The organism is Martelella limonii (genome assembly GCF_013344475.1).
Classification (GTDB): Bacteria; Pseudomonadota; Alphaproteobacteria; order Rhizobiales; family Rhizobiaceae; genus Martelella; species Martelella limonii.
Window position 1 is genome coordinate 1 of the sequence record NZ_JABUOU010000006.1, and the last position, 56,028, is coordinate 56,028.

Annotated in this window: 54 protein-coding genes and 1 other RNA gene (1 of these 55 only partly in view); 31 read left to right on the plus strand and 24 right to left on the minus strand. The window is 64.0% G+C overall.

Going from position 1 to position 56,028, the window contains the following annotated elements; all coding sequences use genetic code 11:
* The first annotated feature begins 484 nt into the window (after window positions 1-484).
* Complete coding sequence (locus HPQ62_RS13225; protein WP_174803042.1) at window positions 485-2,425, plus strand: M23 family metallopeptidase; 1,941 nt, start codon at window positions 485-487, stop codon at window positions 2,423-2,425.
* A 331-nt stretch (window positions 2,426-2,756) separates the two neighbouring features.
* On the opposite strand, the gene clpB is transcribed toward HPQ62_RS13225, so the two are convergent.
* Together clpB and HPQ62_RS13235 are read right to left on the minus strand one after the other, a co-directional pair.
* Window positions 2,757-5,360 carry an ATP-dependent chaperone ClpB gene (gene clpB / locus HPQ62_RS13230; RefSeq protein ID WP_174803043.1) on the minus strand — a complete coding sequence of 868 codons (2,604 nt, stop codon included), beginning with the start codon at window positions 5,358-5,360 and terminating at the stop codon, window positions 2,757-2,759.
* Window positions 5,361-5,830: 470 nt separating this feature from the next.
* Entirely contained in the window at window positions 5,831-6,448 is a 618-nt protein-coding gene (locus tag HPQ62_RS13235; protein WP_174803044.1) for a ribonuclease D, read from the minus strand.
* A gap of 204 nt (window positions 6,449-6,652) precedes the next feature.
* Between HPQ62_RS13235 and HPQ62_RS13240 the strand changes: the two genes are divergently transcribed.
* The 7 genes from HPQ62_RS13240 (at window position 6,653) to HPQ62_RS13270 (ending at window position 13,143) form a co-directional block, all read left to right on the plus strand.
* Window positions 6,653-7,012, plus strand: a complete 360-nt coding sequence (locus HPQ62_RS13240; protein WP_174803045.1) for a hypothetical protein — start codon at window positions 6,653-6,655, stop codon at window positions 7,010-7,012.
* Window positions 7,005-7,655 (plus strand): DedA family protein, encoded by a 651-nt coding sequence (locus HPQ62_RS13245; protein WP_174803046.1) that lies wholly within the window; start codon window positions 7,005-7,007, stop codon window positions 7,653-7,655. The genes HPQ62_RS13240 and HPQ62_RS13245 overlap by 8 nt, the downstream gene beginning before the upstream one ends.
* Window positions 7,656-7,753: 98 nt before the next feature.
* A complete protein-coding gene (locus HPQ62_RS13250) occupies window positions 7,754-9,505 on the plus strand; it encodes an alkaline phosphatase (protein WP_174803047.1) in 1,752 nt (583 codons plus the stop codon).
* Window positions 9,506-9,613: 108 nt separating this feature from the next.
* Window positions 9,614-10,069, plus strand: a complete 456-nt coding sequence (locus tag HPQ62_RS13255; RefSeq protein WP_174803048.1) for a hypothetical protein — start codon at window positions 9,614-9,616, stop codon at window positions 10,067-10,069.
* A gap of 33 nt (window positions 10,070-10,102) precedes the next feature.
* Window positions 10,103-10,774, plus strand: a complete 672-nt coding sequence (locus tag HPQ62_RS13260; RefSeq protein WP_174803049.1) for an ABC transporter ATP-binding protein — start codon at window positions 10,103-10,105, stop codon at window positions 10,772-10,774.
* 4 nt (window positions 10,775-10,778) lie between these two features.
* Window positions 10,779-12,116, plus strand: coding sequence for an FtsX-like permease family protein (locus tag HPQ62_RS13265; protein WP_174803050.1), 1,338 nt, complete (start codon window positions 10,779-10,781; stop codon window positions 12,114-12,116).
* An 82-nt stretch (window positions 12,117-12,198) separates the two neighbouring features.
* The gene (locus tag HPQ62_RS13270) at window positions 12,199-13,143 is read left to right on the plus strand and encodes an AEC family transporter (RefSeq protein ID WP_174803051.1); all 945 of its coding nucleotides are present in this window, start codon (window positions 12,199-12,201) and stop codon (window positions 13,141-13,143) included.
* 137 nt (window positions 13,144-13,280) lie between these two features.
* Here HPQ62_RS13270 and HPQ62_RS13275 read toward each other — a convergent pair whose 3' ends face one another.
* Complete coding sequence (locus tag HPQ62_RS13275; protein WP_174803052.1) at window positions 13,281-14,024, minus strand: c-type cytochrome; 744 nt, start codon at window positions 14,022-14,024, stop codon at window positions 13,281-13,283.
* A 149-nt stretch (window positions 14,025-14,173) separates the two neighbouring features.
* Between HPQ62_RS13275 and HPQ62_RS13280 the strand changes: the two genes are divergently transcribed.
* Together HPQ62_RS13280 and HPQ62_RS13285 are read left to right on the plus strand one after the other, a co-directional pair.
* On the plus strand, window positions 14,174-14,929 hold the full coding sequence (locus tag HPQ62_RS13280) for a 3-deoxy-manno-octulosonate cytidylyltransferase (RefSeq protein ID WP_342343712.1): 756 nt from the start codon (window positions 14,174-14,176) through the stop codon (window positions 14,927-14,929).
* On the plus strand, window positions 14,926-15,801 hold the full coding sequence (locus tag HPQ62_RS13285; protein ID WP_174803054.1) for a prephenate dehydratase: 876 nt from the start codon (window positions 14,926-14,928) through the stop codon (window positions 15,799-15,801). Before HPQ62_RS13280 ends, HPQ62_RS13285 begins: the two co-directional genes overlap by 4 nt.
* 41 nt (window positions 15,802-15,842) lie before the next feature.
* On the opposite strand, the gene HPQ62_RS13290 is transcribed toward HPQ62_RS13285, so the two are convergent.
* The 4 genes from HPQ62_RS13290 to HPQ62_RS13305 form a co-directional block, all read right to left on the minus strand.
* Entirely contained in the window at window positions 15,843-16,217 is a 375-nt protein-coding gene (locus HPQ62_RS13290; protein WP_174803055.1) for a VOC family protein, read from the minus strand.
* Window positions 16,218-16,286: 69 nt separating this feature from the next.
* On the minus strand, window positions 16,287-16,973 hold the full coding sequence (locus tag HPQ62_RS13295) for an HTH domain-containing protein (RefSeq protein WP_174803056.1): 687 nt from the start codon (window positions 16,971-16,973) through the stop codon (window positions 16,287-16,289).
* Window positions 16,974-16,976: 3 nt separating this feature from the next.
* The gene (gene nudC, locus HPQ62_RS13300) at window positions 16,977-17,930 is read right to left on the minus strand and encodes an NAD(+) diphosphatase (RefSeq protein ID WP_174803057.1); all 954 of its coding nucleotides are present in this window, start codon (window positions 17,928-17,930) and stop codon (window positions 16,977-16,979) included.
* Entirely contained in the window at window positions 17,927-18,340 is a 414-nt protein-coding gene (locus tag HPQ62_RS13305) for an HIT family protein (protein ID WP_174803058.1), read from the minus strand. Before HPQ62_RS13305 ends, nudC begins: the two co-directional genes overlap by 4 nt.
* A gap of 153 nt (window positions 18,341-18,493) precedes the next feature.
* On the opposite strand from HPQ62_RS13305, the gene ffs reads away from it, so the two are divergent.
* The 5 genes from ffs (at window position 18,494) to HPQ62_RS13330 (ending at window position 22,084) form a co-directional block, all read left to right on the plus strand.
* Window positions 18,494-18,590, plus strand: an RNA gene (ffs, locus tag HPQ62_RS13310) — signal recognition particle sRNA small type.
* Between the two features lie 27 nt (window positions 18,591-18,617).
* Complete coding sequence (locus tag HPQ62_RS13315; RefSeq protein WP_174803059.1) at window positions 18,618-19,088, plus strand: YbaK/EbsC family protein; 471 nt, start codon at window positions 18,618-18,620, stop codon at window positions 19,086-19,088.
* Between the two features lie 127 nt (window positions 19,089-19,215).
* Window positions 19,216-21,090, plus strand: coding sequence for a DNA polymerase III subunit gamma/tau (locus HPQ62_RS13320; protein WP_174803060.1), 1,875 nt, complete (start codon window positions 19,216-19,218; stop codon window positions 21,088-21,090).
* A gap of 29 nt (window positions 21,091-21,119) precedes the next feature.
* Entirely contained in the window at window positions 21,120-21,443 is a 324-nt protein-coding gene (locus tag HPQ62_RS13325; RefSeq protein ID WP_174803061.1) for a YbaB/EbfC family nucleoid-associated protein, read from the plus strand.
* Between the two features lie 29 nt (window positions 21,444-21,472).
* A complete protein-coding gene (locus HPQ62_RS13330; protein WP_174803062.1) occupies window positions 21,473-22,084 on the plus strand; it encodes a LysE family translocator in 612 nt (203 codons plus the stop codon).
* Window positions 22,085-22,204: 120 nt separating this feature from the next.
* Here HPQ62_RS13330 and HPQ62_RS13335 read toward each other — a convergent pair whose 3' ends face one another.
* The 7 genes from HPQ62_RS13335 to HPQ62_RS13365 all read right to left on the minus strand — a co-directional run bounded on the left by HPQ62_RS13335 (window position 22,205) and on the right by HPQ62_RS13365 (window position 30,060).
* The gene (locus tag HPQ62_RS13335; protein ID WP_174803063.1) at window positions 22,205-23,521 is read right to left on the minus strand and encodes an MmgE/PrpD family protein; all 1,317 of its coding nucleotides are present in this window, start codon (window positions 23,519-23,521) and stop codon (window positions 22,205-22,207) included.
* Window positions 23,522-23,561: 40 nt separating this feature from the next.
* A complete protein-coding gene (locus HPQ62_RS13340) occupies window positions 23,562-24,539 on the minus strand; it encodes an NAD(P)H-dependent flavin oxidoreductase (protein WP_174803064.1) in 978 nt (325 codons plus the stop codon).
* The gene (locus tag HPQ62_RS13345; protein WP_174803065.1) at window positions 24,536-25,456 is read right to left on the minus strand and encodes an HpcH/HpaI aldolase/citrate lyase family protein; all 921 of its coding nucleotides are present in this window, start codon (window positions 25,454-25,456) and stop codon (window positions 24,536-24,538) included. The genes HPQ62_RS13340 and HPQ62_RS13345 overlap by 4 nt, the downstream gene beginning before the upstream one ends.
* A gap of 105 nt (window positions 25,457-25,561) precedes the next feature.
* Complete coding sequence (locus HPQ62_RS13350) at window positions 25,562-26,227, minus strand: 3-oxoacid CoA-transferase subunit B (RefSeq protein ID WP_174803066.1); 666 nt, start codon at window positions 26,225-26,227, stop codon at window positions 25,562-25,564.
* A complete protein-coding gene (locus HPQ62_RS13355) occupies window positions 26,224-26,889 on the minus strand; it encodes a 3-oxoacid CoA-transferase subunit A (RefSeq protein ID WP_174803067.1) in 666 nt (221 codons plus the stop codon). The genes HPQ62_RS13350 and HPQ62_RS13355 overlap by 4 nt, the downstream gene beginning before the upstream one ends.
* 21 nt (window positions 26,890-26,910) lie before the next feature.
* Window positions 26,911-28,863 (minus strand): TRAP transporter permease, encoded by a 1,953-nt coding sequence (locus HPQ62_RS13360; protein ID WP_206678076.1) that lies wholly within the window; start codon window positions 28,861-28,863, stop codon window positions 26,911-26,913.
* Window positions 28,864-28,932: 69 nt separating this feature from the next.
* Complete coding sequence (locus HPQ62_RS13365) at window positions 28,933-30,060, minus strand: TAXI family TRAP transporter solute-binding subunit (RefSeq protein ID WP_174803068.1); 1,128 nt, start codon at window positions 30,058-30,060, stop codon at window positions 28,933-28,935.
* A 181-nt stretch (window positions 30,061-30,241) separates the two neighbouring features.
* Between HPQ62_RS13365 and HPQ62_RS13370 the strand changes: the two genes are divergently transcribed.
* Entirely contained in the window at window positions 30,242-31,168 is a 927-nt protein-coding gene (locus HPQ62_RS13370) for a LysR family transcriptional regulator (protein ID WP_174803069.1), read from the plus strand.
* Window positions 31,169-31,231: 63 nt separating this feature from the next.
* Here HPQ62_RS13370 and HPQ62_RS13375 read toward each other — a convergent pair whose 3' ends face one another.
* Genes HPQ62_RS13375 through HPQ62_RS13410 form a run of 8 tightly spaced genes read right to left on the minus strand, consistent with a single transcriptional unit; the run spans window position 31,232 to window position 39,507 of the window.
* Complete coding sequence (locus HPQ62_RS13375) at window positions 31,232-32,689, minus strand: hypothetical protein (RefSeq protein ID WP_174803070.1); 1,458 nt, start codon at window positions 32,687-32,689, stop codon at window positions 31,232-31,234.
* Window positions 32,683-33,444 (minus strand): enoyl-CoA hydratase/isomerase family protein, encoded by a 762-nt coding sequence (locus HPQ62_RS13380; protein WP_174803071.1) that lies wholly within the window; start codon window positions 33,442-33,444, stop codon window positions 32,683-32,685. The genes HPQ62_RS13375 and HPQ62_RS13380 overlap by 7 nt, the downstream gene beginning before the upstream one ends.
* Window positions 33,441-34,304: a MaoC/PaaZ C-terminal domain-containing protein gene (locus tag HPQ62_RS13385; protein ID WP_174803072.1), complete on the minus strand. Its 864-nt coding sequence runs from the start codon at window positions 34,302-34,304 to the stop codon at window positions 33,441-33,443. The genes HPQ62_RS13380 and HPQ62_RS13385 overlap by 4 nt, the downstream gene beginning before the upstream one ends.
* Window positions 34,294-36,405, minus strand: coding sequence for an acetate--CoA ligase family protein (locus tag HPQ62_RS13390; protein ID WP_174803073.1), 2,112 nt, complete (start codon window positions 36,403-36,405; stop codon window positions 34,294-34,296). Before HPQ62_RS13390 ends, HPQ62_RS13385 begins: the two co-directional genes overlap by 11 nt.
* Window positions 36,402-37,556 carry an acetyl-CoA acetyltransferase gene (locus HPQ62_RS13395; protein ID WP_174803074.1) on the minus strand — a complete coding sequence of 385 codons (1,155 nt, stop codon included), beginning with the start codon at window positions 37,554-37,556 and terminating at the stop codon, window positions 36,402-36,404. The genes HPQ62_RS13390 and HPQ62_RS13395 overlap by 4 nt, the downstream gene beginning before the upstream one ends.
* Window positions 37,553-37,933: a Zn-ribbon domain-containing OB-fold protein gene (locus HPQ62_RS13400; protein ID WP_174803075.1), complete on the minus strand. Its 381-nt coding sequence runs from the start codon at window positions 37,931-37,933 to the stop codon at window positions 37,553-37,555. Before HPQ62_RS13400 ends, HPQ62_RS13395 begins: the two co-directional genes overlap by 4 nt.
* On the minus strand, window positions 37,930-38,376 hold the full coding sequence (locus tag HPQ62_RS13405; protein WP_174803076.1) for a PaaI family thioesterase: 447 nt from the start codon (window positions 38,374-38,376) through the stop codon (window positions 37,930-37,932). Before HPQ62_RS13405 ends, HPQ62_RS13400 begins: the two co-directional genes overlap by 4 nt.
* Window positions 38,377-38,379: 3 nt before the next feature.
* Window positions 38,380-39,507, minus strand: coding sequence for an acyl-CoA dehydrogenase family protein (locus HPQ62_RS13410; RefSeq protein WP_244629690.1), 1,128 nt, complete (start codon window positions 39,505-39,507; stop codon window positions 38,380-38,382).
* Window positions 39,508-39,636: 129 nt separating this feature from the next.
* Between HPQ62_RS13410 and HPQ62_RS13415 the strand changes: the two genes are divergently transcribed.
* From HPQ62_RS13415 to HPQ62_RS13485, 15 genes are all read left to right on the plus strand, one after another.
* Entirely contained in the window at window positions 39,637-40,413 is a 777-nt protein-coding gene (locus tag HPQ62_RS13415) for an IclR family transcriptional regulator (protein WP_174803078.1), read from the plus strand.
* Between the two features lie 29 nt (window positions 40,414-40,442).
* Entirely contained in the window at window positions 40,443-41,363 is a 921-nt protein-coding gene (locus HPQ62_RS13420) for an SDR family NAD(P)-dependent oxidoreductase (protein ID WP_174803079.1), read from the plus strand.
* Between the two features lie 184 nt (window positions 41,364-41,547).
* The gene (locus tag HPQ62_RS13425; RefSeq protein ID WP_174803080.1) at window positions 41,548-42,711 is read left to right on the plus strand and encodes an acyl-CoA dehydrogenase family protein; all 1,164 of its coding nucleotides are present in this window, start codon (window positions 41,548-41,550) and stop codon (window positions 42,709-42,711) included.
* Complete coding sequence (locus HPQ62_RS13430) at window positions 42,711-43,814, plus strand: CaiB/BaiF CoA transferase family protein (RefSeq protein ID WP_174803081.1); 1,104 nt, start codon at window positions 42,711-42,713, stop codon at window positions 43,812-43,814. The genes HPQ62_RS13425 and HPQ62_RS13430 overlap by 1 nt, the downstream gene beginning before the upstream one ends.
* Complete coding sequence (locus tag HPQ62_RS13435) at window positions 43,807-44,691, plus strand: HTD2 family dehydratase (RefSeq protein ID WP_174803082.1); 885 nt, start codon at window positions 43,807-43,809, stop codon at window positions 44,689-44,691. Before HPQ62_RS13430 ends, HPQ62_RS13435 begins: the two co-directional genes overlap by 8 nt.
* Window positions 44,685-45,479 (plus strand): HpcH/HpaI aldolase/citrate lyase family protein, encoded by a 795-nt coding sequence (locus HPQ62_RS13440; RefSeq protein WP_174803083.1) that lies wholly within the window; start codon window positions 44,685-44,687, stop codon window positions 45,477-45,479. Before HPQ62_RS13435 ends, HPQ62_RS13440 begins: the two co-directional genes overlap by 7 nt.
* Window positions 45,480-45,523: 44 nt before the next feature.
* On the plus strand, window positions 45,524-46,297 hold the full coding sequence (locus HPQ62_RS13445) for an electron transfer flavoprotein subunit beta/FixA family protein (protein WP_174803084.1): 774 nt from the start codon (window positions 45,524-45,526) through the stop codon (window positions 46,295-46,297).
* Window positions 46,294-47,214 carry an electron transfer flavoprotein subunit alpha/FixB family protein gene (locus HPQ62_RS13450; protein WP_174803085.1) on the plus strand — a complete coding sequence of 307 codons (921 nt, stop codon included), beginning with the start codon at window positions 46,294-46,296 and terminating at the stop codon, window positions 47,212-47,214. Before HPQ62_RS13445 ends, HPQ62_RS13450 begins: the two co-directional genes overlap by 4 nt.
* A 200-nt stretch (window positions 47,215-47,414) precedes the next feature.
* Window positions 47,415-48,101, plus strand: a complete 687-nt coding sequence (locus HPQ62_RS13455) for a YoaK family protein (RefSeq protein ID WP_174803086.1) — start codon at window positions 47,415-47,417, stop codon at window positions 48,099-48,101.
* A 130-nt stretch (window positions 48,102-48,231) separates the two neighbouring features.
* Complete coding sequence (locus HPQ62_RS13460; RefSeq protein WP_174803087.1) at window positions 48,232-49,485, plus strand: ABC transporter substrate-binding protein; 1,254 nt, start codon at window positions 48,232-48,234, stop codon at window positions 49,483-49,485.
* 106 nt (window positions 49,486-49,591) lie between these two features.
* A complete protein-coding gene (locus HPQ62_RS13465) occupies window positions 49,592-50,461 on the plus strand; it encodes a carbohydrate ABC transporter permease (protein ID WP_174803088.1) in 870 nt (289 codons plus the stop codon).
* On the plus strand, window positions 50,451-51,260 hold the full coding sequence (locus HPQ62_RS13470; protein ID WP_174803089.1) for a carbohydrate ABC transporter permease: 810 nt from the start codon (window positions 50,451-50,453) through the stop codon (window positions 51,258-51,260). The genes HPQ62_RS13465 and HPQ62_RS13470 overlap by 11 nt, the downstream gene beginning before the upstream one ends.
* 25 nt (window positions 51,261-51,285) lie before the next feature.
* Entirely contained in the window at window positions 51,286-52,038 is a 753-nt protein-coding gene (locus tag HPQ62_RS13475; protein ID WP_342343713.1) for a glycerophosphodiester phosphodiesterase family protein, read from the plus strand.
* Complete coding sequence (locus HPQ62_RS13480; RefSeq protein WP_174803091.1) at window positions 52,035-53,075, plus strand: ABC transporter ATP-binding protein; 1,041 nt, start codon at window positions 52,035-52,037, stop codon at window positions 53,073-53,075. The genes HPQ62_RS13475 and HPQ62_RS13480 overlap by 4 nt, the downstream gene beginning before the upstream one ends.
* Before the next feature lie 24 nt (window positions 53,076-53,099).
* The gene (locus HPQ62_RS13485) at window positions 53,100-53,984 is read left to right on the plus strand and encodes a MurR/RpiR family transcriptional regulator (RefSeq protein WP_174803092.1); all 885 of its coding nucleotides are present in this window, start codon (window positions 53,100-53,102) and stop codon (window positions 53,982-53,984) included.
* A gap of 110 nt (window positions 53,985-54,094) precedes the next feature.
* Here HPQ62_RS13485 and HPQ62_RS13490 read toward each other — a convergent pair whose 3' ends face one another.
* Both HPQ62_RS13490 and HPQ62_RS13495 read right to left on the minus strand, forming a co-directional pair.
* Entirely contained in the window at window positions 54,095-55,120 is a 1,026-nt protein-coding gene (locus HPQ62_RS13490; RefSeq protein ID WP_174803093.1) for an HAD family hydrolase, read from the minus strand.
* A gap of 148 nt (window positions 55,121-55,268) precedes the next feature.
* Window positions 55,269-56,028: the final stretch of an arylsulfatase gene (locus HPQ62_RS13495; RefSeq protein WP_280516280.1), read on the minus strand. Its footprint extends 1,019 nt past the window's final position; the window shows 760 of its 1,779 coding nt (coding positions 1,020-1,779); its start codon lies beyond the right edge, outside the window — the gene reads right to left on this strand; it ends in the stop codon at window positions 55,269-55,271.

Consider the following 56,028-nt stretch of genomic DNA (forward strand, 5'->3'; position numbering starts at 1 on the left):
CAATCCTCGCTCGGCCAATCCCTAAAGTTCAGCCTGACTAAGCATCTCAGCCTGTCGGAAGATTTTTTCGAACCGTAAGCCCCGCAGAAGCGCCGCCCCGTCGTTCGGTGAGGCGGCTTATAGACCCGCCCGTTCCCGATCGTCAACAAGGTTTTCCGAAAAAAATGACATTTTTGTTATGGTATTGATTTTGAACATTATTTTTGAATGCTGAATCGAGGCTGCTCGTTCCCGCGTCGATCACGCCCCAAAAGCCGGGTAGATCCGGAGCCTTCATGACAGCGCCTTCAATCCGCCATGTTCAAGCCGGACAGTCGCCCGTCCATCCGGATCGAGATCCGTGTTGGGGAAAACCGGCAAGAGAGAGAATGCAGACGGCGCCTTCAAAGGGGCCGATTGTCCTGATGGTTGTTTGACACACTCGCCTAATTTCGGCACATGGGAACGGGCAGATACTGAGATTGCGGCGCGAGACGGCAGGTCCATGAAAGTGAAAGATAATCCGGCGCGTGCATTTGGCCGGCGAAATCCGATCGTCGTCGACGGGCGCACACCTCCGGCAAGGCGGGATGTCTCGCTGCGGTGGCTCGCCGGCGTCTGCCTGACAGGTCTGACGAGCACCGCCCTGATGGCGATTGCCCTTTCCGCGGCCGTTGACGGGCGCCAGCGCCTTGCGATCCCCGCCTCCGCCTTTGCCAAGACCGCGATCGATCGCCTTGACGATGAGGACAGCGCCGCACGCGGCGATCGTCTGGTGCAGACCGCTGTTATCGCCAAGCCCTCCAATCGCCGCATCCTTCAGGTGCCGACCGCCGTGCGCCAGGGCGACAGCGACGTCATCCACTACGAGCCGTTCTCCGAAGTGAAGATGGCCCTTGCCGCCAATTACGGCGAAACGCCCTCCTACCCCAAGTTCGACCCTTATGAGGTGTTCGCCTCAGGCGATCAGCCCGCGCCGGCAGCGCGCGCGGCTGATATCATCTATGACACCGACGTTCAGGGCGAAGTGGAGATCCGCTCGATCGCCTTTCCAATGACGCGCCCGGATGCCCCTTACGCCGCCGACCTTACCAGCGAAGAGATCGAGGCGACGATCCTCGCCAACGAGGCATCGCTCCAGGACAGCGTCGGCGAGATCTCGATGCTGAGCTATGTCGATCCGGACCGATTCGAGCCTGAGCCTTCCCTGCTTGCGATCAAGCCGGGCCTTGCTGCGCAGATCGTGGACGAGAATGTGTCCGTCAGCGCGCTGCAATCCGTGTTCACGCGCGATTTCAGCGATGACATCCTGCCGGTGCGCCAGGCCGTCGATACCTCCGACCTGCTGACGGCGGCCGGCTATCCGCCGCCGCAGTCTGCCGAGCTTGGCAGGCTGATCAAGGAAGGCACCGGCTCCGCCATGCTGCAGGCCGGCGATACGCTGCGCATCGGGCTGTTGCGAATGGGCCGCAACATGCGCGTGGTGCGGCTCAGCCTTTACCGCAATGGCGAGCATGCGATGACCATGGCGCTGAACGACAAGGGACGGTTCGTCAAGGGCACGCCCCCGGCCATGAGCGATGCGGTGGCCAACGCTTCTGCCGACGACACCGATCTTCTGCTCGGCTCGAACCAGAAATCGGTGCGCATCTATGACGGCATCTACCGGGCCATGCTCAGCTATGACCTGACGGAACAGATGTCGTCGCAGCTGATCAATCTGCTGGCGAGCAAGGTCGACCTGCAGTCGCAGGCGTCCCCGGACGATTCCCTCGAGCTGTTCTTCTCCGACGCCACGCCGGACGGCGGCGCGTCGGAGGATTCCGAGCTGTTTTACATCGACGCGGAAATCGGCGGGGAGAAGATCCAGCTTTACCGCTTCCGCGATCCGGAAACCGGCGCGGTGGATTTCTACGACAAGGACGGCAAGAGCATTCGCCGCTTCCTGCTGCGCAATCCGGTCCCCAAGGGCCGGTTCACCTCGGGCTTCGGCATGCGCCGCCACCCCGTGCTGAAATATGCCCGCATGCATCCCGGCGTTGACTGGGCTGCGCCCACCGGTACGCCGATCATTGCGGCCGGCGACGGGATCGTGGAAAAGGCCGGCTGGTCGAGCGGCTATGGCAACCAGACCATCATTCGCCACGCCAATGGCTACGAGACGTCCTACAATCACCAGAGCAAGATCGCCCCGGGCGTCAAGCCGGGTGCGCGCATCAAGCAGGGCCAGCTGATCGGCTATGTGGGCGCCACCGGCCTGGTCACGGGCGCGCATCTCCATTACGAGGTGATCGTCAACGGCACCAAGGTCAACCCGATGAAGATCCGCTTCCCGAATTCCGAAGCGCTTTCGGGCGACAACCTCGCCCGCTTCGAATCCGAACGTGCGCGCATCGATTCCCTTCTTGGCAACGACGGTGGCCAGGTCGCGTCAGCCTCGCAATAGGGAACGGCTTTTCCAAAGCCGCGACGTGAAAAAGGCCCGCCGACAATCAATCGGCAGGCCTTTGCTTTCTGACAAACCTGTCCTCACACCTCTCACACCCGGCGTCATCCTCGGGCTTGACCCGAGGATCCAGGCAGCAAGGTCAGTCACCCTGTTAAAATTTGGGAAAGTCACTCACTTGAGCCGCCTGGATCAAGTCCGAGCATGATCCCCGGGGTGAGATTGGCGTGCGTGGAAATCTCAGACGTGGTGGCTTTATCTGCAGTCTGAGAAGCCCGCCGGGAAACGGCGGGCTCCTGTCGTTTGACATGTCGTTTGCAAGACCTGCCGATCAGGCAACCTGATCGAGCTTGCGGCCCGTGCCGAAGACCAGCCGGTCGGAACCGGCGTCGACGCGCACATGGGCACCATCGGCGATCTCGCCGCCGAGCAGCTTTTCGGCCAGCGGATCCTGCACGGCCGTCTGGATCACGCGCTTCAGGGGGCGCGCGCCATAGGCGGGATCATAGCCCTTCTCGGCGAGCCAGTTGCGGGCTTCCGGCGTCAGATCCAGCTCGATCTTGCGTTCGGCCAGCAGCCTCTCGAGACGGCCGAGCTGGATGTCGACGATCTTGCCCATATCGTCCCGGCGCAGCCGGTGGAACAGGATGATATCGTCGACTCGGTTCAGGAATTCCGGTCGGAACGATGCCCGAACCACGGCCATGACCTGATCACGCGCTGCCTCGCTGTCCTCATGATCGCCGAGCTGGGTCAGGAATTCCGCGCCCAGGTTCGAGGTCATGATGATGATCGTGTTGCGGAAGTCGACCGTGCGGCCCTGGCCGTCGGTCAGACGCCCGTCATCGAGCACCTGCAGCAGCACGTTGAACACATCCGGATGCGCCTTTTCGATCTCGTCGAACAGGATCACCTGATAGGGCCGGCGGCGAACCGCTTCGGTCAGCACGCCACCCTCGTCGTAGCCGACATAGCCGGGAGGCGCCCCGATCAGCCGGGCCACGGAGTGCTTCTCCATGAATTCCGACATGTCCATGCGCACCATCGCGGTCTCGTCGTCGAACAGGAACCGGGCCAGCGACTTGGTCAGCTCGGTCTTGCCGACGCCGGTGGGACCCAAGAAGATGAACGAGCCGATCGGCCGGTTCGGATCCTGCAGGCCGGCACGGGCACGGCGGACCGAGCGCGATACGGCCTGAACCGCCTCGCCCTGGCCGACGACCCATCGGGCAAGCTCATCTTCCATGCGAAGCAGCTTGTCGCGCTCGCCTTCCAGCATCTTGTCGACCGGGATCCCGGTCCAGCGGGAGACGACCTGGGCAATATTGTCCGGGGTCACGACCTCCTGCAGGATCGAATCCGTTACGGTGTTGTCTTCGCTCTCGGCCTCGACAAGCTCCTTTTCGAGCTGCGGGATCGTGCCATAGGCGAGCTCGCCCGCCTTCTGGAACTCGCCGCCGCGCTGGGCGATGGCAAGCTCGTTGCGGGCGCTCTCAAGCTGTTTCTTGAGATCGGCTGCCCGGTTGAGCTTGTTCTTTTCCGACTGCCAGCGCGCCGTCAGCGCATCTGCCTCTTCCTCGAGCGAGGTGAGTTCGCTTTCGAGTTTCGCCAGACGGTCCTTGGAGGCCGTGTCGGTTTCCTTCTTCAGCGCTTCCCGCTCGATCTTGAGCTGGATGATCCGCCGGTCTAGCTCGTCAAGCTCTTCGGGCTTGGAATCCACCTGCATGCGCACGCGGCTTGCGGCCTCGTCCATCAGGTCGATCGCCTTGTCCGGCAGGAACCTGTCGGTGATGTAGCGGTTCGAAAGCGTGGCGGCGGCCACCAGCGCGCTGTCGGCGATGCGCACCTGATGGTGCTGCTCGTATTTTTCCTTCAGCCCGCGCAGGATCGAGATCGTGTCCTCGACCGTCGGCTCGGCCACCATGACCGGCTGGAAACGACGGGCAAGAGCGGCATCCTTTTCCACATGCTTGCGGTATTCATCGAGCGTGGTCGCGCCGACGCAGTGCAGCTCGCCGCGCGCAAGGGCCGGCTTCAGAAGGTTCGAGGCATCCATCGCGCCATCGGCCTTGCCCGCGCCCACCAGCGTGTGCATCTCGTCGATGAACAGGATGATCTGGCCGGCTTCCGCCTGCACCTCGTTCAGAACCGCCTTCAGACGCTCCTCGAACTCGCCGCGATATTTCGCACCCGCAATCAGCGCGCCCATGTCGAGCGACATCAGCTTCTTGTCCTTGAGGCTTTCCGGCACGTCGCCATTGACGATCCGGAGCGCCAGGCCCTCGGTGATCGCGGTCTTGCCGACGCCGGGCTCGCCGATGAGCACGGGATTGTTCTTGGTGCGGCGCGACAGAACCTGGATCGTGCGGCGGATTTCATCGTCGCGTCCGATGACGGGATCGAGCTTGCCGTCGCGGGCATCCGCCGTCAGGTCGCGCGCATATTTCTTCAGCGCGTCATAGGCCTGTTCGGCGCTGGCGCTGTCGGCGGTGCGACCTTTTCGGATTTCGTTGATGGCAGCGTTCAGCCCGTTCGGCGTCACGCCGGCGCCGGCAAGCGTCTTCGCGGTCGAAGCGCTCTTTTCGATGACGAGCGCCAGAAGAAGGCGCTCAACGGTGACGAAACTGTCACCGGCCTTCTTGGCGGCCTCTTCGGCAGTGTTGAAGACCTTGGCGAGCGGCTGGGCGAGATAGATCTGGCCATTGCCGCCGGTCACCTTCGGCAGTTTGGCAAGCGCTGCATCATTGGCAAGCCGGGCCTTGGCGGGATCGCCGCCGGCGCGTGTGATCAGCGATGCGGCCATGCCTTCGCTGTCGTCGAGCAGAACCTTGAGGATGTGCTCGGCGTCGAACTGCTGATGGCCTTCACCCAGCGCATAGGTCTGCGCCGACTGGAGAAAGCCGCGAACACGCTCTGAATATTTTTCGAAATTCATATCAATCTCTCCATTCCTCGAACCGCCCTTTGAAAGCGACGATGCGATGATCAAGATAAACCCCCTCATGCGAGGCGAGTTCCCTGGACGACCGTCTGGCCGCCTGGAGTTGATATGGGTGCGAAATCGGATGGTTTAAAGAGGGCTTGGAACAATTTTGTTGCATATATGCAACAGGACGAAATGGCGGCCGGGCAGGCCAAAACCGTCACTGAAGCCGACGACGGCGAGGCCATAAATCCAATACCGTCAGGCTTACCAAAATCGGCCTTTCGAAACGCCCTCAGCCCTTCCGGGGGTCATCCTCGGGCTTGACCCGAGGATCCAGGCGATTCTCTCCGCGACCGGCATTCAGGTGAACCTTCGTCGTGGTGAAATTGCCTGCCAGAACGCCACCTCCGCTCGCGACCAACGTGGATGGATCCTCGGGTCAAGCCCGAGGATGACGCGGAGATCTGGGCGGGCGCACCTCAGCTATGCGCGAAGATGTCGGTCTCTTCCCAGCCGAGAAGGTCGAGCTTGGCGCGGGTCGGCAGGAATTCGAAACAGGCGCTCGCAAGCTCCATGCGTCCGTCGCGGATCAGCCTTTCCATCAGCTTGTCGCGCAGGCGGTGAAGATAGAGAACGTCCGACGCCGCATATTGCAATTGTGCCTCGGAAAGCTCCTCAGCCGCCCAGTCGGAGGATTGCTGCGCCTTGGAAACGTCGACATCGAGCATTTCGCGCAGATTGTCCTTCAGCCCGTGCCGGTCGGTATAGGTGCGGGTCAGCCGCGAGGCGATCTTGGTACAGAACACGTTGGTCGTGGTCACGCCGAAGGTGTGGTAGAGCACGGCGATATCGAACCGGCCGAAATGGAAGATCTTCTGGCGGGCGGGATCGGCCAGCATGGCGCAGAGATTGGGGGCTTCCGTCTGGCCCGGCGCGATCTGGATCAGGTCGGCGCTGCCGTCGCCCGGCGAGATCTGCACCACGCACAGCCGGTCGCGGCGCGGGATCAGGCCCAGCGTCTCGCTGTCGATCGCGATTGCGCCGGTGTAGCGGCTCGCATGGTCTGCCGGAATATCCTGTTTATGCACGCGGATCATGTCGCGTCTCTCCATCGCCTGTCGTCTTTCGAATACCGGGTTCATAGCGGATAGACCGCGCGCACGATACCCAAAAACGACAGCCGCGGGGCGGCCATCTGATGCCGGAGCCATCCCCGCCCGGGGGCTGCCGTCGTCGCCGCGCGGCTTGTGCAATCGCCGCCAAAGTTCTAACGGAAGGGACTGGAACCGGAAAGGAAGACGATGCGGCTGAAAAACCCCGTCCGCGCCCTGTGGCGCCGCCACCGCGTGATTTCCATCGCCTTTCTGGCGGCCGTCATCCTGACGCTCGCCTTCGCGCTGAAGACCGTTTTCGCGCTCTATTCCTGGAAATTCTCCCACCGCGAACTGGAGCTCAGAGGCTGGATGACGCTCGGCCATGTGGCGATGATCCACAAGATACCCGTCTTCGAACTCGCAGAAGCGCTGGAACTTGATCCGCTGAACAGCCGCCGGCTGCCGCTCTGGCGGATCATGCAGGCCCGCGACGAGACGCTGGATGAGCTTGAGGAGCAGATCGCCAGGGCGCTCGATGCGCATGAACGGGCCGCCGACGATGAATGAGCAATTCCTGTCGCTGGTGCCGGTCTATGGCATACCGGTGATCGCGATGATCGTGATGCTCGGCTGTCTCGGTATCCCGATGCCGGCCGCTGTGATCATGCTGTTCGGGGGCTCGCTTGCAGCCTCCGGCGACCTGCCGATGCTTCCGACCATCGCAGCCTGCTTTGCCGCCGCCTGCACGTCTGACCAGATCGGCTACTGGGTCGGGCGCAAGGGCGGCGCCCGCTATGTGGCCAGTTTCGCCGCGCGCGGACCCAAACGCCAGCGCCTGGTCGACCGCGCCGAGGACTATCTCGAGCGGCGCGGCGTTCTCGCGATCTTCTTCACCCGCTGGCTGCTGGCCCAGATAAGTCCCTATATCAATCCGGTGGCGGGCGCTGCCGGCATGCGCTGGCGCGCCTTTTCGCTCGCCTCCGTCAGCGGCCAGATCATCTGGGTTTCGACCTACAACATCCTCGGCTTCATCTTCTCGCGCAATATCATCGCCGTCGCCCATGTCGCCGGCAATGCCACCGGCTTCCTGGTGGCGGGCGTGATCTCGATCGTGCTGTTCTGGTACATCACCCGGGTGCTGCATTATTCGATCAAGCGCCGGAAGCGGCGGCGCTATCTGAAGCCAAGGGGCAGGCGCAACCGCAGCTGAGCTTCACAAAAGCGCAGCAAAAGCGTCACGCAAATGTTACGCTGCAGGACTATCGCGGAACCGCACAGTCTTTCCAACACTCTTTCAAAGAGGTTCCCATGCGCGCTCGCCTCGCTCTTCTCGCCGCCGCCACCTGCCTTGCCGGCACGGCCAACGCTGCAACGATCTACCCGCTCGACCGGGCAACCATCCTTGCCTCGTCGCCGTTCGACTTCAAGGTCGAGCTCGACGCGGTCTATGATGCCGGTGATGTCGATGTCACCGTCAACGGCAAGCCTTATGCAGATGTGTTCGGCCACGAAGCCGATTTCGTTGCCGACGAAAAGGGTGAAGACGGCGAAAGCCTCGGCTCGGCCCTGATCCTGCGCGATCTCGCCATTGCCGATGCCGGCGATTACACCGTCGACGTCAAGGCCGGCGATGCCGAGGAAAAATCAGTCACCTGGACGGTTTACGGCACCGCCGAAACCCCCAAGGCCAAGAACGTGATCTTCTTCGTTGCCGACGGGTTGTCGATGGGCCACCGCACCGCTGCCCGCATCATGTCCAAGGGCATGACCGAGGGCAAGGCCGACGGCCGCCTCAACATGGATGACCTCGACAACATGGCAACGATCGGCACGTCGTCGACCCATTCGATCGCGACCGACTCCGCCAACACCATGTCCGCCTACATGACCGGCCACAAGACCCGCGTGAACGCGCTCGGCGTCTATGCCGACCGCACGCCCGACAGCCTGGACGACCCGAAGGTCGAAACCATTGCCGAGGCGCTGCGCCGCCAGACCGGCAAGGCAATCGGCGTCGTGTCCACGGCTGAAATCGAAGACGCGACGCCTGCCGCCGTTGTCGCCCATACCCGCCTGCGCGGCGACAAGGCCGAGATCGTCGGCATGTTCTACGACGTCAAGCCGGAAGTCATCCTCGGCGGCGGCTCGGCCTACTTCCTGAAGTCCGACATTGCCGGTTCCAAGCGCAAGGACGACAATGACTACATCGCCATGTTCGAGGACGCCGGCTACACCGTTGCCACGACCGCCGACGAGATGGATGCCGCCGACAAGAACACCAAGCTGCTTGGCCTGTTCCACACCGGCAACATGGATTCGACGCTCGACCGCGACTTCCTGAAGAAGGGCACCGTCGAGAAGTTCCCGAACCAGCCGGGCCTGGTCGCCATGACCAAGACCGCCATCGACCGCCTGTCCGAAAATGAAGACGGCTTCTTCCTGATGGTCGAAGCGGCCAATGTCGACAAGATGTCGCATCCGCTCGACTGGGACCGCGCCGCCATCGACATGATCGAATATGACCAGGCCGTCGGCGTTGCCATGGACTTCGCCAGGTCCCATCCGGACACGCTCGTTGTCGTCACCGGCGACCATACCCACGGCATGTCGATCGTCGGCACGATCGACGACGAGATCGACGCGGAAGAAATGCGCGACAAGGTCGGCACCTATGACGATGCCGGCTTCCCGAACTACACCGACGAGAACGGCGACGGCTACCCGGACAAGATCGATGTCTCCCGCCGCCTCGCCATGTTCTCCAACAACTTCCCGGATTACTATGAAACCTTCCGTCCGAAGATGGATGGTCCGTTCGATCCGGCGATCAAGGACGAGAACGGCAACTATGTTGCCAACGAAGCCTACAAGGATGTTCCCGGCGCCGTTCTGCGCACCGGCAACCTGCCGCACAACGCCTCGACCGGCGTCCATGCCGTCGACGACGTCGTGCTGCAGGCCAGTGGCCCGAACGCCGATCAGTTCAAGGGCTATATGGAACAGTCCGACGTCTACGGCGTGCTGGCCGATGCCTTCGCGCTCGGCACCACCCAGAAGTAGTAAGTGCTATAAGGGACCGGGCGGCAACGCCCGGTCCTCTCCGATCGGGCGTGCGATCGGCACCCGAGGACGGCGCCCCTTCGAATTCGACCAAAAGGAACCGCGACCATGACAGCGCCCCTCCTGAACCGCCGCAGCCTGTTTGCCGCCGCCTGCGGTCTTGCCGCTTTTCTGCCCTTGCGCCCTGCATTCGCTGCCGACCAGCTGACATTCGACGGCCTTTACGGCAGCTACAGCCCGCTCGGTCTGAAATTCTCCGACAAGGTCAAGGAGCTGACCGGCAAGAGCGTCTCGATCCGCGGTTTCATGGCCCCGCCGCTGAAGGCGGAGGCGCAGTTCTTCGTGCTCTCAGAAATCCCGATGGCGCTCTGCCCGTTCTGTTCGAGCGATGCCGACTGGCCGGACAACATCATGGTTGTCTATCTCGACCGCAAGCAGACCTTTACCCAGCCGAACCAGATGATCGAGGTGACCGGCACGCTCGAGCATGGCTCCTGGACCGACCCGGAAACCGGCTTCGTCAGCCAGCTCAGGCTGCGCGATGCGCGCTACCGCGCGGTCTGACGCTTAATCCTCTCCATTTCAGAAGGCCAGACGATGCTGCCTCTCCTCATCGAAGATGTCGCCGTCACCTATGACGGTGTCGACGGCGCGGTGCTGACGATCCCGCGGCTTGAGATCCGGGCGGGCGAGCGCGTTGCCGTCACCGGCCCGTCCGGCTCCGGCAAGAGCACGCTCGTCAACATCATCACTGGCCTCGAGCGCCTTTCAGGCGGACACGTCCGGTGGGGCGATACCGATCTCGCCGCGCTCTCCGAGACCGGCCGCGACCGCTTCCGGGGTGAGAATATCGGCCTGGTGATGCAGGATTTTCATCTGTTTCCGGCACTCTCCGCAGCCGAAAACGTGCTGCTCCCCGCCCGCCTCGCGCGCGCTGCCGGCGAGGAGCGCATCCGCCGCGCCCACGACCTGCTCGATCGCGTCGGCCTTTCGCGCCACGACCAGAAGACCGGCACCATGTCGCGCGGCGAGATGCAGCGCGTCGCCGTTGCCCGCGCGCTGTTGCGCAAGCCTGCAATCATCGTCGCCGACGAGCCCACAGCGAGCCTCGATGCCGCCTCCGGCGAAACCGTCGGCCGGCTGCTGCTGGAGCTTGCCGAAGACACGACGCTGATCGTCGTTTCCCATGACCGCCGGCTGGTGGAACCGCTTTCGCGCGAAATCACGCTGATTTCCGGCACCATTTCCACCGACGAGAACAAGGGCTGACCGGATGCTGCGCTTTATCCTTTCCGATCTCAGACGGCTCTGGGCCGGCTCCATCGTCATCGTGATCCTGATCATGCTGGCAACAGCGCTCGGCGTTGCCGTCACGCTCGAAGAGCGCGCGCTCCGGCTCGGCAGTGCCCGGGCGTCGGAGAAATTCGATCTCGTCATCGGCGCACCGGGCAGCGAGACCCAGCTGGTGCTCTCCTCGGTCTTTCTTCAGGCAGCCGATCTGCCGCTGATGGACGGCGATATCCTCCCGGCCCTTCAGGACGATCCGCGCGTCAAATGGGCGGCCCCGATCGGCTTCGGCGATTCCTACGATGGCTATCCGATCGTCGGCACCACGTCGCAGCTGATTACCGAAACCACGCCGGGCTTCAGCGAGGGCATGAACTTTTCCCATCTCGGCGACGCCGTGATCGGGTCCGCCGTGGCCCTTCAGATCGGCGACACGATCAAGCCGCTCCATGGCACCGTCGAGACCGGCGGCCATACCCATGGCGAGCTTGCCTATACGGTGACCGGCAAGGCCGAGAAGACCGGCACGCCCTGGGACCGCGCGATCTTCGTGCCGATCGAGGCGGTCTGGAAGATCCACGGCCTTGAGGCCCATGAAGACGGCGATCACGACGCGCACGGCGAAGCCGGTCATGGGCATGATGACGCGGACGACCACGCGCATGCATCAGAGCATGAGCATGAGCATGAGCATGAGGAGGCACACGAACACGGTGCTGCGGAAGAGGGTGAAGACCATCATCTTGATCCCGCAACCCCGATCGACGAGGACTGGCACAAGGGCGAAACGCCCGGCCTGCCGGCCATTCTCGTCAAACCGAACGCCATTGCCGATGCCTATCGCCTGCGCCAGGAATACCGGGGCGATGATACGCTTGCCGTCTTCCCGGCAGAGGTGCTGACAAAACTATACGCCACCCTTGGCGATGCACGCCAGGTGCTGAGCGCCATCGCCATCGGCGCCCAGGCGCTGGTTGCCGCCGCCCTGCTTCTGGTGACCGTCATCCATGTATCCCAGCGCCGGCGCGAAATCGGGGCGCTGCGTGCTTTCGGCGCGCCGCGTGCTTCGGTCTTCGCCATCGTCTGGGGTGAGCTGTTCCTGCTCGTCGCCCTCGGCATCGCGCTTGGCTATGCGGCGGGCTATGCTGCAGCAGCGGCGATCGCGCGCGCGATCACGGCAGAGCGCGGGGTTTCGCTGCCCGTCGGCTTCACCGCAGCAGATATCGGATCGGCGGCCGGGCTGGTGCTGGCTGCAGCCATTCTCTCCGCCCTCCCCGCGCTGATCGCCTATCGCCAGCCACCGGCAGCAGCGCTGAAGGGTTGAGCGGCCGGGCTTGACAGCGGCTTTCCGGGGGCACAGTTTCAGACTTAAACGGCCCCTGCGGCCGCCCGCCTGAAAGCCCGACATGCAGCAGATATTCGACAGCGTCATCCCGATCTTCGCCCTCATCCTGATCGGCTGGATCGCCGTGAAGACGCGCTATCTTCCGGAAAACCATGCGGGCGTGCTCTCGGCCTTCGTCTACAGGGTCGGCCTGCCGGTCCTGTTGATGCGCACCATCGCCAATGCCGATTTCACCGGCACGGACCCCTTGAGCATATGGGCGGTCTATTTCTCCAGCATTGCGATCGCCTGGATCGTCGCATCGCTGACAGCGCGGTTCGGCTTCCGGCGCGACAGGCTGTCGGCGGTGGTCATCGGGCTGTCCGGCACGTTCTCGAACCTGGCGCTGCTTGGCGTTCCGCTGATCAGCCATGTCGCCGGCGACAGGGCGCTGGTAGCCATCTCCGTGGTGCTCGCCATCCATATGCCGGTCCTGATGGTGACGGCGACCGTGCTTGCCGAACGCGCCAAGGCCCGCGAGGGCGGCATCGTCAGCGCGCCGGGTAAGCTTGCGACAACGGTCGGCTACAATCTCGCCACCAACCCGCTCGTGATCGGACTGATCATCGGCGGGATCATGAATTTCACCGGCGTGGAGCCTGCCGCGCCGCTCGCTGCGATCATTTCCATGCTCGCAGGCATTGCCGCTCCCGTCGCGCTGGTGTCGATCGGCATGACGCTTGCGCAATATAAGGTCGCCGGCAATGCCGGGTTGTTTTCGGCCATCACCGTGATCAAGCTCGCGCTGCTGCCGGGTCTGGTCTATGCGCTGTCGCATCTCTTCGGATTGCCGCAGCCGGTCATGGCCGGGCTGGTGCTGGGTGCCTCCTGCCCCGCAGGCGTCAACGCCTTCCTGCTTGCCGACCAGTTCGGCACCGGCCGCAACATCGCCGCCTCCACCATCACGCTCACCACCATTCTCGGCGTGGTGACGGTCAGTCTCTGGGTTCTGCTGCTCGGCTACTGAAGGCGGCACATACGCCGATGCGGGCGCTTTAACCCACGGAGAAGGGCAACCGGATGATATGACCGGCGCTCCGCTCCACACCACAAAAAAAGCGGAGCCGAAGCCCCGCTTTTTGTCGTTCTTCCGTTGCCGGTTTCTTACTCGGTCTTTGCCGGCTGCTCGCTCTCGGCAGCGCCGGGAGGCGTCGGCTCCGCGCCCTCTGCGGGCTCGGCTGTCGCCTCTTTCGGCTCCATGTTTGCGTCGGCTGGCTGAGCTTCCTCGGCTGCGCCTTCGGCAGGAGCCGCCGTCTCGCTCGCGCCGTCTGCCGGTGCGGCAGCTTCATCGGAAGCGCCTTCTGCCGGCGGCTCCGGGAACGGAACGGGGCTGTTCGACAGCGTGCTGAGATAGGCGATCAGGTCCGCGCGATCCTTGTCTGCGGCAAGACCTGCAAAGCCCATGGCCGTGCCGGGAATATCCTTCTTGGGCGCCTTGATGAAGGCGTCAAGATTTTCATAGGTCCAGTGCTTGGAGCCGCCTTCCGAAAATTCCTGCATGGCAGCAGAATAGGAAAAGCCTTCATGGCTTGCGATCGGACGATCCACGACATCCCAGAGGTTCGGGCCAACCTTGTTGGGGCCGCCCTCGGTCACGTCGTGACAGGCCTGACAGCGCTTGAACACGCGCTCGCCGGCATCGGCGCTGGCAGAAGCAAGCAGAACGGCAATCGGCGTTTCCTGGACTTCAGCCGGTGCGCCGCCCGTAGTCTCGGCAACCTCGATCACGAACCCTTCCTTTTCGGGATGGTGCGGATCGAAAATAGCTTCGGAAATAAAAGAAACCGTCATCAGGACGAAGACCGTCCCCAACAGGGCCGCAAGGACCATATTGAGATTGAATTTCATTGCGTTGCCGCTCCCCTTCCGTCCAGCCCTCTACCGGACACCTTGCATTCTTGCAGAACCTATGTCTTTTGATGCCGCGATGCAACGCCGCATCGGCACGCAGACCGGCCCATCAAACTGTCAGTGGCAAATTAACGGAGAGCTTGCAAGTGGCGATCGACAAATCCCATGAAACGATCATTCTAATTCCGGCGCGGATGGCCTCGACGCGCCTTCCCGGCAAGCCGCTCGCCGATATTGCGGGCATACCGATGATCGTCCATGTCGCCGAGCGCGCGCGCGAATCAGCCATGGGACGGGTGGTCGTCGCCGTCGACGAAGCCTCAGTCTTCGATGCTGTGGAACAGGCGGGCTTCGAAGCCGTGATGACGGGGAAGGAGCACCAGTCCGGCTCCGACCGCATCCACGAAGCGCTGCAAAAGGTCGATCCTGAAGGCAAGGCTCGGCTCGTCGTCAATGTCCAGGGCGACCTGCCGACGCTTGACCCGGCGCTGATCGCCGCCTCGCTGGCGCCGCTGGAAGATCCCGCCGTCGATATCGCGACCCTAGCCGTCGAGATCACCAACGAGGCCGAAAAGACGGCGTCGCAGGTCGTCAAGATCGTCGGCTCCCCTATCGGGCCGTCGCGCCTGCGCGCCCTCTATTTCACCCGCGCGACCGCGCCCTGGGGCGAAGGCCCGCTTTATCATCACATAGGACTTTATACCTATCGGCGCGCGGCGCTGGAGCGGTTCGTCACGCTCCCCGTCTCCACGCTTGAAAGCCGCGAGAAGCTAGAGCAGTTGCGTGCGCTGGAAGCCGGCATGCGCATCGATGCCGAGATCGTCAAAACCGTGCCGCTCGGCGTCGATACCGCCGAGGACCTCGAAAAGGCGCGCCGCATTCTCGAAAGTGCCAGATCATGATCATGAAGACCAACCGCATTTCGTTCCAGGGCGAATACGGCGCCAATTCCGACATGGCCTGCCGGGACATGTATCCCGACATGGAGCCGCTGCCCTGCAAGACCTTCGAGGATGCGTTTCTGGCGGTCGAGAACGGCGATGCCGATCTGGCGATGATCCCGATCGAGAACACGCTCGCCGGCCGGGTTGCCGATATCCACTACCAGCTTCCCGATTCGCACCTGTCGATCATCGGCGAATATTTCATGCCGATCCGCTTCCAGCTGATGGCGCTGCCCGGCGTGACGCTGGACGACATCAGGACCGTGCACAGCCATATCCACGCGCTCGGCCAGTGCCGCAAGATCATCCGCCGCAACAAGTGGAATGCGGTGATTGCCGGCGATACGGCGGGCGCCGCGATGCTGGTGAAGGAGCGCGGCGACCGGACCATGGCGGCCCTGGCGCCGCGCCTTGCGGCCTCGCTCTACGGGCTTGATATCCTTGCCGAAAATGTCGAGGACAGCGAAAGCAACGTGACACGCTTCGTGATCCTGGCCGACAAGGCGAAGCAGGCGAAACGCAGCGATGGCGACCGCACCATCGTCACGACCTTCATCTTCAAGGTCCGCAACATTCCGGCAGCGCTCTACAAGGCGCTTGGCGGCTTTGCCACCAACGGCATCAACATGACCAAGCTCGAGAGCTACCAGATCGGCGGCAAGTTCATCGCCACGCAGTTCTATGCCGATATCGAGGGCCATCCCGATGATCCGGCGGTGGCGCGCGCGCTCGAAGAACTTGGCTTTTTCACCGAGAGCGTCCGCATCCTCGGCGTCTATGAGGGACACCCGATGCGCAGCCATCTCCAGTCTCTCGACGACGTCGACTGACAGCAAGGCCCCGGACGACGTCCGCCCGGGGCCTGCGCGCCTTACTTGTCAGGTTCGCACACGCGGATGCGATGGCCATCGGGATCGGTGATCACGAATGTCGGGCCGAAATCGGCCGTCATCAGCGGCTCGATGATATTGAGCCCATCCGCTCTCACGCGATCATAGAGTGCCGCGACGCCGCCTTCGCCGGAAGCCATGATGCCGATCTCGGACGAGCCGGGCCCGCCTTCGGCCCTGGGGTGGGCGGTGGCCTTGCGCCAGAGGCCGAGCGTCAGGCCGCTATCGGTCGTCAGCGACGAGAAGCCCTCGGAAAGCGCCATGGGCTTGAGGCCAAGAAAGGCGGCGTAGAAGTCGGCGCTGGCCTTCGGATCTTCGACGTAAAGCACGATCAGGTTGAGCGGCAGGGCAGTCATGTCTTTCTCCTTCGTTTGAAAACGAGAGGAGCAATAGCGCCCGCCGGTGACAGCTTCTGTCAGCAGCCGTCAGGCATAGTCCATGTTCCGCCGCCATTCGGAAAGAAGCGCCATCCTGCGTTTGGGATAGCGCGCGCCGGTCTCGGCGAGGCTCGCCATCCGGTCGGTGCGGAAATGGCGGAAATCTGCCCTGAGCTCGCACCAGCCGACGACGACGCGGACGCGCTCGAAATAGGCAAGGCCGATCGGCCAGATCACCCTTCGGGTGACGTTGCCCGCCTCGTCGCTGTAGCCGATCTCGAGTTTTCGCTCGCGGCGGATCGCGCTTCGAAGCGCAGCGATATCGGCGGTCTCCACGGCAAGATCGCGCGGGCCGATGATCAGCGCCGTCTCATCCACGGCATCGCCGAGCGCGGCCGGCAGCACCGCGGTGATCTTGGCAAGCGCGGTTGCAGCCGCGGCCGAGAGCGTGGCATCCGTCGCCTTTTCGACCCAGCGGCTGCCGAGCACCAGCGCCTCGATCTCCTCCTGCGAGAACATCATCGGCGGCAGCAGGAATCCGGGGCGCAGCACATAGCCGAGCCCCGCCTCGCCCTCGATCGCGGCCCCCTGCGCTCTCAGGCTTGCAATGTCGCGGTAAAGCGTTCTGAGGCTGATGCCGAGCTTTTCCGCGAGCGTTTCACCCGTGACCGGATAGCGATGACCGCGCAGCGCCTGCAGCAGTGCGAGCAACCGTTCCGAACGCGAGCCGGCCACCGTTCATGCCCAGTCGAGGAAATCGCGCACCAGCCTGAAGGCAATCGCGCCTTCGGCCGGAGCGTTGATGCCATCGGGATGTTTGCCTTCGACGGCGAGCCGCAATTCCTCGCGCGAGAACCAGCGGCAATCCTCGAGTTCGGCGTCGTCGGGACTGATGTCGAGGCTCTCGGCCCTGCCATAGCAGCCGAGCATCAGCGAATGCGGCATCGGCCAGGGCTGGGAGGCGTGATAGCGCACGGCGCCGACCCGGATGCCGGATTCCTCCAGCGTCTCGCGCCGGACCGCATCCTCGATGGTTTCGCCGGGTTCGAGAAAACCCGCAAGACAGGAATAGCGCCCTTCCGGAAAATGCGGGCTTCGGCCGAGCAGCACGCGGTCGCCCGCCTCATCGACGATCAGCATGATCACCACCGGATCGGTGCGCGGGAACATCATGTTGCCGCAGGCCGTGCATTCGCGGCGGAACCCGCCGGCTGCCGATTTCGACGGCGCGCCGCAGCGACCGCAAAAGGCATGATTGTCCGTCCAGGCATTGAGGCTGACGGCAAGCGCGAAGGCGCCGAGCGTCGCTTCGTCGAGCAGGCTTTCGCTATAGGCGGCGCGCGTGGTCAGCACCTTCAGATGCCCCGGCAGGTGTTCCGGGTCGAGGCCGAGCTTGATCGAGATCAGCGGCGCGCCGGAGGGTTCCCGTCCGAGCAGGATCGCGCTTTCCGGATCAGGCGACAGATCGGCCAACTCGTAGCGTGCGAAATAGGGATCGAGCACCTGGCGCTCATGCTTGACGATGCCCTTGCCATCGACGAAGCCGAAGAAACGGGCATTGGGCTCGGCGGCGGCCTTTTCGAGGGCCTTTTCATCGCGGTGCTCGCTGTCGCGGATGATGCGGCAGCCGGCAAAGGCTGTCAGCGCGCTCGGCTCCTCGTGTGGACCGGCCTTGTGAAACAGTGATGTCATGAACGTGCCATTGCCTCTGTGATCTTGCGGGCCAGTGCCTCGATATCCTCATCGGATCGCGGCTCCGGCGTGCCGTGGCCCCAGATCGGGCCCGGCCAGTTGGCATCGCCCTCAAACCGGGCGACGATATGAATGTGGAGCTGGCGGACGATATTGCCGATCGCCGCGACGTTGATCTTGTCCGCCCCGGTGACTGTTGAAAGCGCCTTTGCGGCTTCGTTGACCTCGAAGGTCAGCATGGTCTGATCGAGCGGCGCGAGCTCGAAGATTTCGGTCATGTTCGCGCGCTGGGGAATGGCAAGAAGCCACGGCCAGCGGGCGTCGCGCGAAAGCCGCAACTGGCAAAGCCCCAGATCGGCGATGGCCACGCTGTCGCGCTCGAGACGCGGATCGATCGGAAAGTCCTGCATGCTGCTCCCTTGGTTCGTTCGCTCCATCTCTATCAAACGGGAAATTCGCGGCAATCGCAAATCTGCTGTTGCCGGCGGCGGCGCTGGCTCCACCCCAGAATTTTTGACAGCCGCGCTTGCATTCACCCTCCAAATTGACGATATGTCCGGTCGGGAGGCTGGTGGTGGGCGTACCACTCGCCAACCGGGTCAGGTCCGGAAGGAAGCAGCCCCAACGAGTTGTGTACGGGTCACCGTGCCGGCCTCCCACCCTTCTACGGATCATTCCGGAGATGCCATGAGCCTTCAAAGCGTGCGCGCCCATCTTCGTCAGGCAGCCCCCGACATCGCCATCATCGAGACGGAAGCCTCAAGCGCGACGGTGGAAGAAGCTGCAAGCGCCCATAATGTCGCCCCCGCCCAGATCGCCAAGACGCTGTCCTTCAGCGTGAAGGATGACGTGTTTCTGCTGGTTGCGCGCGGCGATGCCAGGATCGACAACAAGAAGGCCAAGGCCGCCTTCGGCGGCAAGGTGCGCATGCTGCCGCTGGAAGAGGTCGAGGCGATCACCGGCCATCCGGTCGGCGGCGTCTGCCCCTTCGGCCTTGCAAGCCCGATCCGGGTCTATTGCGATGAAAGCCTGAAGGCCTTCGATGCGGTCTATCCGGCAGCCGGCGCGCGCAATGCCGCGGTCCGGATTTCGCCCGAGCGGCTCGTCGAGATCACTGGCGCGGACTGGGTCGATGTGTGCGGGGCGCCCGCAGCCTGATGGCGGCATCAGAAATTCTGTGCATTTCGCCAAAAGCTCTGCCAGACTGAACCATACGCTGTGACAGCGTCGCACGGCTTGGGCTATTGTTGAAAACCCGGTCGCAAACCGGACAGGAAAGGTGGCAATGGCCGAGATTGAAGAGCAGCGCGGAAAGGATGCCGGTTACCGGGTTCTGGCGCGCAAATACCGCCCCAAGGACTTCTCCGATCTCATGGTCGGCCAGGAGGCGATGGTGCGCACGCTCACCAACGCCTTCGAGACCGGCCGGATCGCGCAAGCCTACATGCTGACCGGGGTGCGCGGCGTCGGCAAGACCACCACCGCCCGCATTCTTGCCCGCGGCCTCAATTACAAGACCGACACGATCGACCGGCCGACCATCGAGCTCAAGGAGCTTGGCGAGCACTGCCAGGCGATCATGGAAGGGCGCCATGTCGACGTGATCGAGATGGACGCCGCCTCCCATACCGGTATCGACGATATCCGCGAGATCATCGATCAGGTGCGCTACCGCCCGTCCACGGCGCGCTACAAGGTCTACATCATCGACGAGGTGCACATGCTCTCCAACCAGGCCTTCAACGGCCTGTTGAAGACGCTGGAAGAGCCGCCGGAGCATGTGAAATTCATCTTCGCCACCACCGAAATCCGTAAAGTTCCGATCACCGTTCTGTCGCGCTGCCAGCGCTTCGACCTGCGCCGGATTCCGGCTGCCGATCTGGTGCGGCTGTTCTCCACGATCGCCGCCAAGGAAGGCGTCGAGATCGAGGACGAGGCGGTGCAGATGATTGCCCGCGCTGCCGAAGGCTCTGCCCGTGACGGGCTGTCGCTGCTCGATCAGGCGATTTCGCATGGCAGCGGCCATGTGGAAGCCGCCGCCGTGCGCGCGATGCTGGGCCTTGCCGACCGCGCCCGGATTGTCGACCTGTTCGGCCATATCGTCACCGGCGATGTGGCCGCAGCCCTTGCCGAATTCCAGTCGCAATATGAGGCAGGCGCCAATCCGGTGGTGGTGCTGAACGATCTTGCCGATTTCACCCATCTGGTGACGCGGCTCAAATATGTGCCCGAAGGCGCCGAGGATGTATCGCTGAGCGAGATCGAGCGCAGCGAAGGCATGGCTTTTGCAGAACGGGTGGCGGTCTCCGCGCTGTCGCGCATCTGGCAGATGCTGCTGAAGGGCATTCCCGAAACCGAGAATGCCGCCCGCCCGCTGGGGGCCGCCGAAATGGTGCTGATCCGGCTTGCGCATGCAGCCAACCTGCCCTCGCCCGAAGATGCCGCCCGCAGGCTGCTGGCTCTCGAAGAGGGTGGAGCGACCGCAGGCCCTGCCCCCTCAGCCCCGCCGGCAGGCCGCCCGCAGGCCGGCGGCTCCGGCAGCACCAATGCGGTTTCCTCCCGGCAGACCGGCGAAGCGCCCCGGCAATCGGCCACCGTCACCATGCTGCATCCGCAGCGCGCCGAAGCGCTGAAGCCAGAACTGCCGCCGGAACCGGAGACCGTGGTGTCCGAGCCGGAACCGCAGCCCGAGCCCCAGCGGACTTCGGCGATCAAGTCGCTGCAGGACATTACCGAGCTTTGCTCGAAGAACCGCGCAATCAAGATGCGCGCCGAGATCCGCAATTTCGTGCGGCTGGTGCGGCTTGAGCCGGGACGGCTGGAGGTCAACCTTCTGCCCGGCACGTCGGCAACCTTTCTCAACGATCTCGGCTCGAAGCTTAGGGAATGGACCGGCGAGAGCTGGTTCGTCAGCCTCAGCAAGGAAAAGGGCCAGCCGACGCTTCTGGAGGCAGAAGAGGCCGAACGCGAGCAGCGTTTCCGCGATGCCCGCGAGGACCCGGATATCGCGGCGATCCTGAAATTCTTCCCCGGCGCGGAAATCCGCGATGTCCGGGTACGCGCCGAAACCGAGACGGCCGACACGGCGGAGGGCGATGCGCCCGACGCCGCCGTCAACGAGGATGGCGACGTGCTGCCGGAAGACGATTTAGACGAATAGAACCCAACGATAACATTCAAGGAGAAGACATGCGCGATCTGATGGGCATGATGGGCAAGGTCAAGGAAATGCAGGCCAAGATGGAGCAGTTGCAGGAAGAGATTGCAGCCGCCCGCGTGGAAGGCGTGTCCGGCGGCGGCATGGTGAAGATCGACATGACCGGCAAGGGCGAGATGCTGTCGATCAAGATCGACCCGAGCCTGCTCAATGGCGACGAGGCCGAGATGCTGGAAGACCTGATTGTCGCCGCCCACCGCGACGCCAAGGACCGCGCCGAGGAAAAGGCACAGGAGATGACCAAGGAACTTACCGCCGGCCTGCCGATCCCGCCCGGCATGAAGCTGCCTTTCTAGGCCTCTGATGGCAGTCTGAGGATCGGACCATGACGCTCGGCGCGCTTGCCCTTTTCGCCATCACGCTGTTTGTTGCCGCAGGCTCGCCTGGGCCGAGCGTGGCCGCGCTTGTTGCCCGCGTGCTGTCGCGCGGGCATCGCGACGTGCTGCCGTTTTTGGCGGCAATGTGGCTCGGCGAGGCGCTGTGGCTGACGCTTGCCGTCTTCGGACTGGCTGCGGTCGCCACCGCCTTCCACGGCGTTTTCGTCGTCATCAAATGGGCAGGCGTTGCCTATCTTCTCTATCTCGCATGGAAGATGTGGTTTGCCGAAACGGGAGAGGCAGGCGAGGCATTGCCCGAGGCCTCATCCGGCTGGAAGATGTTCCTGACCGGCTTGAGCGTGACGATCGGCAATCCGAAGATCATGATGTTCTACGTGGCGCTGCTGCCCACCATCCTCGATCTTGCAAGCGTCACGCTGGTCGGCTGGATCGAGCTGACCCTGACCCTCGTCCTGGTGCTTGCCGTCGTCGATCTGTCATGGGTATTCATGGCCTCGAAAGCCCGCCTCGTGTTGAAGAGCCCGCGTGCGATGAAGATCGCGAACCGCCTCAGCGCCGGCATGATCGGCGGGGCGGCCGTGGCGATCGCCACGCGCTAGAGCTGTTCCGGGGAAACGCAAAACAGCCCTGTGAACGCGTTCTGGCCGAAATCTGGCGGAGGCTGCGTCTTTCCCGCTTGCTGCGAAACGCCCTCGGCGCTCCGCCCCTGATCTTTCCTGTCAGTCGCTGGCGGCGATCTGGCGGGTCAGCAAGGCGAGCGCCGTGCGCCCCTCTTCCAGGCCGCTGATCGCGGAAAAAAGCCGGTTGCCCGCATCGCTGCCGATCAGCGTTGCAGCCTTTTCCCGCAGGCGCTTTTCGATGCCGTCCGGATCGGCAGTGTCGAGAATGTCGTGGCGGGCCGCGCGGGTCTTCCCGCGCGCAACGACACTCACCACCGCCTCGCTGTCGCCGAGTGCCGCATCTGGCTCCACCCTCACCCGGTCGCGCAGGGCGACAAGGTCGGCGCGCCTGCAGGTTTCCTCGCTGTAGACATCGAGCGCGGCGGTATCGACGCCCGCAAGCATCATCGCGGCGGCAAGCCGGTAGGAGAACTTCGCCTGCAGCCCCGTCGAAGGTTCCGGCTGATTGCAGACCTGAAGCCAGCGCGGATTTGTGACTATGGTGACGCTTTCGACATCATCCGGCAGAAGTCCGCCTTCCCGCAGGCTGCGCACGGCCTCGAGCATGGCGTGAAGCCCGTGACAGCAGGCATGAAACTTGTAGGAGATCTTGGGAAACACCCAGGTCTCGCCCAGGCCGTCGAAGGCGGACGTTGTCGCGCTTCCGGCATGGGTTGGCCCGAAACCCTGCGCACCCTCGATCGCCTCCGGCGCCGAGCGGGCGCCCGCCTTTGCCAGAAGCGCTGCCGTTACCCCGACCTCGGCCGCAAAGCCCGCATTCAAAGGTTTCCCCATCGTGCCGAACTGGCTCTTGAGGCCCGCAGCCCGGGTTGCGGTGATCGCAAGCGCTTCCGCCGTCTGCCCGGCATCAAGCCCCAGAACGCGCGCGGCAGCGGCCGCAGCGCCAAAGGCGCCGGATGTGCCCGTCTGATGGAAACCCGCTTCATAATGAGATCGTCCGAGCCATGCCCCCATGCGGCAGGCGGTCTCCAGCCCGACCGCCACCGCATCGAAAAATGCGGCTGCACCCGCCTCGCTCGTTTCCGCAACGGCGAGCGCTGCGGGAATGACGGCGACGCTCGGATGGCCGATATGGCCGAAATGGGTATCGTCATAATCAAGCGCATGGCTTGTCGCGCCATTCACCAGCGCCGCCGTGGCAACGCCTGCCTGACCCCCACCGAAAAGCGTCGCCCCGCGATTTGCACCGCCAAGATCGCCCGCCATGGCGCGGGCTGCGCGGGCAACAGGCTCATTCACGCCGGCAATGCCGACGGTTGCCCAATCGAACAGCGAGAGGCGGACGAAGCTGCGCATGCGCGCATCGTTCATATCCGTGCCGACCGCAAAACGGGCCAGCATGGCGGCAAGTGTCATGGCGTCTCTCCTCTATTGCCGCGTCTTCCGAAGCGAAGCATCAGCCGCACAGCGCAGCCCTCGCAGAATGATATTGCGCTGTCAGCCGCGCGATGATGTCTGCGGCAGGCTCTGTCGCATGCGATTGCGCCACCGCCTGCCCCGCGCTCCAGATTTCGGACCAGGCGCGCGGTCGATCGGGATCGCTGCGGCCGCCCATGCGTTTCGGCTGGGCAAGTCTTGCCTCTTCGAGATCGACGCCAGCCGCCTTAATGCTTGGCACCAGATAATTGGCGTGGGTTCCGGAAAAGAGCGGGGTGTAGAGAATATCGTCGGACGCCGCGGCAACGACCATGGCCTTGTGGGCTTCGGGCGCGATCGCCTCATCCGTCGGAATGAACACCGTGCCGGCATAGGCGAAGTCGCAGCCGAGCGCCTCGGCGGCGAGAACCGCGCGCCCATTGGCAATCGCGCCAGAGAGCACCAGCGGCCCGTCGTAAAAGGCGCGCACCTCCGCGACCAGCGCGAACGGACTGAGCGTGCCCGCATGGCCGCCGGCACCGGCGGCAACGAGAATGAGGCCGTCCACCCCGGCGGCGAGCGCCCTTCGGGCATGGCGCGCCTTGACCACATCATGAAACACCAGCCCGCCATAGCCATGGACCGCAGCAACCACCTTGTCGGGCGCCGAAAGCGAGGTGATGACGAGCGGCACCTTGTGGCGCTCGACGGTCGCAAGATCTTCCTCAAGCCGGGTGTTGTAATCATTGACGATCAGATTGACGCCGTAGGGCGCGGGCGCCGCTCCCGTGACATCAGCGTCGGCGGCAAGCCGCTCCGTGATGTCGGTGAGCCAAGCGTCAAGCTGTTCGGCGGGCCGGGCGTTCAGCGCCGGAAAGGTGCCGATAATGCCTGCCCTGCACTGCGCCACCACCAGCTCCACCCCGGAAGCGAGAAACATCGGCGCGCCGATCAGCGGCAGCTTCAGCCCGGCCTTCAGCGCCTCAACCCTTTTGCGGGACGTGTCATGCTCGATCATCGGGACCTTCCTTTCCTTCGCGATTTTCCTGAAAGCCCGCCCTTGGCCGCAGCGCCTTTTGCGTTTGCCCCGCTGCCGGCCGGCGCAAGCTCCTCATCCATGGGCCACTGGCCGCGCAGCATCAGGCGCTGCGCCCTGACGGCAACCGGCGAATGCTGCACCTCGCCCGCCGCATCCGGCAAGGCGCCATCATCGGCGGCGAGCGCATGGCGCGCCCAGTCCAGATCCTCGGGCCGCGCACGAAAGCCCGCCCGCGACGGCGCGAGCTGGCGGGGATGGATAAGGCACTTGCCGCCAAAGCCGAGCTCGTTTGCATGCATCGCATCATCGGCGATCACCGCATCATCTGTCACACTCACCGTGACGCCATCAAGCGGCGGCAGGCTGCCGGCAAGGCGCGCCGCCATCACCAGACGGCTGCGCAGCGGCAACAACGCCATGCGGGTGTGGCGGGCGCCGAGATCCTCGCAAAGGTCGAGCGAGCCGAGCGCCAGGCGGTCGGCAACCTCGGCAATTTCCTCGCAGCGCGAAAGCCCCCGTGCCGTCTCGATCTGGGCGATGATCTTCTGCCCGGGCAGAAGCGCGGCGCGCAGAGCGACCAGCGCTGGAGCACCTTCGGCCTTCGGCAGCACGACCCCGTCAACGCCGGCCATGCGCGCAAAGGCCACGTCATCGCGGTGCCAAAGCGTGCCGATGCCATTGACCCTCAGATAGAGCTTCACCGATCGCTGTTTCGGGAGCGCGCTTTCGGGAATGCGACGCACCGCCGCCTTGCTGTCGGGGGCAACCGAATCCTCCAGATCGATCACGACCATGTCCGTGCCGCAGGCACAGGCCGCGGCAAAGGCATCCGGCCGCGCTGCGGACACGAACAACGGGAAACTCGGCAGCCTGTCGCTGAAGGCCTTCATGTCCATGCGCTCTTACCACGTCGCAAAGCAATGGCGCGCCCGCAGCCGCCGGTCCCGCCTGTTGGGCGCAGTGCCTTTCCGGTCATAGACCGCATCCGCCTCTTTCCCACCTCAGGCAAGGATCCTCGCTTCCGTCAGCGCCTGCACGTCTTCCAGGCTGTTACCCGCCGTCAACTCGACCAGCCGGAAACCGTCCGGCGTCACATCCAGCACGGCAAGATCGGTATAGACCCGGCTGACCACGCCAAGGCCCGTCAGCGGATAGGTGCAGCGTTTCAGCAGCTTGGGCGTTCCGTCGCGATTGACATGGCTCATCATGATGAAGATGCGCGGCACCCCGACCACCAGATCCATCGCCCCGCCAACGGCTGGCGGAAAGGTCTCGTCCAGCGTAGCCCAGTTGGCGAGATCGCCGTTTTCGGCCACCTGATAGGCGCCGAGCACCGCAATATCGATATGGCCGCCGCGCATCATCGCAAAGCTAGTGGAATGCTCGAAATAGGCAGCTCCCGGCGCTGCGGTGACATAGCGCTTGCTGGCATCGATCAGCTCGAGATCCTCCGCGCCCGCTTCCGGCACCGGGCCGATGCCGAGAATGCCGTTTTCGGAGTGGTAATTGACCTCCCGGCCCTCCGGCACATAGGCCGAGACGTGTGTCGGCTTGCCGATGCCGAGATTGACATAGGAGCCATCGGGAATGTCCCGGGCAACGCGGGCCGCCAACTGCGCATCGGTAAGCCTGTTGAGCCGAACCGGACTTTCTGTAGGCATAGTCATGGCCGCACTCCGTATTCGACGACCGACTTCACGAAGATGCCGGGGGTGACCACATGCTCGGGATCGAGCGGCGTTTCGGAAAGATGGCGCACTTCCGCCACGGCATGGCGGGCGCCCATGGCCATGATCGGGTTGAAATTGCGCGCCGTGGCGTGAAACGAGAGATTGCCCCATCTGTCGCCGCGCTCGGCACGCAGAAGCGCGAAATCCGCAGGCAAGGGCGCTTCGAGCACATACCCCCTGCCATCGATGACCCGGGTTTCCTTGCCCTCCGCCAGAAGCGTTCCGTAGCCCGTCGGTGTCAGAAACCCGCCAAGACCGGCGCCGGCCGCGCGGATGCGTTCGGCAAGCGTGCCTTGCGGTACGACTTCGAGCGCGACCTCGCCCGCCTGGTAGCGCTTCTCGAACCAGACCGAGCCTGGCGTGCGCGGATAGGAGCAGATGACCTTCGCCACCCGTCCGGCCTTCAGCAGCCTGGCAATGCCGGTTTCCCCGGCGCCGGCATTGTTGGAGATCACGGTGAGCCCCGTGGCGCCCTGGTCGAGCAGGGCATCGATCAGGCCGTAGGGGATGCCGGATGAGCCGAAGCCGCCGATCATCACCGAGGCGCCGTCATTGATCGGGGCGACGGCGGTTTCAAGGTCCGCCACACGCTTGTCCATCTGTCTCTCCTGCCTTTCAGATCACGCCTTGGCCGCGGCACTGCGCCGGGCAAAGCCGCGATTGGCCGCCATCACCGCCACCAGAATACCGGCGCCGATCAGGCTGGTGATAATCTCCGGAAAGATGATCAGCACGCCGCCCGCGGCAAAGACGATCCGGCTGACGACGCCCACCTTTCCGACCTTGTAGATCCATCCCTCGAAGGCGGACGTGATCGCCCAGATCGCCACCAGCGTCAGCGCCACCCGCTCGAAGATCTGCAGCCAGGTGCCATCCATGATCAGCGCCGGGTCGTAGACGAAGATGAAGGGGATCACGAACAGCGGCATGCCGAGGCGCATGGCGTAGAACCCGGTGCGCATCGGCTTCGATCCTGCGACGTTGGCGGCCGTGATTGCAGCCAGCGCCACCGGCGGTGTGATATAGGACAGCATGCCCCAGTAAAGGATGAAGAGATGGCTGGCGATCGGGTTGAGGCCAGCCTGCACCAGAGCCGGCGCAAGCAGGATCGACAGGAAGATGTAGCAGGCCGTGACCGTCATCCCCATGCCGAGCACGAAGCTCGTCACGGCACCGGCAAGCAGCATCAGGGCGGTGTTGCCGCCCGCATAAAGCAGGAGCTCGCGGGAGAACGCGCCGGCAACGCCGGTATAGGAAAGGCCGCCGACGACAAGGCCGATACCGGCAAGCACTGCGACGAGATTTGCGATATTGGTCGAGATATCGAGCAGCAGCGCCTTGGCGCGGGCAAGCGTGATCCGGGTTTCCTTGCGAAAGGCCGTCGCCACCAGCATGACTGCCGATGCATAATAGGGCGAGCGCGCTTCCATGCGCAGCACCATCAGCACGAAGATCAGAACCGCAAGGCTGAGGAGATAGGGCCAGCCCGTTTTCAGCACCGGCCAGATCGGCGGGATCTCGCTTTTCGGCAGGCCCTCAAGCCCCCGGCGAGCGGCATACATGTCGACCTGGAACAGCAGCGCGATGTAGAACAGCAGCGCCGGGATGACGGCCGCGACGACAATCGTCGAATACTGTACGCCCAGGAAAGAGGCCATGACGAAGGCCACGGTTCCCATCACCGGCGGCATCAGCGTCGCGCCGGTCGAGGCGCAGGCCTCGATCGCCGCAGCATAATGGGCGGGATAGCCGATCCTGCGCATGGTCGGGATCGAGAAGGGCGCAGAGGTCAGGATATTCGAGATCACGCTGCCGGAGAGCGAGCCGAGAATGCCGGATCCCATCACCGCCACCTTGGCCGGGCCGCCACGGCTGTGGCCGAGCAGCGCGGAGGCAAGCTCCATGAAGAAATCGCTGCCCTTGGTCGCGACCAGAACGGAGCCGAAGATCACGAAGCCGATCACCAGTTCGGCAACGACCTGCATCGGGATGCCGATGATCGATTCGACGCCTAGCACATGGGCGCGCACCGTGCCGATCAGCGAATATTGCGTGCCCCAGAGAAAGCCCGGCATGAAATCGGCATAAAGCGGATAGGTGCCGAACAGGAGCGCCGTGAACAGCAGGATCGGCCCGCCGGCGCGTCGCACGCCTTCGAGTACCAGCACGATCAGCACCGAGGACATGATGTCGGCCATTCCCGGCGCATCATACTCCCAGCCCTTCTGGATGATGTCGAGCCCATGCATGCCGAGCCAGCCGGCGCTGACGAGCGCTGCTGCCGCAAGCACCGGATTGAGCCACCAGAGAAGGCGCGGATCATGCGCACTCACCGGCAGGCTCAGAAAGGCGACGGCCAGGAAGATGCCGATCAGATAATAGAGATAGGCGTTGCCGAGCGGCTGGAACCCGAACAGGTTCAGCAGGAATTGCTGGTTGATCGCCATGGCGATCCCGAGGACGCCCAGAACCATGACAATGATGCGGAACACTGTCTGGCCGGGAACCGGCGGCGGAGCGCTGACGGCCTTGAATGCGGGCTGAGCGCCATCGATCGTGGTGTCGGAAATCATGGATTCTTCCTGGTCAAGGCAAGCCGGACCCCGGCGCGGCAGGCGCCGGGGCGTTGAGGCAACCGGGCGTCAGTTCAGGCCGGCCACGACCTCGGCGCGCCTGGCCATCCATGCCTGGGCAAAGTCCTCGTCGGAAAGGCCTTCATTCTGGGGCTTGAATTCGTCCCAGGCGGCGACCAGAGCATCCATGCGCTCGATCCGCTTGTCGTTCCAGGCATCGTCCTCTGAGGTCCAGATTCCCTTCTCCTTCAGGTAGCGGATGGCGCCCTCATGGAAGGGCACGTCGATCGCCGGCCGTCCGGATTTGTCGAGCGACCAGCGCGCCATGGTGGCCGTGCCGTCCTTGTAGAGATCGTAGGATTCGTCCAGCGCCTTGATGAAGGCATAGACCTCGTCCGGCGACTTGTCGGGCGTCGTGGTGATGACAGGGTAGCGATAGGCGGCCATCTTGGCGATTTCGCCTTCCTTCAGGCCGGCGGCGACGTCTTCATCCGACGGTCCCATGATCGGCAGTACCTTGAGCATGCCTTCCCAGCCTGCCGCATTGTCCGCCTCAAGCGGCGCATAGTGGATACCGCGCGGGCTTTCGGCCAGTTCATAGAGCTGGCTGGTCGTCGGCGTGGTGCAGGTCGCGTCGGATTCGTTGCGGGTCATCGACGCCATCGCCGCGCCATAGGTCGGGAAGGTGACGACTTCGACATCGTCCAGCGTCAGCCCGCCAAAGGCCAGGATCGCCTCGCACTTGACGTTGACCGACGGGTTGCCGGCAACGAATGCGATGCGCTTGCCGCGGGCATCGGCCACCGTCTCGATCCCGGCATCGCCGGCAGCAATCAGCGTGATGCCTGCCGGGCGGCCGGCAACGGCACGCAGTTCGCGCGGGCCCCAGTCCTTGGTGGCGAAATCGAACGCGCCTTCCGAAACGAAGAAGGCTTCGGTTGCCAGGAACGCATAATCGGCACGCCCCTGCAGCAGCGGCTGCAGACGGCCGATGCCGCTGCCCGACGGCTGGATGCGAACCCGGGTTCCGAATTCCTTGCCAAAGGCGTCTGCGATGGCAGAGGCTTCGGCGTAGCCCGCCGAGCCCACATCATAGGACGTCCAGACCATCGTCTTCGGCAGTTCCTGGGCGGCGGCGCCAAAGGCCGTCAACGTCATGAGGGCGCCAAGCGCCACCCCGAATTTCAATCCAGTCATCATGCATTCCTCCCTGTGCAACGAAAAAACGCGGAGCGATCACGCCTCCAGTGATCTCAAGCCCGGCGCCCTTTTGCCGGGCCGCGCGGGATTGACTCCTTCCTCCGCGAATGAGATTGGCGAAGTGGCACAAATGATTCAAATGCATTATTCTGATATCAGAGATACAAATGAGGCATGAATGGATTTCCGCCAGTTGCGCTATTTCATTCAGGTTGTAGAGCTCAGCAGCATCACCGCCGCCGCCGAGCGCCTCAACATCGCTCAGCCGGCGCTGAGCCGCGTCGTCAAGGCGCTGGAAGACGAGCTCGGCGTCGCGCTGCTGCGCCGCCATGGCCGGGGCGTCATGCCGACCGAGGAGGGCATCAGGCTTGCGCGCCGCGCCAAGGCCATTCTCGAAGACGTGACGGAAATGGCGGGCGAGATCTCGGGCAACCGGGCGCCGCTTTCGGGCACGGTGACGCTCGGCCTGCCGCCAACGGTCTCGGACATCCTTGCGACCCATATGATCGAGCGCACGCTTGCCGAATATCCGGATGTGAAACTTCGGATCATCTCGGGCTTCAGCGGCCATGTGCAGGACTGGCTGCTGCGTGGAAAGATCGATCTCGGCGTTGCCTATGAAGGCCAGAAGTCCCCGTCCATCAGGTCGCAGCCGATCATCATCGAGCAGCTTTTCCTGATCCAGTCGGCCACGTCCGAAGGCGGCAAGGACGGCGTTCCGATCCCGGTGCGCGACGCACTGGAAAAGCCGCTGATCCTGCCCAACCCCGAGCACGGGTTGCGCGGCCGCGTCGAATCCATCGCGCAGGACGAAAATATCGACCTCAATGTGGTGCTCGAAATCGATATCCTGCCGACCATGCTCGCCTTCGTCGAACGCGGCCTCGGCAGCACCATCCTGCCGCTGGTCAGCGTGATCAACCAGGTGCGAGAGGGCCGGCTGATCGCGCGCCCGATCGTCCGCCGCACCATCGATCGCACGCTCGTGCTGATGACCCCACTGAACCGGCCGGGCTCGCGGCTGACCAGCAATTTCGCAGAATTCATGACGTCGGAAATACATGCCATGGTTGCAAAGGGGCAATGGCCGGGCACGACGCTTTAGAAAGCCGACATAACACACCGGCATGGTGTCCGTGCGTGCAATGCCCAAACACGTTGCCGGTGTTTATATCATACCAGTCAGCATCAGACCCGAAATCAACAACAGCCAGACGGAAAGAATGGTCGCGCAGTAAAGGCCGTTCCAGACAAGGCCGATCGTCGTGCTGCTTCGTCCCATGATGGTCGAGGCGATCACCAGCGTGGTGATGAAGGGCGACAGGCCGATCACCGACGTCCACCCCCCGGTAATGGCAAGCGCGATCGCGGTGTTGCTCAGCCCCGGAACGGCAAGCTCTGCGGCAATCGAGCCGAACACCGAGGTCGTCACGATCGGGTTGATGCCGATGAGCGCGAGGACCACCGTGAGCAGGCTGAGCCCGATCATGATCGAAAACGCATCGAGCCCGAGGGTGACAATGGTTGCCTGCAGTGTCTCCGTCGGGATCAGCGCCAGGAGCAGCACCGGCAGGAAGCCTGCGGCGGCGAACACGCTGACCTCCGGGCCAAGGTCCGAAAGGCGCTTCCAAGTTGTCTGTGCGGCACTGGCCGCTCCGGCCGAGGCCCGCCCCATCGATCGCCGCCCGGCAGATGCGGACCATAGAAAGGCATAGACCGGCACCGCAAAGATCAAGGCCTCCTGAAAGCTGAGCGGGGTCAGCTCATGGGTGGCAAAGACAGTGCTTCCGAGCGCCAGAACGTGCCCGACAAGGGCCGCCGCACCCCGCCAGCTGCCCTCTGGCGGCTTCGGAGGCGTCAGGCCGAGCTTGCGAAAACGCCTGCCATCCAGCCGGTCAAGCCCCCAGCCGATGGCGACGAACACGAAGGACATGGCAAAGCCCACGGGACCGAAATCCATGTAGGACACGCCGGGCAGCGTGATCAGCAGCGCGTTGGTGGCAAAGCCGAAGGGGGACCAGAGCGAGATCAGCGAAAAGCCGCGCACGATTGCCAGCGTCATCCGGCGCAGCCGCGCCTCGCGCGCCGCGTCCGGCAGATGCGCTGCCGCCTCGGTCGACATCGAACGCTTGGCAAGATCGAGCAGCAGCGCAAGCCCGCCGAAATTGATCAGTACGCCGAAGAGATGGCCGCCGAAGGTCATCGCGGCATAACGGCGCGACGCCGGCTGGTTGGTCACATAGGCGCCCGCCTGCAACACCTCGGGCGCGATCGCGGCTGCGGACCGCAGCGTTCCGAGCATGGCAATCAGCGCGGCCAGAAAGATCATCCGGTCTGCGGCCTGATACAGCACATCGGCATGCACGCCCCTGGCGAGGGACAGCGCCAGGACACCCAGCGAAAGCAGGATCGGCACCCAGGCGCCGGTGCGGTACTGGCGCACGGCCAGCACCAGAAAAAGCAGGAGCGCGCCAACGGCCAGAAGCAGCAAGGCGTGTGAATGAAAGACAACCAGGACCAGCGCGGAAAGCGTGACAAACGCCATCGAGATGCGGCGCAGCGTGATCGGCAGCGTCCCTTCGGACGCGGCCGGCACCGGCGCCGCATGCTCCTTGCGGCTCAGCATCCGCGAAAACGCGGCGTCCTCTTCTCGGCAAAAGCCGCCCGCCCTTCCGCCGCATCGGCGCTGTTGATGAGGATCGGCTGCAGCGCCTGTTCGTATTCGAGCGCCTCGGCCAGATCGCGTGCGAACCAGTCGAGCACGAATTGCCTTGGCATGGCGGGCCCGCTCGCCTCCGCCAGAGCAAGCGCCGATGCCGCAGCAAGCACATCGCCCGGATCGGTGAGCTGGTCGACGAGGCCGATCCTCTCCGCCTCTTCCCCCGAAACGACGCGGTTGGAGAGGATCAGTTGCCGGGCCTTCGCCTTTCCGATGCGAGCCGGCAGCGTGCTGAGCAGCCCCATGTCCGGCATCAGCGCGATCTTTGTGAAGCTTGCCACGAAGCGCGCGTCGCGCGCGGCGACAATCGTGGGGCAGGCAAGCGCCAATGCAAAGCCACCGCCCGCGGCAAAGCCCTCGACCGCTGCCACGAGCGGCTTGGGAAACCGGGCCATCCGCGTGATCATGTCGCCGATGACGGCAAAACGCTCGCGATGGACGCCGAGGCTTCGTTCGCCCTGATCGCGGATATCGCCGCCGGCCGAGAAATGCCCGCCCGCGCCGGTCAGCACCACGGCCCGGACCGCATCGTCGCCGGCCGCATCCGAAAGGACCGCGAGAAGCGCCTTCCGCGCAGCATGGCCGATCGGATTGCGCCGCTCCGGCTCATTGAGCGTGATGACGAGAAGTCCCTCCTCGCCCGGTTTTGTCTCGATGCTCATTGAGCCTCCCTCCGCTTGAAGAGCCCGTTGCCGATCGCGATCTTGTCGCGCTCCAGAATGCGGGTGCGGAACGACCCGTCGTTCCAGATCTCCGTGCGGAGCGTCTCGCCCGGATAGACAAAGGCGGTGAACCGGCCATCCATGGCACCGAAGCGGCCGGCGTCATAGTCGCACATCACCGCAAGCAGCGCATGAGCGGCGCAGCCGAAGGTGCACAGACCGTGCAGGATTGGCCGCTCGAATCCGGCCTGCCTGGCAATCCGGGGATCGAGGTGCAGCGGGTTGGGATCGGCGTTCAAGCGGTAATACAGTGCCTGTTCCGGCCGCGTCGGCGTGTCGAACACATGGTCCGGCGCCCGCTCCGGCAGCGAGTGCGGTGTCTTGACCGGCCCGGAAGGGCCGCCGAAACCGCCATCGCCGCGCAGGAAGGTGGTGTTGCGGCAGGTTGCAAGCAGGGCGCCGGTTCCGGCGTCCCGGATTTCCTTTTCGGAATAGAGCAGCGCGCCGCGCCCCTCGCCCTTGTCGACGATCCCGGTCACCCGGGTCTTTGCCACCAGCGTGCCCTCGACCGGCAGCGTCTGGTGCAGCGTCATGCCCTGTTCGCCATGAACAAGCTTCAGCGCGTCGACCCCTGTTTCCGGGCGTGCCAGCCAGAAACCCGGATGGCAGAGAATGTTTGCGATCGCCGGCATGGCGCGGCGGTCATCGTCGAGCGCGCCGACATAGGCGAGCGCGCGCATATCCATCGGGTCCTGCCCCAGGCCGACGGAAAGCCCGAAGAGCGCGACATCGGCAAGGCCATAGCTCTGCCGCACCTCGGGAATGTCGAAGGACATCAGGTGGTCGTAGTCAATGGCCATGGACGTCCTCCCCGGCCGCGATCTCGATCACGGCATCGAGCGCATAGGCGCCATCCGGCATTGCCAGCACGGGATTGAGATCGATCGAGACCAGCCGTTCGCCGGCCCCTGCCGCAAACATGGAAAGGCGCGACAGCATCCCGGCGAGCGCATCGATATCGGCCGGCGCCTGACCTCTTGCGCCCTGAAGGATTGCAGCGCTCTTGATCGAAAGGATCATGTCGCGCGCCGTCTCAGGCCCGAAGGGGCAGGCTCTCAGCGCCACATCGTTCAGCACCTCGACGAAGATGCCGCCCAGACCGAAAACCGCGATCGGGCCGAAGGTCGGATCGCGGTTGATGCCCATCAGGCATTCGACCCCGCCGGAAAGCTGCCTTGCCACGAGAATGCCCGTCACCTTCGCATCCGGCGCATGATCCGCTGCCGCTGAAAGGATTTCGTCATAGGCGCGGCGCACCCCATCGGCATCGAGTATATCGAGCTTGACCGCACCGATATCCGACTTGTGCAGGATATCCGGCGAGAGCACCTTCATCACCACGGGATAGCCAAAGGCCTCGGCGGCTGCGACCGCCTCTTCGGCGCTCTCCGTTGCCCGCTCGGGTGCTGCGGCAATGCCGGCTTCGGCAAGCAGCGTCTTCGCGGCGGCCTCATCCGGCGTCGCGGCCGGCAGGGCAACCGGCAATGGCTGCGGAAGCGCTTCCCTCTCTCCGCCCGCCCTTGCCGCACCGATCCTGAGGATCGCATCGAGCGCTCTCACCGCGCGGCACGGATCGCTGAAGACCAGGATGCCCGCATCATCATAGCGCTGCAGCACCTCCTGCTCGCCAAGGGCGCAAAACGCGATGATCCGGTCCGGGAAGGCGGCGCGCAGCGGTTTCATCGCCGCCAGAATGGCGTCGGACATGGCACGGCTGCCGGCCACATAGGTGAAGAAGCAGAGCACCGCGCCATAGCCGCCATCCTCGAGGCCGCTGCGGGTAAAGAGCTCCAGCAGCGACGGATCGTTGAGTGCCTGCGCCGTACAATCGAGCGGATTGACCGGCGAGGCATAAGGCAGCGCTGCCTTCAGCATCGCCTGCGCCGCCTCGGGCATGGCGGGCATCGGCAGGCCCACCCGTTCGGCCTCGTCGCTTGCGACAATGCCCGCGCCGCCGCTGATCGTGACGATGCCGAGCGAATGTTCGGTAGGAAACACCTTGCGGGATGCGGCATAGGCGATGTCCATCATGGTTTCGGGATCGCGCAGCACGATCGCGCCGTGCGCGGAAAGCACCGCATCGGCAACCACCGCATCGCCGGTCAGCGACGCTGTGTGCGAGGCGGCAGCTCGCGCGCCAACCGCCGATCGGCCCGATTTCAGCGCCAGCACAGGCTTGCCGGCCGCCCGCGCCGCATCAAGCGCCTCAAGCAGTGCCGGGGCATCATTGATCGCCTCCATATAGGTGCAGATCACATCCGTGCCCTCGCTTTCAACCATCCAGCGGATCGCTTCGGCGACGGTGATATCGGCCTCGTTGCCGGTGGTGATCAGCACCGAGCAGCCGAGCCCGCGATCACGCGCAAGCGCGCCCAGATGCGCGCCGAAGGCGCCGGACTGGCTGGCGATGCCGATATTGCCCGGGCGCGGCAATCCGGTATCGATCGAGGATGAGAAGGTGCCGTAATAGCCGATATCGGCATTGTAGACGCCAAGCGTGTTGGGTCCGAGAAGGCGGATGCCATGCGCGCGCGCCAGCGCGACGATCTCGCGCTGGGCGGCCTCGCCATCCGCGCCGACCTCCGCAAAGCCCGCCGAAAACAGCGTTGCCGCCTTGCAGCCGCGCCGGCCAAGCGCCTCGATCGTTTCAGCCACCATCCTCGCCGGAACCGCGATCAGCGCGGCATCGGGCGTTTCGGGCAGATCGGCGACGCTCTTGTAGCAGGCAAGGCCCTGCACGGTGTCGCGGTTCGGATTGACCGGCAGGATCCGGCCCTGGTAACCCGCTTTCAGCATGGCAGCGATCGGCCGCCCGCCAATGCGGGTCACATCGTCGGATGCGCCGATGACGGCGACGGAACCGGGCGCAACAAGCCCGTCTATATGGGAAAGACTGCTCACAGCACGGCCTCCGATCCGAGAATGGCGGTCACCTGGCTCGACAGCGTGCCGCCATTGCCGTGGCAGAGCGCAAGGTCGCAATCGGCAATCTGGCGCTCGCCGGCACCGCCACGGATCTGGGTCACCGCCTCGGCGATCAGGAACAGGCCGTACATGCCGGGATGCACGCAGGAGAGCCCGCCGCCATTGGTGTTGACCGCAAGCTCACCGCCGGGCGCGATCCGCCCGCCCTCGACGAAGCGCCCGCCCTCGCCCTTGGGGCAAAAGCCGAGATCCTCGAGAAACAGGATCGTGTTGATGGTGAAGGCGTCATAGACCATCACCAGATCGAGATCGGCCTGGCCGACGCCCGCCATGGCCATGGCGCGCGGTCCGCTTTCGGCGGCTGCGGTCGTGGTCAGATCGGGCATGGCGACGATCGAACGGTGGTAATTGGCACCGGCGGCGCCCAGGAAATAGACCGGCTTGCCGGGCAGATCCTTCGCCCGGTCGGCGCGCACCAGCACGCAGGCCGCGGCCCCATCGGTCACAAGGCAGCAATCGGCCTTGGTCAGCGGGTCCGAGATCATCCGCGCCGACAGAACCTCGTCCTTGCTGAGCGGTCCGCGCGCAAAGGCCTCCGGGTTGAGGTTCGCCCAGCCGCGGGCGGCGAGCGCCACATCGGCCAGCTGTTCGCGCGTGGTGCCAAATTCCGCCATGTGCCGGCTCGTTGCCAGCGCATAGGCGGTGATCGGATGGCGTGGCCTGTAGGGTGTTTCGTGCCATTGCGGCTCGCTCATCGAGACGAGCCGTCCCCCAGCGGTGCGCTGGTTGGAGCCATAGCAGACGAGCGCGGCATCGCAGAGCCCCGCCTCAAGTGCCAGCGTCGCCTGCAGCAGGTGCATTTCGAAGCTCGAGCCGCCGACATTGGTGCCATCGAAGAATTTCGGCTTCAGCCCGAGATATTCGACCACGCTCATGGTCGGAAAGGCATGGCTGCTGGTCGCCGCGAAAACGGCGTCGATGTCCTGCATCCTGAGGCCTGCATCGGCAACGGCTGCAACCGCCGCCTTGCCGAGAAGCTCCATTGCCGAAAAGCCGTGGGCCTCGCCGACGCCGGCCGTTGCCATGCCGACAATGGCCGTCTTGCCCCTGAGTGTCCGTTCGCTCACCGGCCTTCCTCCCCGATCAGATCAAAGACCACGCGCGGGCCTTCCCCGGTCGTCTCGATGCGCGCCCTGACGCGGGCGCCGATGGCGGCGGTCTCCACGTCCGGCAGCGTCGACATCATGCGCACGCCTTCATCGAGGTCGATCAGCGCAACATTATACGACTCCCCGCGGCCTCGGTTGACCGTGATCGCATGGACCGTGCCGGTACCCTTCGCCTCGACCCATTGGAGGTCGGTGGCGCCCGACGGGGAAACCACGCGCGGCCAGAACACGTGTTCGCCGGTGCTCGGCGCGTGCTGGATCATGAAGCGTCCAGCGGCGAGATAGGCTTCATAGGCGGCCTGCGGACCAAGCGCGCCCGTATCGATATCCGTCATTTCTCTTCCCTTTTTGCGCTCTCGCCTTCATTTCCGCCGAGATAAAGGTGGGTCTGGGTGGCAATGCCCACGACCTTGCCGTCGTCACGCGTCATGGTGACCTCGAGCACCGCCGTCGTCCGGCCGACATGAACCGGCGCGCAGCGCGCGGTCACGGTCTCGCCAAGCTTCACCGCGCGGATGAAATTGGTCTTCGCCTCGATCGTCGTGTTGGTGATGTTGGCAGGGCTGCAGATGAACGCAGCCGTCCCCGCCGCCGTGTCGGCCAGCGTCATCAGCGCGCCGCCATGCAGAACGCCGTTGCGGTTCGACATCGCCTCGGTCGCCGTCATCGTGCAGACCACCTCTTCAGGCGTGCAGGTGACGATCTCGATCCCCATCAGGAGCGAGAATGTGGACCGGGGCGGCATCTCATCGAGGCTTCGATAATTTGCTGCCGCCATGGTTCAGCCCGCCCGCTCGGCAAGCGTGCGCCTGGCAATCACGAGCTGCTGGATCTGGCTCGTGCCCTCATAGATGCGCAGAAGCCTGATATCGCGGTAGAGCCGCTCGATGTCGTACTCCGCCATGTAGCCCGCGCCGCCATGGATCTGGAGCGCGCGATCGGCAATGCGTCCCGCCGCCTCGGTGCAGAAATACTTGGTGCAGGAGGCCTCCAGGATCGCCTTGCCTTCGCGGTTGAATGTTTCCGCCGTGGCCCGGACGAGCGCGCGCGCGGCATGAAGCTCTGCCTGGCAATCCGCCAGCATGCCCTGCACCAGCTGATGCTCACCGATCGGCTTGCCGAACTGCTTGCGCTGCAAAGCATAGTCGGTGGCGATATCGAGCATGCGCTGGCTCTGGCCCACCGCCATCGCGCCCACATGGATGCGGCCGCGATCAAGCACCTTCATGGCCGTTCGGAAGCCCTGGTTCAGCCGCTCCGGCCCGCCCAGAATGGCGCTTTCCGGCAGACGGACATTGTCGAAGATGACATCGGAGGTCTTGGTGCCGCGCTGGCCGAGCTTGCGGTCGGGCTTGGCGACGGTGATGCCGGGGGTGTTCGCCGGGACGATGAAGGCAGAAACGCCATCCGCGCCCGGCTTTTCGGGATCGGTGCGGGCAAAGACGGTGAACACGCCGGCACGCACCGCATTGGTGATGTAGCGCTTGGTGCCGTTGATCACGAAATCGCTGCCATCGCGGCGCGCCGAGGTGCGGATTCCGCCGGCATCAGACCCGTTGTCGGGCTCGGTCAGGGCGAAGGATGCGATCACATCGCCGCTTGCCACGCCCGGCAGCCATTGTTCCTTCTGCGCCTGGGTGCCATCCATGACGATGCCCTGCGAACCGATGCCCACATTGGTGCCGATCAGCGAGCGGAAGGTGAGCGACGCATAGCACAGCGCCTCGATCAGGCGCGCTTCCTGCGGCACGTTGACGCCGATGCCGCCGAATTCCTCGGGCGTGGAGAGGCCGAAAAGGCCCATTTCCTTCATCTCCGAGACGATCTCCTCGGGGATGGCATCCTCCTCCTCGACACGGCGTTCGGCCGGGATCAGCCGCTCGCGGGCAAATCTCTCCACACTCGCCATAAGCTGTTCAAAAACATCACTATCCACCCCTGCCGGCATCGTCCGCTCCTCCTTCGGTGTTACTCCGTCCTGGCCTTGATCTAACAAAATTATTCTGTATAGTAAATGCCATTCTACATGAGGAATGAAATGACCGAAGAAGCCGGACCGAAACTCGTCCCCGCCGTCCAGAACGCGATGAGCATCATGCGCCTTCTCGCCGCCGAGGGCCGGCCGATGGGCGCGACGCTGATTGCGCGCGAAACCGGGCTGAACGTGTCGTCCGCCTTCAACATTTTGAGGACGCTTGCCCATGAGGGTCTCGTGAGCTTCGACCCCGAGGCGAAGACCTACCGCATGGGCATGGGGCTGATGGAGTTTGCCATTCCCCTGCTCGGCGCCAATCCGACGGACGTGATCCGCCCGACGCTTCAGGCGATCGCTGCGGAGAACCGGACCATGATCGCGCTCTGGCAGATCACGCCCAACGCACGCATCGTGCTGATCGACCGGTTCACCGCGCCCAACATCCTGCATGCCGTGCTTGCCCAGAATAGCCGCCTGCCGGCGTTTTCCGGTGCCATCGGCCGCTGCTATGCGGCGACAAGAGGCCTTTCCGAGGCTGAGACCCGCAGGGGCTTCGAAACCGTTCGCTGGCAGGACGCTCCAAGCTTCGAAAGCTTCTGGGCAGATGTGAAGCAGGCGAAAACGACGAGGGCCGGCTTTGATCGAGGCCACCTGTTTCGCGGGCTCGACATCGTGGCAGCGCTGGTCAGCGACGCTGAGGGCACACCACGGCTCGGCATGAGCAGCATCACCATTTCCGGACAGCAGACCGATGAAAGCCTCAAGGCCATCGCCACGGCGCTGACGGAGGCCGCAGCGCAGATCGAACGCAGCCTGTTCGGCCGCCCCCATGGCGGCTGACACAGATTTTCAGGACATAGGGAGGATACATGTCTGACGTGAAGAACCTTGATGGCAAGGTCATGCTTGTGACCGGCGCCGGCGGCGGCATCGGACGCGCGATTGCGATGGAGGCGGCAAAGGCGGGCGCGCGCGTGGTCGTCAACGATATCGGCGCAGCGCTCGACGGTCAGCGCGAATCGAGCGCTGCGGCGCAGGAGACGGTGGCCGCGATCGAACAGGCAGGCGGGCGCGCCGTTGCCAATGGCGACGATGTGACCGACCCCGAAGGCGCAAAGGCCATGGTCCGGCAGGCGACCGACGCCTTCGGCCGGCTCGACGCCGTGGTCAACAATGCTGGCATCCTGCGCGACTGCTTCTTTCACAAGATGACCTACGAGAATTTTGATGCGGTGGTGAAGGTCCATCTCTACGGCACGTTCAATGTCAGCCGCGCCGCGTCGGACGTGATGCGCGAACAGGGGTCGGGCAGCCTGATCCACATGACCTCGACCTCCGGCCTGATCGGCAACCTGGCGCAGGCCAACTACTCGGCCGCCAAGCTCGGCATCACCGCGCTGTCAAAGTCGCTCGCGCTCGACCTGAAGCGCTGGAACATCCGCTCCAACTGCATAGCCCCCTTCGCCTGGAGCCGGATGACCTCGTCCATCAAGGTTGACAGCCCCGAGCAGGAGGAGCGCGTCAACCGCATGAAGGAGATGTCGCCGGAAAAGATCGCCCCGGTCGCGCTCTACCTCGCCTCCGACGCGGGCGCGGACACCACCGGCCAGATCTTCGCCGTGCGCAACAACGAGATCTTCCTGATCTCGCAGCCGCGCCCGGTCCGCTCCGTCCAGCGCAGCGAGGGCTGGTCGCTCGACAGCGTTGCAAGCCACGCGATCCCCGCGCTGAAGGCCAGCTATGTGCCGCTCGATGTTTCGGCAGATGTGTTCTGCTGGGATCCGGTCTGACTCACGCGCGATCTCACTGCCAGAAGCGACCCGATCCCGATCGGGTCGCTTCTGGCAGTGAGGGCGGGGCCAATCCATACATTTCAGGCATGTCAGGAAGTACATTCAGATATTTGATTTATGACCTCCGGGGTTTGATGATGGGGAAAACGGCAGGGAAGCCGAGCCCTTGGAGGAGACATAGGTGTACGATCAGGTCAGCGACGAATTTCAGGATATTCGCGACGCGGTGCGCGCGCTTTGCGCCGAATTTTCTGACGAATACCATCGCAAGATCGATGAAGCGCGCGGCTATCCCGAAGAATTCGTCGACGCGCTGACCAGGGCCGGCTGGATGGCAGCGCTCATTCCGGAAGAATATGGCGGGTCTGGCCTCGGGCTCACGGAAGCCTCGGTGATCATGGAAGAGATCAACCGCGCCGGCGGCAATTCCGGGGCTTGCCATGGCCAGATGTACAACATGAACACGCTGGTGCGCCACGGCTCCGAAGAGCAGCGCCAGCGCATCCTGCCGAAACTTGCCACCGGCGAATTGCGGCTGCAGTCCATGGGCGTGACCGAGCCGACGACCGGCACGGACACGACACAGCTCAAGACCACGGCCGTGAAGAAGGGCGACCGCTATGTGGTCAACGGCCAGAAGGTCTGGATCAGCCGCCTGCAGCATTCCGATCTGATGATCCTGCTTGCCAGGACCACGCCGCTGCCGGAGGTTAAAAAGAAATCCGATGGCCTCTCGATCTTCCTGGTCGACATCAAGGAAGCGATGAAATCGGGCATGGAGGTGCGCCCGATCCTCAACATGGTCAACCACGAGACCAACGAGTTGTTCTTCGACAATCTCGAAATCCCCGAGGAGAACCTGATCGGCGAAGAGGGCAAGGGCTTCAAATACATCCTCACCGGCCTCAATGCCGAGCGCACGCTGATTGCGGCCGAATGCATCGGCGACGGCTACTGGTTCACCGACCGCGTGGTGCGCTACGTCAAGGAGCGCACCGTCTTCGGAAGGCCCATCGGGCAGAACCAGGGCGTCCAGTTTCCGATTGCCGAAGCCTATATCGAGATCGAGGCTGCCAATCTGATGCGCCAGAAGGCCTGCCGGCTCTATGACGAGGGACTGCCCTGCGGAGCGGAGGCGAACATGGCGAAATACCTTGCCGCCAAGGCAAGCTGGGAAGCCGCCAATGCCTGTATCCAGTTCCATGGCGGTTTCGGCTTTGCCTGCGAATACGATGTCGAGCGCAAGTTCCGGGAAACCCGGCTTTACCAGGTGGCGCCGATCTCCACCAATCTCATCCTCTCCTATATCGCCGAGCACGTTCTCGGCCTGCCCCGGAGCTTCTGATGCTGCCACTTGAAGGGATCAGGGTCATCGCCATCGAACAGGCGGTCGCGGCCCCGTTCTGCACATCGCGCCTTGCCGATGCCGGCGCGGAGGTAATCAAGATCGAGCGCCCGGAAGGCGATTTTGCGCGCGGTTACGACGACGTGGCAAACGGCCAGTCGAGCTATTTCGTCTGGCTCAATCGCGGCAAGACCTCTCAGACGCTCGACCTTGCCGACCCGGCGGGTCAGGCCACTCTGGCAAAGCTGCTCGAGACCGCCGATGTTCTGGTGCAGAACCTGAAGCGCGGTGCGCTGTCGCGGCTCGGCTTCAGCTTCGAGCGGCTTTCGCGCGACTTTCCGAAGCTCATCACCTGCTCGATCTCCGGCTACGGCGAGGACGGGCCGATGGCGGACCGCAAGGCCTACGACCTTCTCGTGCAGGCGGAATCGGGCCTCTGCTCGATCACGGGCGGACCGTCCGAGCCTGCCCGCGTCGGCATTTCGCTGGTCGATATCGCAACCGGCGCCACCGCCCAGTCTGCCATTCTGGAGGCATTGATCCGGCGCGGAAAGACCGGACAGGGCGCCAATATCTCGATCTCCATGTTCGACGTGATGGCGGACTGGCTGACCGTGCCGCTTTTGAGCCATGAGGCTGGCAAGAGCCCGCAACGGGTCGGCCTTGCCCATCCCTCGATTGCCCCTTACGGCGTGTTCGTCGCCGGTGACGGGACGCAGATCCTGCTCTCCATCCAGAGCGAACGCGAATGGCAGAAGCTCTGCGCGGTGTTCCTCGGCAATGCCGAAATCGCCCGTGACCCCCGGTTTTCCAGCAATCTGGTACGGGTCGCAAACCGCCCCGAGACCGACGCACTGGTCGCTGAGGCCTTTTCACGCATGACCGGCGCGGAGGCGATCGACAGGTTGATTGCCGCCGATGTTGCGCTTGCAGCCGTCAACGACATGGCCGGCCTTTCCGCCCATCCGCATTTGCGAAGGATCACGGTTGAAACGCCGCGGGGGGCGGTTTCCTATCCGGCGCCTGCCCCTGTCTGGGACGATGCGCCGCGCAGCTACGGCGCGGTGCCCGCGCTCAACGCTCTGGAGGTGGACAATGTCTGAAGCGCTCGACCTCGACCACCTCAGGCGCTGGATCGGGCGCCAGGAACAGGCCTTCGAACTGCTGACACCGACGCTGGTTGCCCGCCTCAATGCCACGCTCGATCGCGAGGATCCGACCGATGAGGGCGCGGAGGCGCCGCTCCTGATCCACCACTGCCTGTGCCAGCCGACCACCCCCACCGCAAGCCTCGGCCCTGATGGCCATCCGGAGCGCGGCGACTTCCTTCCGCCGGTGCCCTTGCCAAGGCGGATGTGGGCTGGCGGCGCGCTGACCTTTCACGCGCCGCTTCTGATCGGCGAAACCATCTCGCGGCGCTCGGTGGTGGAAGATGTGACCCTCAAGGAGGGCCGCTCCGGCCGGCTCTGCTTCGTGACCGTGACACATCACCTCGAAAGCGGCGGCCGCAAGGCTCTGACCGAGAGACAGGACATCGTCTACCGCGACCCCGCCAACCTGGCTCCGGCCAGTCAGAGCCCAGCCAATGCGGCCCCGGTCAAGGCGCTTGCGGCAAGAACGCCGCAGCCGGCGGACGCTGGCGAACACCAGCGCATCGTCACCACGCCCGCCGCCCGGCTTTTCCGCTATTCCGCGCTGACCTTCAACAGCCACCGCATCCATTACGATGCCCCCTATGTGACCGACGTGGAAGGCTATCCGGGCCTCGTGGTGCACGGGCCGCTGCAGGCGATGCTGCTGGTGCAATATGCCGCCGATCTGAGGCAAGAAAGGCCGGCACGCTTCAGCTTCCGAAGCCTGTCACCCGCCTTCGGCGACAGATCGCTGGCCGTCAATGCGCGGAGCACCGATAACGGTTTCGACCTCTGGACGGCGGAGCCCGGCGGACCGGTGGCGATGGAGGCACGGGCGGAATGGTAGGCATCGAACTCATCAAGGCGCCGCTCTTCGTACCGGCCAACCGCCCCGAACGCTTCGCGAAAGCCGCTGCCAGCGCGGCTGACGCCATCATTCTCGACCTCGAGGATGCCGTCGGCCTCGATGCCAAGGACGAAGCCCGTGCCAATATCCGCTGCGACTTCACGCAGAAGCCGGTTCTGGTGCGCATCAATGCGCGCGGAACGCCGTGGCACGCGGCCGATCTTGACGCTGTCCGCACGCTCTCCTTTGCCGGGATCGTCCTGCCAAAGGCGGAAGAGGAAACGGCAGAGGTCTGCGCGGCGCTCGGCGACAGCCTTCCACTGGTCGCCCTGATCGAGACCGCGCGCGGGATTGCCGCAGCGCGCGCGATTGCGGCGATGAACGGCGTCTGCCGCCTTGCCTTCGGCTCGATCGATTATTGCGCCGATCTGGGGGCAGCGCATGACCGCGCGATCCTCATCCCCGCGCGCAGCGAACTGGTCCTTGCCTCGCGCCTTGCAGGCAAGCCGGGACCGATCGACGGCGTCACCGCACGGCTCGACGACCCCGCGGAAACGCGGAGCGATACTGAACATGCGCGCGCACTCGGCATGACGGGAAAGCTCTGTATCCACCCGAAACAGGTGCCGGAGGTTCTTGCAGGCTTTGCACCGAGCGAGCGCGAAATCGCCTGGGCCGAGCGCGTGCTTGCCGCCGGAGACGGCGCAGTGGCCGTTGATGGCGCCATGATCGATGAGCCGGTCCGGCTTCGCGCCCACCATATTCTCACCGCCGCCCGCCCCGCCTGATGACGGCTGTGCAGCCACCGAACAACGAAAGACGTATTGCTCCCATGAAACTGCTCGTCCCCGTAAAGAGGGTGATCGACTATAATGTGAAAGTCCGCGTCAAGGCGGACGGCACCGGGGTCGATCTCGCCAACGTCAAGATGTCGATGAACCCGTTCGATGAAATCGCGGTGGAGGAAGCCATCCGGCTCAAGGAGGCCGGCAAGGCCGACGAGGTGATCGTCGTTTCGATCGGCGTCAGGCAATGCCAGGAAACGCTGCGCACGGCGCTTGCCATGGGCGCGGACCGCGCCATCCTGGTGGTTGCGGCCGATGACGGTGCGACCAACATCGAACCGCTTGCCGTCGCAAAGATCCTGCAACAGATCGTGGAAGCCGAAGCGCCGGGGCTCGTCATCATGGGCAAGCAGGCGATCGACAACGACATGAACGCCACCGGCCAGATGCTTGCCGGCCTGCTCGGCTGGGCCCAGGCGACCTTTGCCAATGCACTCGACGTCGATCGCGCCATCGGCGGCGGCGTGGCGATCGTCTCGCGCGAGGTCGATGGCGGGCTGCAGACCATCAGGGTCGCCCTGCCGGCGATCATCACCACGGACCTTCGTCTCAACGAACCGCGTTATGCAAGCCTGCCCAACATCATGAAGGCGAAGAAGAAGCCGCTCGAGGAGAAATCCGCCGCCGATTTCGGCATCGACATCGCGCCGCGGCTGGAGATCATCAGCACCGCCGAACCCGCCAAACGCGCCGGTGGGATCAAGGTTGCCTCGGTGGATGCGCTCGTGGCAACGCTCAAGGAAGCAGGGGTCCTGTCATGACTGTTCTTGTTCTGGCCGAAATCAACGGCGATGGCACGCTCAATCTCGATGCGACCGCAAAGGCCGTATCCGCTGCCTCAAGTCTTGGTCCTGTCACCATTCTTTCGACAGCAAGAGCCGCCGGTGAACAGGCGGCGCGCATCGATGGCGTGGTCAGGGTGCTTCTTGCCGATGACGGCCTTTACGCAAACCGCCTTGCAGAGCCGCTCGCCGCGTTGATCGCTTCGCTTGCCGCAGATTTCAGCCATATCGTCGCCCCCGCCACCAGCGGTGGCAAGAACATCCTGCCACGGGTGGCGGCGCTTCTCGACGTCATGATCCTGACCGATGTGACCGCCGTGGTCGATGCGGACACGTTCGAACGCCCGGTCTATGCCGGCAATGCGATCCAGACCGTGCGGTCGCGCGACTCCATCAAGGTTCTCACCGTCCGCACATCAACCTTCGCAGCGGCGGCTGCCACCGGATCGGCAAGCGTGGAGGCGATTGGGCCGGGCAGCGACCCGGCGCTTTCGACATGGGTCGAGGACAGGATGGCAGAGAGCGACCGGCCGGAACTTGCATCCGCCCGGATCGTGGTCTCGGGCGGCAGGGGCCTTGCCTCGAAAGAGAATTTCGCACTGATCGAGTCGCTCGCCGACAAGCTCGGTGCGGCCGTCGGCGCCTCGCGCGCGGCGGTCGACAGCGGCTTTGCGCCCAATGACTGGCAGGTCGGCCAGACCGGCAAGGTGGTGGCGCCCGACCTTTACGTTGCGGTCGGGATTTCCGGCGCGATCCAGCACCTGGCCGGCATGAAGGATTCCAAGGTGATCGTCGCCATCAACAAGGACGAGGAAGCACCGATCTTTGAGGTCGCAGATTTCGGGCTGGTGGCAGACCTCTTTGAGGCGGTGCCCGCACTTTCCGAAAGGCTTTGAGCCGTTGGAAGGCAAGCTGCGGAGGCAAAAAGGTGAAGGCAGGACCGAGCCGACGTTCCAAGCCGTGTAACCATGTCTTTACCCTTCGCCGCTAACCTTTCGAAGGCCGAACGGCATGCATTGGCACGGCGGAGCGTGTTCCGGCAAAGGCCCGCCCCGTGTGGCTGCGTTTTCATGCAATTTTCGGGCGGAGGTGCTCCATGTCGCGTTCCCTACTTTCCTCGGCGCTCAGCCTCAATGGCGGCTATGTCGACACCATGGGCTTTGTCGCGCTGAACGGGCTGTTCACGGCCCATGTCACCGGCAACTTCGTGACGCTCGGCGCGGCCATCGCCACCGGCACCGGGGGGCTGCTTGCGAAATCGCTGGCGCTGCCGGTGTTCTGCGTCGCAGTCATGGCTGCGCGGTATTTCGCACGCTGGCTCAAACGCCAGTCCCGGCCGGTGGTGCCGGTATTGCTGGTGATCCAGTTCGTGCTGTTCGTGGCGGCCGGCCTGCTCTCATACGTCCTGGATTTCAGCGTGCCGAACAGCGCTGCGGAACTGGTCATCGGCATGACGCTGGTCGTTTCCATGGCGATCCAGAACGCGGTCCACCGGGTGCACCTTCCCGACATGCCGCCATCAACGCTGATGACCGGAACCACCACCCAGATCATGCTGGATCTTACCGACCTCATCTTCGGCGAGGTGGAAGACAGAAAGAAGCTGAAGGCCCGGCTGAAGCGGCTGATCCGCTCGCTGTTCCTGTTTGCACTCGGCTGCGCGCTTGCAGCCCTCGCCTGGCGCTACCTGCACCGGCTCTGCTTCTTCGGACCGCCGATCATCATCCTGCTTGCCTATCTGGGCTTCCAGCAGGAGGAAAAGGCGGAAGCTTCCGCCGCCTGATCCTGCCGTCGCCGCAAGCCGGCTTAAGGTGTTATATAAGCTTCATCTTTCATTCATCGGTTTGTCGTTTCGAGCGCATAATTGCAAGGGGCCATCACGCTGCAATTCTAATTGCAAAGGAAGATTTCCCATGAAGACCCTTTCCGCATGCCTCCTCGCAAGCGCTGTCGCCCTCATGGCGTCCGCCGCCCATGCCGATACCACCGTCGAGTTCTGGCACAGCTTCAATCCGGACAAGTCCAACGGCAAGGCGCTTGCCGAAATCATCGACAATTTCGAGGCCGCCAATCCCGGCATCCATATCGATGACCAGTTCATCGGCGACTACAACGACATCGTCGCCAAGCTTCAGGCCGCCATTCCAGCAAGGCGCGCGCCCGACGCGGTGATCATGGAAGTCACCCGCTACGGCCTTTTCGCCGATCGCGGCGTGCTGGAAGACCTCACCGACAGGCTTGCCGGCGATCCGCTGTCCGAAGACCTGTTCGGCTTTGCCCGCGAGGTCGGCGTCTATGACGGCAAGAACTACATCATCCCGTTCAATTCCTCGACGCCCGTTCTCTATGCCAACAAGGACATCTTCGAGCAGGCCGGCTATGCCGACATTCCGCCGCTGAAGACCTTTGCCGACATCACGGTTGCCGCCGGCACGATCAGCGAGATGCTCGAGAGCGACAACATCAAGGGCATGACGGCGCCCGGCCAGTTCGCCCGCTGGGGCCTGATCATGTCGAATGACAGCGACCTGATCGATTCCACGACCGGCGACATCATGATCGACGCGCCGAACACCGTCGAGACCTATGAATGGATGGCGTCGCTGGTCAAGGACGGCATTGCCTCCCCCGACGGCGTGACAGACGAGAAGGTCGACAAGCAGGTCTTCCTCTCAGGCCATGCCGGCCTGATGATGAACTCGACCGGAGACCATGGCGATGTGGTGAAGGCGCTCGGCGACAAGGCCGTGGTGCTGCCCATGCCCTGCAACAAGGTCTGCGCGGTTCCGATCGGCGGCGCCGGCATCGGCATTCTTTCGTCGTCCGAAGACGAAGTGAAGGACGCGGCCTACAAGTTCATCTCGTTTGCCGCCTCGCCGGAATCGAACGCCATCTGGTTTGCTGGCACCGGCTACATGCCGATCAACAAGAAGACCGCCGATGAGCCGCTCGCCAAGGAAGCGATTGCGAACGAGGAAGGCATCACGGTTGCCATCGAACAGCTCGACTTCGCCCGCGGCCGTCCGCGCCCGCCGGTGGTCACCTGGATGCGCTCCAACGAATATGATGTCTGGCAGGCGATCGCGCTCGGCACCCGCGATGCACAGTCGGCACTCGCCGACTTCGCGGCACGCACCTTCCAGGAAGCAGAGCGTTTGTCGAAGTAAGTCCGACACGTCTTTCCATGCAGAGGCCTGCGCGTCTTCACCGGCGCGCGGGCCCGATCGCAACCGCCGCCCTGCCGCCAGATAGCGGCAGCCGAGGACGCTTCCCATGCCGCGCAAGCTGACCCCCTATCTGCTCGTCCTGCCGCTGATGACCTTCATCGCGGTCTTCACCTATATCCCGATCGTCACCAGCCTCGACCTCAGCGTCCGGCAATGGGATTTCATGTCGGCCGAAAAGCCCTTCGTCGGTCTCGACAACTACATGATCCTGTTCAACTCGCATCCGTTCTGGAATTCGCTCCGGGTCACCGCCATCTTCGCCTTCATCTCGGTGCCGCTCCGGCTTGCGCTCGCCCTCGTGCTCGCAAACGCGCTGACGCGCGAGACCTTTGCCCGGCGGATCCTGCGCGGCGCGCTGTTCCTGCCCTACGTTACCTCCACCGTCTCGATCGCCGTGGTGTTCTCCTGGGTGTTCTCGACCGATTTCGGCATGATGAACGGGCTGCTCGGCCTGTTCGGCATCGACAAGGTCCGCTGGATGCAGAGCCCTGAGCTCGCGCTCGGCGTGCTGATCTTCATCAACACCTGGAAGCAGCTCGGCTACGACGTGATCATCTATATCGCGGGCCTGCAGGCGATCCCGCAGGAGCTTTATGATGCCGCCGCCGTCGATGGCGGCAAGAGGATGCATGTGTTCCGCCGGGTCACCTTTCCGCTGGTCATGCCCACCACCTATTTCCTGCTGGTGATCTCGGTGATCGAGGCCTTCCAGGTGTTCACCCTCGTCAACGTCATGACCGAGGGCGGGCCGGCGGGTGCCACCGACCTGATCGTCAACCGGCTCTACGAGATCGGTTTCACGCTGTTCGACATCGGCCAGGGCTCGGCGCTCGCCGTTCTCCTGTTCATCCTGCTGGTGGCGCTTGCGGTGTTCAAGTCGCGCGTTCTCGGAAAGAGGGTTCACTATGAAGCCTGACAATCCCATCTATGCCGGTCTTGCGCTGCTTGCCGGCCTCGTGTTCCTGTCGCCGGTTCTCTATTCGATCTTCATGTCGTTCGAGACGGCAAACGCCTATTACACCGGCACGCTGGACCTCACGCTGGCCAATTACAAGGTCGCGATCGGCCAGTACAATTTCGCCCGTTATCTCTTCAACAGCCTGATCGTGGCGGGCGCGGTGACCGTGATCGGCACCGCCTTTGCCACCATGGCGGCCTATGCGTTTGCGCGTTACCGCTTCCCCGGCAACAACCTGCTGTTTGCCGCGACCGTCGCAACGCTGATGATCCCGAGCCATATCAGCCTGATCCCGAACTATCTGACGCTCGCCGATGCCGGTCTGCTCGACAGCTATGCCGGCCTGATCCTGCCGGCGATCTCCAACGGCTTTGCCGCCTTCTTCCTCCGGCAATATATCCGCGGCATTCCGCGCGCGCTGGACGAGGCCGCCTATATGGACGGCGCCTCGCCCATGACGGTGCTGTGGCGGGTGATCGTGCCGATCGCAAAGCCCGCCATCCTGTCGATGGGGCTCTACATCTTCATCACCGAGTGGAACAACTACATCTGGCCGCTGGTCGCCACCAGCCGCGAGGACCTCTACACGCTCCAGGTCGGGCTGGCGAAGCTCTACCGCATCAACCCCGGCGAAGGCCTGATCGACTGGCCGCTCGTGATGGCCGCCTCCGCCATCTCCATGCTGCCCGTCATCCTCGGTTTCGTGCTGGTCGAGCGCCACCTGATCCGCGGCATTACCATGGGCGCCGTGAAATAGAACCAGCATGACAGGAAAGACCACAGTGACACGCATTGCCTCCCACCGCGGCGGAACCCTCGAATTCGGAGATAGCACCTGGGCCGGCTTTACCGCGACCGCAGCCATGGCCGTCGACGAGGTCGAGTTCGACCTGCACCCGACCGCCGACGGCCGCATCATCGTCCACCATGACGCAACGCTCGACCGCACCACAGACACAAGCGGCGCGATCGCCGAAATGACGGCGACCGAAGTGCGGGCGGCCGTGGTCGATCACGCCGGCGCCGGCTTCCGCCATCCGCTGTTCATCGAGGAGCTCTGCACGATCTTCGCTGAAAGCCCGGTCGGCTTCCGCTGCGAGATCAAGCCCGGCGCAGACGGCCGCGCCTATAAAGGCTTCGTGCCGAAAGCGGTCAAGGCACTCGCGGCGGCGGGAAAGCTCTCGGCCACGACCTTCTCCTCATTCCTGATTGACACGCTGACAGAGCTTGGCGGCGCAACTAACCGGCCTGCGCTATGGCTGGTCTCTCCCCCCGTGCTCTCCCAGCTGGGCGCGCGCGGCGTCATCGATCTTGCCCGCTTGCGCGGTATTGTCGAGATCAGCGTGCATATCGACACTGCCACCCCGGCCCTGATGCGATCGGCAGAGGATGCCGGCCTCGCCTTCGGCTGCTATGCCGCCCACACCCGTTCCCAGATCGAAAAGGCATTCGATCTCAGCGTGAAGGTGTTCACCACCGACCGGCCCTCGCTCGCCATCGCCATCCGCAACGCCCGCATGGAGGAAACGCCATGAGCCGCATTTCGCTGAAGAACATCCGCAAGGCCTATGATCACGGGCCGACGGTGCTGCACGGGGTGTCGATGGATATCGAGCCCGGCGAGTTCATCGTGATCGTCGGCCCCTCCGGCTGCGGCAAGTCCACCCTTCTGCGCCTGATAGCGGGGCTCGAGACCTGCCCTGAGGGCGACATCATCATCGACGGCAGACGCGCCAACGACATCTCGCCGCAGGACCGCGACATCGCGATGATCTTCCAGAACTACGCGCTCTATCCGCATATGACCGTGCGCGAGAACATCGCCTTCGGGCTGGAGCTGCGCGGCATGGCCAGGAAGGCGCGCAACGAGCGGGCAGTCGAAGTGGCAGGCATGCTGCAGCTCGACGCCTATCTCGACCGCAAGCCCGCCGCCCTTTCCGGCGGCCAGCGCCAGCGCGTGGCCATGGGCAGGGCCATTGCCCGCGACACCTCCACCTTCCTGATGGACGAGCCGCTTTCGAACCTCGACAATGCGTTGCGCGTGACGCTCCGCCGGGAGATCAAGGAACTGCACAAGGCGCTGAAGGCGACGATCATCTACGTCACCCACGACCAGACCGAGGCCCTGTCGCTCGCCGACCGGATCGCGGTGATGAAGGGCGGCTACCTGCAGCAGTTCGACACGCCCGAGGCGATCTACGACCGGCCCGCCAACCGCTTCGTCGCAAGCTTCATCGGCGCGCCGGAAATGAATTTCCTGACCGCTGCCGAACTGCCGGGCGCAGGCATTCCCGCCGACATGACCGTGGGTCTGCGTTCCGACGCCCTCACGCTTCTCGCGGAAAAGCCCGAGGGCATCGCGCTTCCCGCACGGGTCACCTTGAGCGAAATGACGGGATCAGATGTTGTGCTGCATTGCGAAACGCCCGCCGGGCGGGTTACGCTGACCGCGCATCGCAGCGCCCTTCCCGCCGATCTTTCCGCCTGCTGGATCGCCTGCGACATGAAGGCCGCGCATGTCTTCGACAGCGAGACCGGCGCACGCCGCGACCTTGCCGTTGCGGGCATCTGACACCGGTAGGGACATGGACGGCATATGGACAGGACAGACGACATCCCGCAGCATCTGAGCGAGCTCGTGGCGCTCAACGCCGAACGGCTGACGGAGGCCGATAGCCGCCTTCTCGATGTGCTGCTGCAGAACCCGTTTCGGGCGGCTCTCGAAAACGGCCGCGAGATCTCGAGCCGGGCGGGGCTTCACCCCTCCTCCGCCGTCAGGCTGGCACGAAGGCTCGGTTTCGATGGCTATCCCGAATTCCGCACCTTCCTGCAGAACAGCCTGGTGGAAGAGGGCGAGGATTTCGACAATGGCGCCGCCCGCGTCGCCGCCCGGCTGCTGCGCGCCGACGAAGGAGCGCTGGTCTCCTCCGTGATCGACAGCGAGATCGCCGCGCTCGAAAACGCCCGCAAGGCCGTCCATGACGGCCAGATCCGGACGTTTTCAGAGACGCTGCGCGACTGCCGGCGGATTTACGTGGTCGGGCTCGGCCATTTCGGCGCGCTCGCCCACCTCGTCAACCTCCGCCTCAACCGCTCCGGCTATGCCGCATGCGACCTGACCGCGACGCCGAACCTGATGCGCGAAACGCTGATGGCGATGACAGCGCAGGACGTGCTGTGGCTCTTCGCCTTCCGCAGCCCGCCGCCGCTGATGCACGACATCCGCTCGGTCGCGGCAAGCCGCGGGGCGACCACGCTTGCGATCACCGATGTCGCAGGCGGCCGTTTCACGCCCGCGCCCGACCATCACATCACCGTCTCTCGCGGCACACTCGGCCAGTCGCAGTCGCTGGTGGTGCCGATGACGATTGCCAACACCATCATCCTCGACCTTGCCGCCATCGACAACGGCCGCTCGCTGAAGGCGATCGAGGATTTCGACCGCTTCCGCGAGGAAGGCCCGTCTTTCAGCTGGGGCTGACGAACCGGGATACGGAAAACGGCGCGGGCGGATGAACCGCACGCGCCGTCTGATAAAAGGTCCGCCGAGCTGGGCATGGACAAGGCGGACAAAGGTTTACGCCGGAGAGCCTATTTCTGCTCGGGCGGAAAGATCTCGGACCAGTCATCCTTCATGCTGATGATATGCCAGCCGCTTTTTTCGGCTTCGTCCATCGTGGCCTGGGAGAAGGTGCCGAAGGGCGAGCCGGGCAGGCCTGCGGCAGGGCCATAGGCATATTCGCGGGTGGCGTCGTCATGATGAACGAACATCATCAGCGGCGCGCCCTTTCCGGCTGCGGTCCATTCCAGCATCTGCTTGTCGCCGTCGGAATTGCCGAAGGCTGCAACGGGACGCTTGCCGATCACGGCATTGATGGCGACCGGCTTGCCGGCCTTGTCATCGTCAAATCCCAGGGCCGCCTCGCGGGTTAGCTGCGGAACGCCGTTGACGATTTCATATTTGGTCTTCACGGCCGATCCGATGACCTGTTCGGAAGGAATGCCATAGACCTCTTCCGTGACGACGCGCATGAATTCAACGCCGCCGCCGGAGACGATATAGGTCTTGAAACCGTTGTCGCGCATATAGTCGAGCACTTCGAGCATGGGCTGATAGGCGAGTTCGGTATAGGGCCGCTTGAAGCGCGGGTGTTCGGCGGTCTTGAACCACTCCGCAACGATGGCCTCGAAATCGGCCGTGCTCATGCCGGTATGGGTTGCGGCGATCAGTTGAAGGACACCCTTTTCGCCGGTCTTGGCAAGGCCCTGCATGTCGCCCGCAAGCGCGGACTGGAACGGCTCGGTGGTGCTCCATTCCGGATGCTCCGGCGCAAGCGCCTTGACCCGGTCGAGCGCGAAGGCGAGCTGGGTGTACATCGGATGCTCGGTCCAGAGCGTTCCGTCATTGTCGAACACGACGATGCGGTCGGCCGGCTCGATGTAGTCGCTGTTTGTCTTGTCGGTGGAAGACGTCACGAAATCGAGGATGGCCTGCTTGTTTTCGCCGGCATTCCAAGAGGGAAGCGGATCGGCCTGGTCTGCCGAGGCGGAAACGAACAGCGCCAGGGCAAAGGCGGGCGCCATCAGCGCTGCGCGGATGGGGGATGCAATGCTCATATTTACTCCTCCGATTGCTGTCGCAGAACGGACAATGACGGGAGGCCGAGAGGCCCCCCGTCCTTGCCGGCGCCATGCCGCGGGGTGCGCGCTGCAGCATGGCGACAACCGGGTGGCCCGTTTGGGCCGGCCCGTATCTTGACCGCGACTAGTCGCGCGAGGTGCTCGAGGACTTCACCTGATCCATGACCTGGTCGAGGTTGTAGCTCGCCGGGTGCTGGAGCGGCGGAAACTCCTTGTAGGTTTCCAGTTCCTTGAGCCACAGGGCCTGGCCGATCGGCAGCATGTTCCAGTCATAGGTATAGGCTGTCACCGGGCCGCCGAGCGCGCCACCGACACCCTGAAGGGTCTTGGTGAACGAACCGATCGACTGTTCGAAGGGGTCACGCTTGATGTTGACGACCTGAGTCCAGCTGAACTGTTCGACGCCGTTGAAGGTCTTCGTCGGGTCCTGGTCGACCATGGCGAAATACATCTTCCAGTTCTTGTAGCGCACGGCCGAAGGCGTGGAGCCGGAATAGTAGAAGAAGGTATCGCGCTTGGAGCCCTGGCCCTGCAGCGAACCGACCTGGTTCACGCCGTCGAGCGTGGTCTTGACGATGCCCGGATATTCGCCGGCCTCGATCTTCTGCTTCAGCTCGTCGCCCTTCGGGCCGCCTGCCAGTTCAACCAGCGTCGGCATCCAGTCGAGAGCGGAAAAGATGTCGCTGTTGACCGTACCGGCTTCGATGTGGCCAGGCCAGCGAATGACGAGCGGTACGCGCATGCCGCCTTCCCAGGTGGAGAGCTTGCCGGCTGCGAACGGGGTCACGCCGCCATCGGGGAAGGTGATGGTTTCAGCGCCGTTGTCGGTGGTGAAAACGACGATGGTATTATCCAGCTCACCCATTTCCTCAAGCTTGTCGAGG

Coding starts and splice junctions, on each gene's coding strand:
- HPQ62_RS13270 (WP_174803051.1), top strand. CDS start 12,199: ATGCAGCAGATATTCGACAGCGTCATCCCGATCTTCGCCCTCATCCTG.
- HPQ62_RS13445 (WP_174803084.1), top strand. CDS start 45,524: ATGAAACTGCTCGTCCCCGTAAAGAGGGTGATCGACTATAATGTGAAA.
- HPQ62_RS13265 (WP_174803050.1), top strand. CDS start 10,779: ATGCTGCGCTTTATCCTTTCCGATCTCAGACGGCTCTGGGCCGGCTCC.
- HPQ62_RS13430 (WP_174803081.1), top strand. CDS start 42,711: ATGCTGCCACTTGAAGGGATCAGGGTCATCGCCATCGAACAGGCGGTC.
- HPQ62_RS13400 (WP_174803075.1), bottom strand. CDS start 37,933: ATGACGGATATCGATACGGGCGCGCTTGGTCCGCAGGCCGCCTATGAA.
- HPQ62_RS13370 (WP_174803069.1), top strand. CDS start 30,242: ATGGATTTCCGCCAGTTGCGCTATTTCATTCAGGTTGTAGAGCTCAGC.
- HPQ62_RS13290 (WP_174803055.1), bottom strand. CDS start 16,217: ATGACTGCCCTGCCGCTCAACCTGATCGTGCTTTACGTCGAAGATCCG.
- HPQ62_RS13405 (WP_174803076.1), bottom strand. CDS start 38,376: ATGGCGGCAGCAAATTATCGAAGCCTCGATGAGATGCCGCCCCGGTCC.
- HPQ62_RS13275 (WP_174803052.1), bottom strand. CDS start 14,024: ATGAAATTCAATCTCAATATGGTCCTTGCGGCCCTGTTGGGGACGGTC.
- HPQ62_RS13350 (WP_174803066.1), bottom strand. CDS start 26,227: ATGACTATGCCTACAGAAAGTCCGGTTCGGCTCAACAGGCTTACCGAT.
- HPQ62_RS13365 (WP_174803068.1), bottom strand. CDS start 30,060: ATGACTGGATTGAAATTCGGGGTGGCGCTTGGCGCCCTCATGACGTTG.
- HPQ62_RS13260 (WP_174803049.1), top strand. CDS start 10,103: ATGCTGCCTCTCCTCATCGAAGATGTCGCCGTCACCTATGACGGTGTC.
- HPQ62_RS13250 (WP_174803047.1), top strand. CDS start 7,754: ATGCGCGCTCGCCTCGCTCTTCTCGCCGCCGCCACCTGCCTTGCCGGC.
- HPQ62_RS13455 (WP_174803086.1), top strand. CDS start 47,415: ATGTCGCGTTCCCTACTTTCCTCGGCGCTCAGCCTCAATGGCGGCTAT.
- HPQ62_RS13440 (WP_174803083.1), top strand. CDS start 44,685: ATGGTAGGCATCGAACTCATCAAGGCGCCGCTCTTCGTACCGGCCAAC.
- HPQ62_RS13360 (WP_206678076.1), bottom strand. CDS start 28,863: ATGATTTCCGACACCACGATCGATGGCGCTCAGCCCGCATTCAAGGCC.
- HPQ62_RS13410 (WP_244629690.1), bottom strand. CDS start 39,507: ATGGCGAGTGTGGAGAGATTTGCCCGCGAGCGGCTGATCCCGGCCGAA.
- HPQ62_RS13305 (WP_174803058.1), bottom strand. CDS start 18,340: ATGCAGGACTTTCCGATCGATCCGCGTCTCGAGCGCGACAGCGTGGCC.
- HPQ62_RS13420 (WP_174803079.1), top strand. CDS start 40,443: ATGTCTGACGTGAAGAACCTTGATGGCAAGGTCATGCTTGTGACCGGC.
- HPQ62_RS13470 (WP_174803089.1), top strand. CDS start 50,451: ATGAAGCCTGACAATCCCATCTATGCCGGTCTTGCGCTGCTTGCCGGC.
- HPQ62_RS13485 (WP_174803092.1), top strand. CDS start 53,100: ATGGACAGGACAGACGACATCCCGCAGCATCTGAGCGAGCTCGTGGCG.
- HPQ62_RS13375 (WP_174803070.1), bottom strand. CDS start 32,689: ATGCTGAGCCGCAAGGAGCATGCGGCGCCGGTGCCGGCCGCGTCCGAA.
- HPQ62_RS13385 (WP_174803072.1), bottom strand. CDS start 34,304: ATGGCCATTGACTACGACCACCTGATGTCCTTCGACATTCCCGAGGTG.
- nudC (WP_174803057.1), bottom strand. CDS start 17,930: ATGACATCACTGTTTCACAAGGCCGGTCCACACGAGGAGCCGAGCGCG.
- HPQ62_RS13225 (WP_174803042.1), top strand. CDS start 485: ATGAAAGTGAAAGATAATCCGGCGCGTGCATTTGGCCGGCGAAATCCG.
- HPQ62_RS13380 (WP_174803071.1), bottom strand. CDS start 33,444: ATGAGCATCGAGACAAAACCGGGCGAGGAGGGACTTCTCGTCATCACG.
- HPQ62_RS13245 (WP_174803046.1), top strand. CDS start 7,005: ATGAATGAGCAATTCCTGTCGCTGGTGCCGGTCTATGGCATACCGGTG.
- HPQ62_RS13345 (WP_174803065.1), bottom strand. CDS start 25,456: ATGGACATGAAGGCCTTCAGCGACAGGCTGCCGAGTTTCCCGTTGTTC.
- HPQ62_RS13335 (WP_174803063.1), bottom strand. CDS start 23,521: ATGACACTTGCCGCCATGCTGGCCCGTTTTGCGGTCGGCACGGATATG.
- HPQ62_RS13460 (WP_174803087.1), top strand. CDS start 48,232: ATGAAGACCCTTTCCGCATGCCTCCTCGCAAGCGCTGTCGCCCTCATG.
- HPQ62_RS13480 (WP_174803091.1), top strand. CDS start 52,035: ATGAGCCGCATTTCGCTGAAGAACATCCGCAAGGCCTATGATCACGGG.
- HPQ62_RS13355 (WP_174803067.1), bottom strand. CDS start 26,889: ATGGACAAGCGTGTGGCGGACCTTGAAACCGCCGTCGCCCCGATCAAT.
- HPQ62_RS13490 (WP_174803093.1), bottom strand. CDS start 55,120: ATGAGCATTGCATCCCCCATCCGCGCAGCGCTGATGGCGCCCGCCTTT.
- HPQ62_RS13325 (WP_174803061.1), top strand. CDS start 21,120: ATGCGCGATCTGATGGGCATGATGGGCAAGGTCAAGGAAATGCAGGCC.
- HPQ62_RS13255 (WP_174803048.1), top strand. CDS start 9,614: ATGACAGCGCCCCTCCTGAACCGCCGCAGCCTGTTTGCCGCCGCCTGC.
- HPQ62_RS13340 (WP_174803064.1), bottom strand. CDS start 24,539: ATGATCGAGCATGACACGTCCCGCAAAAGGGTTGAGGCGCTGAAGGCC.
- HPQ62_RS13235 (WP_174803044.1), bottom strand. CDS start 6,448: ATGATCCGCGTGCATAAACAGGATATTCCGGCAGACCATGCGAGCCGC.
- HPQ62_RS13415 (WP_174803078.1), top strand. CDS start 39,637: ATGACCGAAGAAGCCGGACCGAAACTCGTCCCCGCCGTCCAGAACGCG.
- HPQ62_RS13330 (WP_174803062.1), top strand. CDS start 21,473: ATGACGCTCGGCGCGCTTGCCCTTTTCGCCATCACGCTGTTTGTTGCC.
- HPQ62_RS13435 (WP_174803082.1), top strand. CDS start 43,807: ATGTCTGAAGCGCTCGACCTCGACCACCTCAGGCGCTGGATCGGGCGC.
- HPQ62_RS13450 (WP_174803085.1), top strand. CDS start 46,294: ATGACTGTTCTTGTTCTGGCCGAAATCAACGGCGATGGCACGCTCAAT.
- HPQ62_RS13285 (WP_174803054.1), top strand. CDS start 14,926: ATGATCATGAAGACCAACCGCATTTCGTTCCAGGGCGAATACGGCGCC.
- HPQ62_RS13465 (WP_174803088.1), top strand. CDS start 49,592: ATGCCGCGCAAGCTGACCCCCTATCTGCTCGTCCTGCCGCTGATGACC.
- clpB (WP_174803043.1), bottom strand. CDS start 5,360: ATGAATTTCGAAAAATATTCAGAGCGTGTTCGCGGCTTTCTCCAGTCG.
- HPQ62_RS13320 (WP_174803060.1), top strand. CDS start 19,216: ATGGCCGAGATTGAAGAGCAGCGCGGAAAGGATGCCGGTTACCGGGTT.
- HPQ62_RS13240 (WP_174803045.1), top strand. CDS start 6,653: ATGCGGCTGAAAAACCCCGTCCGCGCCCTGTGGCGCCGCCACCGCGTG.
- HPQ62_RS13315 (WP_174803059.1), top strand. CDS start 18,618: ATGAGCCTTCAAAGCGTGCGCGCCCATCTTCGTCAGGCAGCCCCCGAC.